This window comes from Pandoraea anhela, from assembly GCF_902459655.1.
In the GTDB taxonomy this organism is placed as follows: domain Bacteria; phylum Pseudomonadota; class Gammaproteobacteria; order Burkholderiales; family Burkholderiaceae; genus Pandoraea; species Pandoraea anhela.
This window is the reverse complement of record NZ_CABPSB010000002.1, coordinates 282,640-340,310: the sequence shown is the minus strand read 5'-3', so window position 1 is coordinate 340,310 and position 57,671 is coordinate 282,640. Positions and strand designations below refer to the sequence as shown.

The following is a 57,671-nucleotide window of genomic DNA, read 5'->3' as shown; positions in this document are numbered from 1 at the left end:
CAGATTGACGTGCCGGCATCACACGCTCGCGAAGAGATGATGGAAGCAGACAACCGACCCGCCGCGTTCGACAGCCCCCCGACCGGTGCGGTATTGCGTCTGTTGACCGGACCGATGCGCGGCTGCGAATTTTCCCTGGCATCCGGCATCACGCTGTTCGTCGTCGGCCCCAGCGATCCCGCATTCGACCGTGGTTGGCAAACGGAAATGCCGCCAAACGCCATCTACGTACCGATGGACGGCGACGGCGGCGACAATTTCGAAGTGCTGGTGGACGACGCCGGGCGCGAAGGCCTGTTCATCCGTGTGCTCAATGACGGCGCGGGGGCGGAAGTCGCCATCGACGCTACGCAGATCGCCAGAATGGGCGATGTGCGCGTCGCGGTAAAGCGCATCGACGAGCCCTGGTCCGACGACGTACAGCGCAGCCTGTGTGTCGATGCCCGTCTGGACGACGCAGTGCATCCAGGGCTCAGGCACCGCCGCCGCTGGACGCGCGCCCTCGTGTCGTGCGCCGTCTTCGTCCTGCTCATGGGCGGCCTCTACTACTACTGGCAAGCGGCGCCCCAACGACAGGCGCGCGGCGTCTCGGAGTATCTCGAATCGCTGGGTGGACGCGCGATCGTGCTGCCGGGCGGTGACGGCCGCATCTATGTGCTTACCGCAGATCGCGAGGAGCGCAACGCCCTCGCACGCGCCCTCGGCGGCGATGTCGTCAAGCGTGAGCGGTTGGTGCTGCTCGCGCTGGACGAAGAGAACGCCCGCATCACGCAATGGATCGACGCGTCGCGCACCGACGTGCTGTATTTCAAGCTTTCGCTCGAAGATCCCGCGACACCGGAGTTGTGGATCAACCGCAAGCAAAACGGCATTGCGGAAGCGGAGATGACGCGCTTCCGGGCGGCGCTGCTCGAGAAGATCCCTTACGCCAAACGCGTGAGCATCACGTTGCACGACGAAAACGAAGCGAGCAATGAGGCCGAAGACGCCCTCAAGCGACAGATGGTGCCGTTCTTGCGCACCGATACGCCGGAAGGCGTGACGTTTCACATCAGCACCGAACTCGACGATGTGCAGTTGCGCCGCCTTTACGGCTTCATGCAGACCTTCGAGAAGCGTTGGGGCAAGCGGCTCGTGCATTTCAACATCGACCTGAAGGACGACTGGACGGCTCAGCAGTCGTATGCCTACGGCACGGCTTCCTACGTGAAGGAAGGGCCACATCAGTGGCGATTCATCAACCGACAATAACTTCGGAGACAGAACAAAAATGGCAGACATACCGCGTACGCTCGCTGGCGATAAAACCATGCTGGAGCGAACTTCCAGCGAGTTCAACGGGCCGGTCAACGATTTGAAGAAGCGCATGGAAGACGCGCTGAAAAAGGTCAAAGAGGATCCGACGGATTCCGCGTCGATGGCGGATTTCCAGGCGGCGATGGCCGCCTACACATCGTTGCGCGCTGCACAGTCCGGCACCATCAAGTCGCTGAAAGACGCTGTGCAAGGCGTCATCTCCAAATTCTGACGACGGTGTCGCCACCTTCGTCACCTGCTACCGAGCGAGCTCATCATGTCATTCGATTCTTCGCTGTCTTCGATCTCCGCATTGTCTAAGACGACACCCACGGTGCTGGCCTCCGAGCCGGGCGCGGGCGAGTCGCTGGAGTCGCGCTTCATGAGCGCGGTGGCCAACATGTCTGCCGGTTTCGAAACGCAGCGCGGCGACATTGCGAACGCCGCGATGCACTACGATCCCACGGACGCCGCAAGCGCTGTCGAGTTGCAGACGCGACTGGCCGATTACAGCGTCGGCGTGTCGATGGTGGCGACGATGGCGCGTAAGGCTGTCGGTGCGGTGGAGGCGCTGCTGCGGTGAAACGCCGTTACGTCTTTCCCCTCGTCGTGGTGTTGCTGCTGACAGGCTGTCGCAAGGCCGAGACGCTCTTGAGCGCGCTCGACCAGCAGCAGGCCAACGAAGTGGCCGCCGTGCTGCTGCGCCACAACATTACGGCGCAGAAGATCGACGCAGGGAAGGCGGGCTACTCGATCACCGTCGACGCGGCGGACTTTCCGCAGGCGGTCGACTGGCTCAAGACATACGATCTGCCGCCACGTCCGCGCATGGAAATCGCACAGATGTTTCCGCCCGATTCGCTTGTGGCTTCCCCCCGGGCCGAGCGCGCGCGTCTGTACTCCGCGATCGAGCAGCGTCTGGAGCAATCGGTACGCATGATGCAGGGCGTGCTGGCGGCGCGCGTGCACGTGAGCTATGACGTCGACGGTCAGAACGGCGAGCCGTCGAAAGGCAGTCCGCACATCTCGGCCGTGGTGGTCTATCAGGACGGCGTGAACGGCTCCGAGCTGATCAACGACATCCGCCGGTTCCTGAAGAACAGCGTGGACGACCTGCGGTACGAGAACATTTCTGTCGTGCTCTCGCAGCAGCCTGCCACGCTGGGTACGCAGACGCCGATGCCACCGGTGAAACCGGGCGACGACGAACGCCCGGTGTGGCCTTATCTCGCGGGCGGCGGGTTGATGGCGTTCGTTCTGGTCTTCGGTGCGCTGAGTGCGCGCTCAAGGGCATCTCGCACGGGATGGCCGCGCCGCGCCGTCGAGTCCGAGACGAAGGAGGGCTGACCGTGTCGTTCAAGCCCACGCCCGGTTTGCATGAATCGCAAAGCCCCATCGCCGTGTGCTGGCGCGCGATGATGTTCGACCCGGTGTCGTACATCCATGCCGCACGCTTCGTGTATCCGACACAGTTCTCGTCGCCGCGCCAGCGTGCGGTCATCAACGAGATGCTCATTGCCGAGTTTCGGCTCGACAGTCATTGGCCGTTCGATCAGATCGGGATCGTCGAGCGACCGTGGGTACTGAATTGGCGTCTGTTGCCTCAGGTGGCGTACCTGATGGGATGTCAGGCGCGCAAAGCGAGTCTGTGCCGGCGTGCGGCACTGCTGCGGCTGCCCGAGTGGGCGTATGCCTACGCCAAGTTGCCGGTGCTCGACGCCTTGCCGCCGGCGAGCGTTGCGCCACCGTCGCACGAAGATCTGATGGCCGAGGGCTTCGTGCGCCTCATCGCGCTCGGCGCGACGCTGCGCGAACCGCTTCGCCAATGTTTGCCGTTGCTGTTTCCTCCCATCGATTCGTACGCCGCAGACGTGCCCGACGCGCTCGACGTCCGACTGTTCGTGACTGCGCTGCAATATGCCAAGAAGCATCCCCATCCCCCCCCAGACACCCGTCATTGACGGTGTCGTCGTCGCGCGGGATCAACTGGCTCGCGGTGTGGTGCGCATGCGCGTGGACAACGACATTCGTCACTGGGCCCGACAGTACGTCGTTCGCTCGCAGCGCGAGATCGACGCGCTGCGGCGACAAGCGATGCGCGATGGCTATCGCGACGGTGTGGCGGCGGCCCTTGGCGACGTGGTGGCGCACCTGATGCGCACCGAACAGATGTGCGACCGGTGGCGCACGGAAATGATCGCGCAGATGCGCGAGTTGCTGAGCACGGCGACGCAGCACCCTCAGGCGCTGCTCGCCGCGCTCGACGACGCGATGAACACGTTTGCGGGGATGTCGTGCGTGCCGCCCGGTGTCCCGCTCATCGTCGTGCTGCCGGCGCGGCTCAAACCGCAAAGCGACGACATTCGGGCTCGTATCGGCGCTGTGTGCGCCGCGCCGCTCACGCTCGAATTTCGGGCGGCTCACGATCGTATCAGCGTGCAGCGTGGCGGCGCGGTGATCGAGTACGACCCGCAAGACTATGTGGCGCGAGCCGAAGCGGCGCTGGACATCGATCCCCACGTGCCCCGTGCGGATCTGAGCGCCATGCTCGCGTCGGCGCTTGCGTCGCTGCGTCGACGCGTGGACGAGTTGAACGCGATGAACGAATCGAGTGAGTCGAGGGAATCGAACGAATCGAATGAATGGGCCGAACTGAACCGTGCCCGGGCATGGGCGCAGCCTGGCGACGGGCCGTTCGCCAAGGAGAGTGAAGATGACGACCGCGATTGATGGACCCACGACGTTATCGCCGGCACCCGCCGACGATGCGATGGCGCCGATCTCGCTCGCGCTGCGTGTGCAGTCGATGCGACCCCCTGGCGTCGATGCGTCGGCGCGAGATCCCGCACCGGGATCGTCTCCGCAGCCGGAGACGGGCAGTGACGAGGGGCAGGACAAGGTCGACCCTTCCGAGGCGTGGCAAAAGCTTTTCAACACACTGATGGTGATGGAGTGGTTCGACGGATGGCTCGATCGCACCGAAGCAACGGTTGACAACGGAGACGGTGACAGTTGAAGCAGGGCGCACCGCATGCGAGCGCCGAATAGCGGCGAAACAGAAAAACCGTCGGTTGCCGACGGGAAGCGAGGTGGGCGATGAGAAGTATGGAAATCATGGAAGACGCGCAGGCACTGGCGGCGAATCAGCCGATCGCATTGGCATGCGACGGCGTGTGGTTCGTCTGCTCGCCGCCGTCCACGCGAAGTCTGTTGCTCGAACTGCAACCCGCCGGTCATGGCGGCGCCGGTGGCGCGACACGGCTGGAATTGCCACCGGGCTACTGCGGCCTGCTGCTGTTCGGCAAGGGCAACCTGCTGGTCAGAGGCGGCACGCTGCACTACCACCGCATGCATTGCGACGTGCTGGTCAAGCTGCTGGCCTTCATGGACGAGGCGCACGCCACGGGCACGGACACCCACGACAACTACCGGCGCGGCGCAGTGCCGGGATTGCACCGGGTGCCGGTGCAGGCGTCGTGGGCGGATCGCCGTCAGTGCGAATTGTGGTTCCTCAGTCAGATCGCCGCGCCCGGCGAAGGTTTTCGCACGATGCTCGATATGCTGCGCCGATGCGAATCCTACGATCTGATTCGTTTTCTGCTCACGCGGGCGCCCACGGGCGGCACGTTGCGGCATATGTGTACGAAGTACGGCGTGTCGTATTCGCATTTCCGGCGCCTGTGTCGGGGCGCGCTCGGCGAGTCGGCCAAGATTGCGTTGCGCGACTGGCGCATGGCGCGCTCGATGCTCGAAGTCGCGCAGGGCAACGATAGCTTTACGGAAATCGCATTGCGTAACGGATATGCCTCGTCGTCGCATTTCTCAACGGAAATCAAGGAACTGATCGGTATGTCGCCGACCAGTGCCGCCGGTGCACTGCGAACGTTGGCTCGATGAAGAAAGCGTATTACTTCGCCTGCGCGATGGCGGCCGCAGGCGTGTCGAACGTGGCCGTCGCTTCATGGGCCATGGCATTGTCCTCAGCGGGCACGCTGGACGGCAAGTCGATGTCGGTCGAAGGCACCAGCCGCCACCCGGACACCGAAGCGGACGCCGGCACGAAAGCGCCGGCGCCGCAGGCGTCATCGAAGCCGTCGCCACAGGGGACGCCGGGGACGCCGGGGACGCAGGGGACGCCCACGCAAGGCGGTTATGTGGCCCGCAACGACAATCTGCGCGAGTTCTTCGCCGCGCTGTCGCCCTATCTTGGCCGTGCGGTCATCGTGAGCAATCTCGCAGCGAAGAAACAGGTCTCGGGAGACTTCGACATGTCGAATGCCCGCACGCTGCTTGAATCGATGGCCACCCGGCTCGGGCTGATCTGGTATCACGACGGGCAATCGATCTTCGTGTACGACGCGTCCGAGATCCGCAGCGCGACCGTCTCGATGAATTACGCGTCGTTGAGCGATCTGGAATCGTATCTGCGCGGCGCAGGGCTTTACGACCGCCGCTATGCGATTCGCGGCAAGCCGGGCAGCAAGGTGTTCTACGTCTCCGGGCCGCCGGTGTTCGTCGATCTGGTGCTCGCTGCGTCGCGCTCCATCGACCGCGCCATGGTCAGCGAGATCCCGGCGGCCGGTCCCGATCGGATCGGCGTGGTGCGCATGGACAACGCGTTCGTTTCCGACCGCACGTATCAGATGCGCGATGAGCGGATCGTCATTCCCGGCATGGCGTCGGTGATTACGCAATTGGTACAACCCGGCGGCGCCTCCGCAAGCGGCTCGCCGCCAGCCACGCAACTGCCGCTGTCGCCGCAGGAGCCCCGCAGCGGCGAGCGGCCCGCACCGTTGCCGCCGCCGTTGCCGGGACTCGGCACGCCCTCGTCGACGAATCCGGTCCTACCGCCGGCGGCGCTGTCGGGCGAGCGTGCGCCGTCGTACGGTCGCGTTGTCGTGGAGCCGTATCCGGCGGGCAACAGCTTGCTCGTGCGCGGCACGGCCGAACAGGTCGAACGCGTGGAGCGGCTCGTTTCGCGGCTCGACGCGCCGCGCCGTCACATCGAGTTGTCGCTCTGGATCATCGATGTGCGCAAGGAGGCGCTCGATTCGCTGGGCGTCGACTGGTCGGGGGGCATGAACCTCGGGTCGAGCGTCGGCCTTCTGCTCAATACGACCACGCCGGTCAGCACGCTCGACGGCGTGCGCTTTCTGGCGCGGATTCAGGCCATGGCGGCGAACGGAAAGGCGACGGTCGTGTCGCGTCCGGTGATTCTTACGCAGGAGAACATTCCCGCCCTGTTCGACGGGAGTCAGACGTTCTATGTGCCCCTCGAAGGCGAGCGCACGACAGACCTGCGCAGCGTCACCTACGGCACGATGATCAGCGTGTGGCCCCGCTTCGCCGGCCGCGACGAGATCGAGATGACGCTCAACATCGAAGACGGCACGACCGTACCAGGCAAAGAGGGGGAGGAGCAGAGCAAGTACACGGTATTGCCCACGGTGTCGCGTACCCGTATCAGCACCATCGCGCGCGTGCCGCAGGGCAAGAGTCTGCTCATCGGCGGGTTCACGCGCGACAGCGGCGACACCGTCGAGAGAAAAATTCCGCTGCTCGGCGACATTCCGTGGCTCGGCCGCGTGTTTCGCTACAACAGCACGACGCAGAACAACGACGTGCGCGTATTCCTGATTCAACCGCGCGAGATCGACGGCCCGCTGGCGCGTGACGCGAGCGATATCGCCGCCGATACCGCTGCGACCCTGCCTTATCCGATCGAGCGTGTGTCTAAGGACGTGCGACGCGCGACCGGCCTCGATGTACCGCCGATTGCACCGGGCGACGACGGGACCGGGACCCAGCCCCCCGCAACGCCTGCCGCGCCGTCGGCAAACGCGTCACCGGACGCGACACCGGACGCGACACTTTTACCCCCTTCGTCGGGCGCCGGCGCCGAGCCGGTGGCGCGCGACGATTCCACCCTTCACAACATGGAGGTCGACCGTGGCCAGTCTTGATGTCATCCGGTCGTCGCCGTCGTCCTCATTCTCGGAGAGCACTGCCAAGACGTCATCCGGCAGGCAGCGCGCCACGAGAATGGCGGACGATGACGACGGTCCCCAGCGTCTGCTCTCGGGCGGACCCGTCGCCGATATTCGCCGTGCGTCGGAGTCGAGCGATGAAATGTCGTCCGCGATGGCGCAGTTCCGCCTGCGCGCCAATCGCCAGGAAGAAAACCGTGGCATGGCCCAGAGCTATGACTACATTCTCGAAGAAGACGCGCCGAACAAAATCCGCGAAATTCTCGGCGCATCGTGGGTGACGCCCGAGGAGCTGACGCGTTTGCTGCGCAGGGCGTTCGACGATGTCAGCGACCGCTGGCTCGCCTTGCAGGCCATCGCCACGCAGCGCGCCAGCCTGCGCGTGGACCAGCAGCTCGTGCTGGAGGCGGTCATCGCCGAAGCGCAGGCGGCGCCCCCGGAAGAGATTCGCGAGCGCAAGGCCGGCGTGCATTGCGCGATCAAGGCACGGCTGGTCGGGCACCACATGGCGCTCGATTTCGCACCGAATATGTTGCGCGCCGCGTATCGCAGCTTTCTCACGACCGAGTCGTCGGATATCGAGATTTATCAGACGTGGATTTCCGGTTTCGGCGCCGAGCGGCGTGAGCAGGTGCTCGTCTTCATGGAAGGCGCGATCGTCGACGACATGCGGGCGGAGGACCCGAGCAGCACGCCACCGCAATTCGCCTCGTCGCTGGCGCGGCTCGGCACGCTGCGACGCCTGCGCGCCTGTGAACGCAGCTTCGTGCTTCGCGTGAGCGGGAGTGCACTGGCCGCACCGTTCAACGCGAACGAGAAGGACTGGCTGCATTTCCTGCTCGCCGTGCTGACCGATCCCATGGCGCTGGACGAATCGCTGCGTTACACCATGGGCGTCAATGCCCTCTTGCACGACAACCGCGACCACGCCCGTCTCATTAATCTGCTGCTGTTCGCGTGTCATCAGTTGCCCGGTGAGCCATTGCAGACGCAGGAAAATCGCGATCTGCTCCTTGAAGGACTTCAAGCCCTCGGTGGCGTGGCGTATGCCCGTGAGAGCAGCGCTCACGCGGCAGACCCGGTGTCGCGAAATCGCCGGAGTGCGTAATGTCCGCGGCGCTGCTTAGCGACCTGCGGGGTCGTCCCGAGATCGTCATTCTGGTACTGATGTCGTGCGTGATCGCCATGCTGGTGATTCCCCTGCCGACGTATCTGGTCGACTTTCTCATCGGCACCAACATCGCCATTTCCGTGCTGCTTTTTCTGGGGGCGTTTCACATCGAGAAGATCCTGAACTTCTCGTCGTTCCCATCGATGCTGCTCATCACCACGCTGTTCCGGCTCGCTTTGTCGATCAGCACCACGCGTCTGATCCTCATCGACGCCGACGCGGGCAAGATCATCGATTCGTTCGGGCAGTTCGTGATCGGCGACAGTCTGGCCGTCGGTTTCGTGGTGTTCGCCATCGTGACGGTCGTGCAGTTCATCGTGATCGCAAAGGGCTCGGAGCGCGTGGCGGAAGTGGCCGCGCGCTTCTCGCTCGACGGCATGCCCGGCAAGCAGATGAGTATCGACGCCGACGTGAAAGCCGGCTCGCTCGATAACGACGGCGCACGCGAGCGGCGCAGTGTGCTCGAGCGCGAGAGTCAGTTGTACGGTTCGTTCGACGGCGCGATGAAGTTCGTCAAGGGCGACGCCATTGCGGGCATCGTCATCATCTTCGTCAATCTGATCGGCGGCATCATCGTCGGCATGATGCAACGAGGCATGGAACTGGGCGGCGCGCTCACGACGTACACCACGCTCACTATCGGCGACGGGCTCGTTGCGCAGATTCCGGCGCTGCTCATCTCGGTGGCGGCGGGCTTTGTCGTGACGCGGGTGAACGGCGAGGCCGACAACATGGGACGCACGATCATCAGCCAACTGATGGGCAACCGTTTCGTGCTCGGGGCGACGGCATTGCTCACGCTGATCATCGGCACGCTACCGGGGTTTCCATTCCTGACGTTCACGCTGCTGGCCTGCCTGCTGGCGTGCGCCTGCTACTTCGCCAAGCCGGCGCACGCCCGCTCCAGCGCGGCGGTGGCAGGCAAGGCGGGCCCCGTCGCCGACGGGGCGGGCAAGGCGAAAAAACCGGGGATGGGGGCGGACAGTTCACTCACATCGATCGAGGACCTCGACAATGTGGCGCCATCGACGGCGCCGCTGGCCATCGTGATTCCGTCCGCGCAGGTGCCCGCGTTCGAAGCTGCCACCTTCACGCAGCGGGTGAGAAGCCAGTTCTTCACGGACTTCGGCGTGCATTTGCCGGAACTGCTGTTGCAGGGCTCGCCTGCGCTGGACGCCTCGCGTGCGGCCGTCTACATCAACGAGGTGCGGGCCGACGAGTTCGTCATCTTCTACGACCGCGTGCGCGTCGATGCTTACACCAGCGAGATCGCTTCGCTGGATTTCCAGCCGGTTTTCTCGGGACCGGAGCGCGGCCGATGCGCATGGGTCACGCCGGAGCAGGGCGAGACGCTCAAGGCGATGCGGCATGTCACGCATCTGCCGGCCGACGAGTTGTACCAGAGTCTGTCGGTGTTGCTCACGCGCCATGTCAACGAGTTCTTCGGCATTCAGGAGACGAAAAAACTGCTCGATCTGGTCGAGCAGCACTACCCGGATCTGGTCAAGGAAGTGCTGCGCCACGTGGCGTTGCAGCGTGTCTCGGAAATTCTTCAGCGTCTGGTGATGGAGCGCATCTCCGTGCGCAACATGAAGCTCGTGATGGAAGTGCTCGCCATGTGGGCGCCACGCGAGAAGGATGTGCTCAATCTCATCGAGCATGTTCGGGGTGCGCTCGGCCGCTACATCTGCAACAAGTTCCTGCGCAACGGCGAGTTGCGCGTCGTCATGCTTTCCGCCGAAGTCGAGGAGAGCGTACGTCGCTCGATTCGCCAGACGGCGGGTGGCGCGTTCGTGAACATGGACCCGAAGGACGCCGAGACGCTGCTCGATCGCGTGGCGCTGGCCCTCGATAGCTCCGGGCGCGCCCACAAGGACATCGTGCTGCTGGCGTCCGTCGACGTGCGGCGCTTCGTGAAGAAGCTGGCCGAGACGCGCTTTCGCGATCTTGAAGTGCTGTCGTTCGGCGAATTGGTCGACGGCGTGTCCGTCAACGTCATCAGCACGATCTGAGGGGAGTGAGGCTCGGTCATGGAACGTTCCGCCATGGAATCGCAGAAGGCGCATCCGGCATTCGTCAGGCAGTTGGCGCTCATTTCGCGCATCGCCGGGTATACGGCGGAGGCACACCTTCCCGGAGTGTCGATCGGCGAGATCTGTGAGATCCGCCGGACGTGGCGCGATGCCGAAGTGGTGGGGCAGGCGCAGGTCATCGCCGTGCACGACGACCGGGCGATTCTCAGCCTGTTCGCGGCGACGCAGGGCCTGTCGTGCGATTCGGCGTTGCTGCCCACGGGCCGGCAGGCGACCTGTCGGCCTCATGACGACTGGCGCGGTGCGGTGCTCGACGCCAGTGGCGGCGTCGTGGATCGCATCGACGCACGAGAGGTGACGACGATGCGCCCGACGGTGGGCGAACGCCCGCTGCTCGCGCCGGCATTGCCTTACGAAAACCGTGTCGGTGTCGACATCGGCCTGCATACCGGCTTGCGCGCCATCGACGCGCTCATGCCCTGCGGCATCGGCCAGCGCGTCGGCATTTTCGCGCCGGCGGGCTGTGGCAAGACGTCGTTCCTCAGCGCATTGATGGCGGGCGTCGAGGTCGACACGACCGTCATCGCGCTGATCGGCGAGCGGGGGCGGGAAGTGGTGGAGATCGTCAACGAGTTGCGTGCGTCGCCGGGCGCGCATCGCTGCGTGGTGATCTTCGCGACGTCGGACGCGCCGGCGGTCACGCGTCGCAACGCCGCGCTGCTGGCCACGACCGTCGCCGAGCATTTCCGGGATCAGGGGCATCGCGTGGCGCTGTTTGTCGATTCGCTCACGCGCTACGTGCGGGCGTGCCGCGATCTCGCGCTGGCGACCGGCGAGTTGCCGATGCGCGCCGGTGTGCCGGCGTCCGTCTACAGCAGCCTGCCGCAGTTGCTCGAACGTGCGGGGGCGGCAAAGCGCGGCAGCATCACCGCGTTCTACACGGTGCTGATGGAAGACGAGGAGATGCCCGACCCGATGGTCGAAGAAATCCGCTCGATTCTCGACGGGCACATTCATCTGAGCGCGCAGCTCGCGCATCGCAGTCACTACCCGGCCATCGACGTGCTGCGCAGCGTGAGCCGGGTGGCGACGCGTGTCGCGACGCCGGAGCACCTTCGGGCCGCCGGCGCGTTGCGCGCGTGGCTGGCGCGTCTCGAATCGTTGCAGACCCTCGTCGATCTCGGCGAATACCGGCCCGGCGCGAATGCGCAGGACGACCGGGCGATGGACGCCAAGCCGCATATCGACGCGTTCTTGCAGCAGGGCAAGGGCGAATGGTCGTCCGCCGACGAGACGTTGGAGAAGATGCATGAAATCGTGGGCTGACGCACGCCGTCTGTGTCGCGGCGCATTGCAGATGAAGCGATTGCAGGAGCGCGAATTGCAGGACATCTCGATGAAGGACGCGGAACTTGCCCAAAAGTACGGCGAACTCGCGGCCCAGCGCGACGCAATCCAGCGGTTGATCGCTTCTTCGAAGCCGTCTCAACTCGAGTCCGATATGACGGGCATACGTGGCGGCATGCGAACCACGGCCATGTTGCGCCAGCAAGTGCGCGACATCGAAGTGAAGCTGTCGACACTGGCGGAGTCGCGTGAGCAGCTCGAGACCGATCGCGAGCTGACGGAAATCGAGTGGCGTCGCTGGTGGCGAAAGGAAACCAAGTACACACGCCTGACAAGGACGTTGCGTAACGATGCCCGCAAACGTCAGGTGCACGTCGAGTGCGTAGAACTGGAGGAGCGTCAGTCATGGAATCCATGAGCGGAGCAGAGAGGGGCGTCGCGTCGACGAATCCGGTGGACCCCGGCGCACAGTCGCGAGACGACATGTCGATCAAGGAACGGCTCGACGAGGAACTCCGTCGACGCCGGCCCGACCGCCTGGAGCGGGACGTCGTCCCGGTCGGCCTGCCCGTCTGGCTGATGCCGGCGCCACCGCCGCAAGAAACGCCGATGTCTCTCTCTCTCGCACAGACGCCGGGGACGTCGGGCGACGGGGCGGCGTGGACGTCACTGGTGCCCGACGTGGACAACGCGAACGCGGCGGACAGTGCCGCAGGTCTGCGTCGCGCCGATGCCGAGATCGCCGCCAGACAGGCGGCGGCCGAAGCCACGGCACGGCGCGCGCCGAAAACCTCGATACACGACACCGCGCGCTCTCCGGCTGCGCAGGGCGCGGGCGACGGCGGTAACGGGCATCCGTTGACGCCGGGAGACGGGGTCGATGCTTCGCGCGCAGACGAGCCCTTGGCGTTGCAGCGGGACACCGGTTTGACGGATCGCCCCGGCGGGCAAGCTTCCTCGCCCGCAGACGCGCTCACGGTGCGCGAGGCAGCGCCGGCGATGGGCGGCGACGCGCGCCGGCATGCGCGCAACGGGCATGGCGACGGAGGGGCTTCCGGCATGCCGGCCATCGTCCAAGGGGCGCCGCCGAACCGGCCGGCGCAAAGAGCGCCTGCGCCGTCGTCGCATGGCGACGCCGCGAGGGCATCGGGACGAAACGCGTCATCCCATGCCGCGCAGGCCGACGTCCGCCCGCCGGGCAGCGGCGACAGCATGCGTTATGCGTTCGGCAGTTGGGGCAAGGGGCATTTCGTGAATGTGCAGGTGATGCAGGTGGAAGGACGAAGGCACTTCCTGCTGGGCGCCTCCGACGCCATCGTGCAGCGCCGACTGGCATCTGCTTTACCGGCGTCGGGCGACATCGCGACGCCGCGCGGTATGAGCGATGCGGGCGTGCGTGTCGTCGAGGCCGTGCCCGGGTCGGGCGAGAACCCGGACGAGGAGTGAGGATTGCGCATGCTGAAGCTACGCCGTATCGACGAAGACCTGTCCCGGCTCGACGCCGCCGCCCGGGCGTGGCGCGCGTGCGGCTGGCATGCGTCGCTCGAACACCTGCCGCGCATGGGGTCGTGGATGCTGGTGCAGGACACGGCGCGCACGTGGCAGGGGTGGGTCGAGCCGGGCATGTGGCTCGAAGGCGTCGCCCATGAACTCGCGTCGCTCGCCTGTTGCGCCGATTCGGAGCAGCTCGCCGCACGTCTGTTCGCCGTGACCGCCAATCCGTTGCATCTGCCGATGCCGGAACTGCGTTACGACATCCTCGATGTCGGCGCACCGGTCGACGGCGCCGCGTTGCCCGAGGCCACGCTGCTCAAGGTGCGTGCGACGGAATGCCCCGTATGGCTCACGCGTGTGCCCGAGGTGAAGGCGGCATTGCCGCTCGACCTGCGCGGCGTGCGTTTCCCGCTCGATGTGGAACTGGGCCGCAGCCGCGCCCGGATCGAAACGCTGCGACGCGTGCAGCGTGGCGACGTGCTGATCGTGCGCGACGTGCAGCGGCGGCTGAGTTGCGCCGGCAGGATCCTCGGCGGCTATGGGCAGGCGCCGGGCAGCGCGATGCTCGAAACCTGGCTGCACGACGCGATCGACAACTTGGGCGGCATGAACGAGATCAACGGTATGAACGACATGATGGATATGGACGACATTGACGATTTGGCGCCGGAAAGCGGACATCCCTACGGCGATGCCCGCTACGGCCAATCCGAACGGCGTGAGCAACCTGCGGTCGCGCTGCCCTTCGAGCAGCTCCCGGTCGAACTGGTGTTCGTGCTGCAACGTCAGCGCATGACGCTGGCCGAGCTTCAGCAGCTCGGTCAGGCGAGGGTGCTCGAACTGCAAGCCGGTGCGGAGCAGCGCGTGGAAGTGCGCGTCAACGACACGTTGCTCGCGCGTGGGGAACTGGTGCAGCTCGACGGGCGGCTCGGTGTCGAGATCACCGACTGGCTGATGGCGCCGAAGGGCGCGCCGCGAGACGGCGATGCGCAATCGGGGGGCAGCGCCTCGGGGACGTCACGCATGTCAGGAATGTCGGGGTCGCACCATGTGGAGTGATATGCCGGCGATCGGCATACTCAGCTTCTTCACGTTGCTGCCTTTTCTGGTGGCTTCGGGCACCTGCTTCGTCAAGTTCTCCATCGTGTTCGTGATGGTTCGCAACGCGCTCGGTCTGCAACAGGTGCCGAGCAACATGACCTTGAACGGCGCGGCGTTGCTGATCTCGATTTTCGTGATGCTGCCGGTGACTACGGCGGTGCTCGACGCCTATCAGGCCAACCCCGTGAACTTCGCCGATCCGAACTCGGTGCGGCGCTTTCTCGACGACGGACTCAGTCCCTATCGCGACTATCTGCTGAAGTACGCCGATCCGCAACTCACTCAGTTTTTCGCACGCCAGGAACTGAGCCGGGATGGCACGGACGCACCCCCCGATACGGCGGACCCGTCGATCTTCGCCTTGCTGCCCGCTTACGCGCTCACCGAGATCAAGAGTGCTTTCACCATCGGCTTTTATCTTTATTTGCCGTTCGTCGTGGTCGATCTGGTGGTCTCGAGCGTGCTGCTCTCGCTGGGCATGATGATGATGAGCCCGGTGACCATCTCCGTGCCGATCAAGCTGATTCTGTTCGTGGCGATGGACGGATGGTCGCTGTAGTCGCAGGGACTGGTTCGCCAGTACCTGCCATGAGGGCGCAACGCCATGGATAACCTGATCTTCGCGGGCAACCGCGCGCTGTACCTGGTGCTGGTGCTGTCGGCCGGGCCGGTCGCCGTGGCAACGCTCGTGGGCGTCGTCATCGGTCTGCTTCAGACCGTCACGCAAGTGCAGGAACAGACGCTGCCGTTCGGCCTGAAGCTGCTCGCCGTGTCGCTGAGCCTGTTCCTGCTGGCCGACTGGTATGGCGAGACGCTGGTGGCGTTCGGCGCGTCGATGATGCAACTCGCCATGGCGGGCAAAGCCTGAGATGGACCCGACGCTGATATTCGAGCACCACGACGGCATACTGGCCACGGCGATCGCCTACGCCCGCGTGGCGCCCACGGTGTTCCTGCTGCCGATTCTCAACGGGAACGTGCTCGCTGGCGTGGTGCGTACGGTGGTCTCGATGTGGATGGCCGTGGGCGTCTGGCCGTACCCCTACGGCGCGCCGCTGGCGCTCGACGCCCCCGTCTGGGCGGTCCTCCTTCGCGAGGCTGCCGTGGGCCTTCTGATCGCCGTGGCGGTCGCGTTTCCGTTCTGGGTGTTCCATGCGCTGGGCGCTTACATCGACAACCAGCGCGGCGCGACGCTCAGCAGCGTGATCGACCCGGCAAACGGTATCGACACCTCGGAACTGGCCGGGTTCTTTCAGTGGTTCGGGGCGGTGATCTATCTGCATCTCGGCGGCATGACGCTATTGCTCGAAGTGCTGGCGCGCAGCTATCGCGTGTGCGAGCCGTTCGGTAACTGCACACTGTCCGCCCCCCGCGTGCACGCGTTTCTGGACGTGCTGGTCGGCCACGCGATCGCGCTGTCGGCGCCGGTCGTCGGTGCGTTGTTCCTGTCCGAACTCATCCTGGGGCTGCTCTCCCGTTTCGCACCGCAGGTCAATGCGTTTGCGTTGTCGCTGACGATCAAGAGCCTGATCGCGTTCACGATATTGCTGATCTACTTTTCCGCGACGCTGCCCGACGCATTGGTCTCGCTATTCATGCGACCCGACGATGTCGTGCGCTGGCTCTCGCCGCCGAGGTCGTAGACAGCATGGGCGAGAAGACAGAGAAGCCGACACAGAAGCGGCTTCGGGACGCCGCGAAGAAAGGGCAATCGTTCAAGAGCAAAGAGCTGACGATGGTCACGCTCGTCTTCGTCGGCCTGATCTACGTGCTCTCGACCGACCCGCTGTTATGGCTGATGCAGGAATACCGTCAGGTGCTGGCGGACGGGAAATTCGTCAATCCGCAGGCGTACGCCATCCGGTTGTTCAGGCATGGGCTCGAAGCGTTCCTGCCGGTGCTGCTCGTGTGCATTGCGGCCGCCGTGTTGCCCACGTTGGTCCAGACGGGATTCCTCTGGGCGAGTCAGGCGCTCAAGCTCAACCTCGGTGCGGTCAACCCGCTGCAAGGCGCGAAGCGCATCTTCAGCATGCGAACGCTCAAGGACTCGGTCAAATCGGTGCTGTATCTGCTCAGTTTCGCGGCGATCACGGTGGCGTTATGGAGTCGCGCGAAAGGGCTGCTGTTCGCACAGATCCATATGAGTCCTGCCGGCGTGGCTGCCGCATGGGTCGAACTCGTCATGACGCTGGTGTGGATCTCGCTGATCTGCGTGGTGCCCATTGCCGTGCTCGACGCCATGGTCGAGTTCTGGTTGTTCATGCGTGAGCAGCGCATGGAGCGGCACGAGGTCAAGCGTGAGCAAAAGGACTCTGACGGCAATCCGGAGATCAAGCAGCGACGTCGCAGCATGCACTCCGAGCTGCTCTCGGAAGCGGTGAAGTCCGATATCCGGGATTCGCGGCTGATTATCGCCAACCCGACGCACATTGCCGTGGGCATCTATTTCCACGCCGACATCGTCGCGCCGCCGTTCATCTCGGTCATGGAAACCAATGCGCGCGCGCTTGCGGTGCGTCGCTACGCCGAGTCGCAGGGCGTTCCCGTGATCGGCGACGTCGCGCTCGCGCGTCGTCTGCATCGCACGCACCGGCGCTATACGTTCGTCTCCCTCGAAGAGATCGACGCCATCATGCGACTCCTCCTCTGGCTGGAGGACGTCGAGCGAGCCGGTATGCACGATGACGAGGAAGACACCGGAGACGGTGCAAACGAGGGGCCGGCGAAGGAAGACGGCGAGGCGGCCGGGGAAGGTGCCGATGAAGCGAGCAGAGCAGCGATGGAGGAAGCGACCGATGACGTGACGAATGGTGTGACGAAGGGTGTGACGAATGACGTGACCGATGACGTGATTGACGAAGGCGTTGACGACTCCGGCAATGGTCTGCGTGAGGAAAAGGCTGATTTGCGTGGCGCTGCGGCGTCCGATATCGAAAACGGTGGCTAAGCCCCGCTCGGCGGGCCGGTCGATGTGATGGCCCCCCGTTAGGAATCGGGGGGGAAGGCGTCACGAAATCCGACATTAGTGACCGTATTCGATAGAACGCTTTTTGGAAGTCTCCCAAGGGGTGCGTTGCTTAAATGTTAGTTATCGGGATGCCGGCAATGGCGACGAGCGGCATGGCACAGCACCCCGCTTTCACGACCCTCCGGGAGGAATGATGGTACGTCGGGACATGCGTCATCTCTGGTGGTTGCACGACGTCGGCACATCGACGGATCTGATCGAAGTCGGCGGTGCCGCACCGGAACCGGGATGCCTGCGCTCGATGGCGCGAGACGCCTTCTCGGGGCTGCGCGAGACGCTGCGTGCCGATGGAACCGCACTGCCGTCCGAATGCGATCTGTTTCCCGATGCGATGCCCTCGGACGCCTCGGCAGGGACCGGCCGCCGGGCCACCCGCATGCGACTGAGTCATGCTGCGCGCCGTGCGCTCGCCGCCCACGGTCGTGCACGGGAGGCGTTCGAGCGCAATCAGGAGCGGGCGATGCAGGCCGATCTCGTCGTCGCCGAAATTCAACTGGTACTCGACATTCTCTCGCCGCGCGATCCGCAATACGCGAGGGCCAGCAAGAAACGTCACTTGGCACTTGCCGAAGCGCGCGAAGCCGCCGCGCAAGCCGACGACGGCTATCGATCGATGCGCATGAACGGCGTCGATCCATGGATCCGCTATCTCGCGAAACTGCCTGATGGCTCACAGGCGCCGTCGGCCGAGCCAGCGCTGCACAGCGATCGCGCCGGGCACCCCGGCCGGGGCGCACACCGTTCCTTCTGGGGCCGCCCTGCGACCGGATGTCGTCGCGCTGCGGTATCACGGCTCGCATTTATTCCAGTCACCCGACTGGCAAACAGAAGATTGACCCGTTTTCGGGTATCGGAAGGAGGTAATTCGATGACACAAGCGGCAACGCAAACAGACACGGACGAGGGTCGCGTGACAAGCGCAATCTGGAATGCCGTAATCGCCGGCGCCAGTCTCAAGGATATTCATGGCATTCCTAATGAAACCATGGACGGCCTATATGCACACGCCTACGACTTCTACAGCAATGGTCAGTTGACACAGGCAGAAGCTTTCTTCCGCTTCCTCTGCATCTACGATTTCTACAACCCCGAATATATCGTCGGACTCGCGGCGGTGTGCCAGCTCAAGGAGGAGTATCAGAAAGCGATCGACCTCTACGCGATGGCGTTCGCCGTCGGCAAGAACGATTACCGTCCCGTCTTCTATGCGGGGCAGTGCCAGATGATGATGCGCAACCGGCCAATGGCGCGCGAGTGCTTCGAGCTGGTGTGCGAGAGCAGTTGCGACGCCGACCTTCGCACGAAAGCCAAGGCGTATCTCGACGCGATCGGCGCAGACGATGCCGAGGAAAAAGCGCCCGGCAACAAGGAGGCCGCATGAGCACGATGACGATTTCTCCGTCCGGCATTTTGCCGTCGCTGCTGGGCCCCGATGTCGAGCCCGGCGTCGGCGGTCCCGATGGCGCGGGCAAGCCGCCGCCGGCGGGACAACTCGATATGAATTCGGTGGTGAAGAAGATCATCGAGAACATGACGTCCGAGAAAGACGCGCCGTCGGAGAGACCGGCCGACAGCCGCGATCTGAAGTCGCCGCCGAACGATACGCGCATGAGCATTACGTACTTGCTCAGCCGGCTGAAGGACTTGTTCAGTGAATCGTCGCTCGCCGATCTTCAGAATCATCTGAAGCAAAAGGAAGTGGAGGCTGCGGAAAAACAGGCGTTGGCGGAGCAAAGTCAGGCGGAGTTCGACAAGGCGCTCGCCGATGCGGCGGATGCGATCGCGAACTACGAAGCGGCGCTCGACGCCCTCACGCAAGCGAAGGAGGCGCTCGATCAGGCCAGGCGCAAGCTCGACGCGGCCAAGGCCGCACTCGATGCGGCGATGCCGGGTACCCCCGAATACGATGCCGCCAAACAGGCCTATGACGCCGCGAAAGCCGAGTACGACGCCGCGAGCGGCAAGTACGACAGCGCCAAGAACGACGCGACCAAGGCAAACGACGCCGCCAAAGACGCCGTCAAGAAAGCCGACGACCTGCTGGTCAAGTTCCTCGGTGAGCAGCCGTTGGGCAACATCAACAACAATGGCGCGGGCGACAAGCACACGAAGAACATGTCCGAGCTGATCTTCGTGATGGCGCGTCTGGCGAAGTTGCTCGGTGACTCCGCGAACGATGCGATTCAGGAGGACATGAAGTTCTTCGAGAAGATTCGCCAGGCCCGCGAAGCCGATCTCATCAAGAAGAACCAGGAATACGAAGCGCAGGTCAGGAAGGCCGAGAAGATGAGCAAGATCTTCGGCATCTTCGGCAAGGTTCTCGGCGCGGTGCTGGCGGTCGTGGGTGTCGTCGGCGCGGTCTTCACCGGCGGTCTGAGCACCACCATGACGGTCATCGGCGTGGGATTGCTGGCTGATTCGATCATGGGCGCCACCACGGGGTTCTCGCTGATCGGCGAAGCGCTCAAGCCGTTGATGACCCACGTCGTGCAACCGCTCGCCGAGAAGATCGGCAAGTTCGTCGGGTCCATGCTCGAAGAGCTTGGCGTGCCCAAAGAGAAGGCCGAGCTGATCGGCAACATCGTCGGTGTCGCGGCCGCAGCCGTCGTCGTGATCGCGGCCGTGGCCGTGGCGGTGGTGGCAGGCGGCGCTGCGGCTGCCACGCAGTTGGGCAAGACACTCGCCGCGCTGGTGGGCGACGTCGTGAAGAAGATGGTGCCCGATCTGCTGCGCGAAGCGGCCAAGGCGGGCAGCAAGATGCTTTCTCAGAATCTGGCGTCGTTACTGTCTCGCGTGGGCATCAAGGAAGGTAACGCGCAGATGCTGGCCAATACGCTGCGTCAGTTCGTGTCGGCCGGCGAACTCGGACTGGCGGGCACGCAGGCCACGGGTAACGTCCTGACGGGTACTTACGAGAAACAGGCGAGCGACACGATGGCCGACATGATGGTTTCGCAGGATGCGTTGGAAAAGATCACGGATTCGGTGAAGCAATCGTCGGACAAGTTCGCGGCCATGCAGAACATCGTCACCCGACTGATTTCCCAGATGTCCGAGGCCGGCCGAATGAAGCAGGAAACGCAGCGCTTTGTGTTGAACAACGTACGCGCCTGAGGGCAAGGAGTCCATCATGAATATTCTCGATGTCCGCAATCAACCTGTCGTTCTGACGCCGGATTCGCTGGAAGTCCCCAAGAAGCCGTCTCCGCCTCCGGCGCTGCTTTACAACGTTTTCAGTCCGGAGCCGGAGGACGACGAGAATCAGCGTCCCTCGCTCATGAACCCGCCGCCCGACGCCAATCGAAAAGACGCCGCCGACTGGCTCAAGGAGCAGAACAACAACAATAAGCCGGGGACCAAAGACAACGACTCGTTCATCGGCAGCCTGATCTCCAACGACGCGATGATCATGTCGGAATTCTATGAGTTCTATCAGAAGGCCTACGAAAACTCGATCAAGCTTCGCAACACCCTGGCGAGCGTCAACACGCAAGCCGTGATTGCCGCGGCCAATGCCGTCAAGGAGCAGGGTTTGGCCCAGATGATGGGCGCGATCTCCGCCGGCGCCTTGCAGGCCGGCATGGCAGGGATGGGGGCGTTCCAGAGCATGAAGGGCATTTCGGGAGAACGCGATGCGCTCAAGATGCAGGCGCCGAAGCCCGATGCGCCGCCACCGCCACCGGCAACGCCCAAGGTGACGCCCGAGACCCCCGAGGTATCGCCCACACCGACGCTCGCGAACACGCCGGAGGCACCGGCGCCGCAGGCGCGACGCAATAGCGTCGACGCTCAGGGGCCGGAGGATGTGCCGCCGCCGCGTCCGAACGCGTCCCACGATACGCCGGGGGTCAACGATACGCCCGATGCCCCGCCGACCGCATCGGCCAACGATCCGGTGCCCGACACCACACCCGACACCACGCCCGACACGTTGCCGGACGGACCGAGCGCGGAAGAGTTGAATCTGATGGCGCGACAAAAGAGCACCCAAGGCTCGGCGCTGACGATGCTCGCCGCGCCGACCGGCGCACTGGTGAACGGCACGGGGCAATACGCGGCGTCGCTCGCGCAACAGGAGCAGAAGCTGACCGACAGCGGCGCGCAACTGACCAAGGACGGGGTAAACAACATGCAGGATCAGGCGAACAAGGACAACACCCTCATCGTCGAGATGATCCGCGCGCTCGACAGCATCTCTCAGGCGAAGGTCGCAGCAGCGTCGGCGATTGCCGGTAATTTGCGCGGCTGAAACACGGAACACACGACAGGATGAAACGATGACCAGAATCGGCGACGAAAATACTATTCCCTGGTTTCTGCTGAACGGCGCAGACGGCGTGACGCCGGAAACCGGCGACGTAGACGGGAGCGGCGGGCCTGAGAAGCTGCCGGGCAACGACCCTTCGATCGATGAACAACGGGTGCGCGGCGTCGTGCAGGGCGCCGCCAAACTACTGGAAGCGCGTGCGAAATTCGCGCAGGACCTGAGCGACGTGTCGCGTGACGATGCCCGGCTTGCCGAGCATGATCTGGTGGCTCGCGTGAACGGGCTGGTGCACAGCGATACGCCGATGCCGCAGGACATGCGAGACGAATTGCTGGGCGTGACGGCGAACAAACCCGATGAAAAACGGGGCAACGACCCCCAGAAGCCGGAAGTAAAGAACAAGCCTGCACCGGATAACGATCAGTCCCCGGGGGTGAAAGACAATGAGGAGGACGGCGCGGAGGACGATCCGGACAAGCCGCCGCTGACCGATGGCGAAATCTGGGCGATCATCGTCAAGCTGATTGTCGACGTGAAGGAGAACTTCCTCAACATCTTCGGCGAAGCCGCGGCGAAATATCTGGACTTCGGCAAGGCGCTCACCGATATCATATCGAAGCTGTCCTCGTGGATCACGTCGAAAGGCGACGGCAAAGAGGTCGAGCTCGACGTCGGTGCGCTCAGAGGAGAACTCGAAAAGCTCCTGGCGAAGTACAAGCTCCCGAGCAAGGACGCCGTGCTGTGGCCGAAGCAAAAAGAGGGCAAAGACGGCGAGATCGAGGGCGGCAGCAAAGAGGATGCGCAGAAGTGGGCCAAGGAACTCGGCCTGCCGGAGAGCAGCGTGGTCGAGCAGCCGCCGGGCAGCGGCAAGTATGTGGTCGTAGTCGATACGACGCCGATCCAGAAGATGATCGATACGTTGCCGAAGGACGACAAGAACGGCAAGGCGAAGATGACCACTCAGCAACTCGAAATCTGGCGCACCGGCTTTACCGGGCAGGAGAATCTGGTGAAGACGGCGCTGCAATCGATGTCGCAGCGCTTCACGACAGCCAACGCCACGAACGAGACCCTCGTCAAATTGCTGAGCGGATCGATCGTCTCGATGGCCGAAGCCTTCAAGGGATTCAATCGCTGATGCGCACAGAAGGTATTTTGCTGAGTGCCGCACGCTCGCGACCGGTGCCGAGCTTTGCCCCTGCGTTGTTGCCCGGTGCGCGTTTCCGGCCCGGCCCGCTGCGCAACCTGCCGTCGCCGGCGTATCTGTCCGAGTTGCTGTCCACCGGAGACGCGCGGTCGCTGGGGGTGGCATTGATGATGGTCATGCGCGATGCGTTCGACCCGTCGATGCTGGAGGATATTCCGCTGCGGCGTCAGTGCAATGCGATGCGCGACGCCGTGTTGCCGCGCGGCGCCATGCGGCAACGGGCCATTCTCGAGTGCTTCGCGCGGGGGGAGGCGAAGTCGCTGGGCGATACGCTGGGGTTGCTGATCACTTTGCTGGTCGATCACCCGCAGCGCGATGCGTTGCGAGGGTTTGCTGCGCAACTGTTCCTGCGCGACTCGGAGCCGGCGGAAGAGATACGGCGGAATCCGCTCGTGGCGGCCATGCTGGCAGGACTCGGCCTGTTTCCGAAAGCGCCGCCGCCCACACTGTCGACGCTGCAATAACATGCGCATCGGACCGTTATGCCCCGCCGGTGACGGCGGGGTTTTTTCCTCGACGCGTCACAGAGAGAACAGCACCTCCAGACGCGGGTCGAGACGGTATAACCGTTGCCATGGATACCAGTCGGTGCGCATGCGTCGCCAGGCGTCGCGCGCGGCCGGCACGCCGTGCGTGAGCAGGATCAGCGGCAACAGTCCTGCGCGGACCTGACGCGGATCGACGGCCGCCAGCACTTGTTCGGCCTCCCGGCGCGCGGGCAGGCCGCCGCGCGCCAGTTCCACATAGTGTCGGTTGATCCGCAACAAGCCCGTGTCTTCCCCTGTCTCGCACACCGAGCGGACAAGCGCCTCGGCCTGCGCGTGCCTGCCCTGATACGAGAGCATGACCGCCATCGCGCTGGTGAGCACAGGATGATGCTGCCCCAGACGTTGCAGATTCTCCTGCGCGACGGCAATCGCGTCGTCGGTACGCCGGTCGAAGAACATGGCCCATGTCTTGAGAATCACGGCGGCGACAAAGCTCGGGTCGTTCTCCAGCGCGATATCGAGCGCCATCTCCGCTGCCCTCAGTTCTCCCTTGAGAATGCAGTGCCATGCGTGGTGGTAGCGTACGTAAGGATTGGAGGGCGCGGACCATAAGGCCCGGTCGAAAAGGATATTCGCCACGCTGGATTCGAACTTCATGCTGTGCAGCAGCGCCAGCAGACTCACGGCGTGGGGGTCTCTCGGCGCCAGCGCCAACGCCGCCTCCACGGCGGCCCGCGCACCGTGCAGCGCGGCTTTCTGGTCGAACAGGCCGAGATGCGCGAGCGCGAGATAGCACTCGGCCTGCCCGCAATATGGCGCCGTTCGCGACGCGCCGTGCCCCACGCACTGGTGAAAGAGTTGCAACGACTGACGCAGGCTCGACGGCGTGTGCTGCTGAAGCCTGAAGCGCGCGTGCAGGAAAGTCGTGGCGCAGTCGAGGGAGTCGAAGGAGTGCGAGAGGTGAACGGATGCGCAAAGCCCCGGCACGTGCTTCGTCACGATCTCCGTGATGCGGGTTTCGAGGGGCAGTGTGTTGGCCGTGTCGGCCAGTTCGAAGTCTTCGCTGAACAGGAGCTGGTGACTATCCGAACTGACGAGTTCGATGCGTAACCTCTCACCGCAATCTCCGCGCTCACCGTGGCCGCGGCGTTCCCCGTCGATACCATGCCCGATGAGGTAGTAGTCGGGGGTGAACCGCTCGACGAATCTCGCGATGTCGTGGCATTCGAGCACGGTGCGGGTGATCGACGCCGGCAGCACCCGCAGCCCGTAAGCCGTGAATTCGAAGAACCGTGTGACCAGACGATCGTGCAGCATGAGCGCCTGCGCCGAGTTGCGCAACCGGAACGGCATGATCGCGAGCGTGCAAAGCGAGGCGGCGCGCGTGGCCGCCGATACGATGGCCACGGAGCGGCGAATGCGATAACCGGTGCCGTAGACCGTCTCCACGATCCGGTCGGACTTCTTCTCGCGCAACACACGCCGGATGGCATAGATGCAGCGCGTGAGCGACTCCTCGCTGACATCCTGATGCGGCCACACCAGCGAGAGCAGCTTGTCCTTGCTGACGTTCTCGCCCGCGGCCTCGAGCAGCGTGCGTAACACGGCGACTTCCTTGGGCGGCAGGCTGATCTGACGGTCTCCCTGTTTCAGCACTCCATTGGCGTCCAACGAAAAATCGTCGAACAGATAAATCTTTCCATTCTGCGGCGAGTTGATCTGATTCACGTGCCGACTCTCCTGCCAGCAAGCCCTGCTCGACGCGAGCGACGACGATTGCCGACTTGACACGCCATCAGTCGAAGACGTGTGGGACATACGTGCGCTGAAACATCGCCGCGGGGGGCACCGGCGAAATCATGTTCCTCAAAGCGAGGAGACTATGCGAGGAACGCCGGTTTCCGGGGGGATGATCATAAATAAATAGGCCGATTCCCGGTCACTTTGCGTAAGTGCCTCTCCGTGAAGTCCCCAATTGGGCGAAAGATGAAATGCACTGGCGGGAGAAGACCGGGATGATGGCCGAAAGCAAGACACGTTCCTGAATGTCCCCAACCTATAAGAAATCATGGACACAGCCTTTGGATTCGGCAGGTCGATTTCGTCAGCAGAACTTCGGAGACACGCGGCCCACCGCCCGGTAAGTCAGGCGGGGCAAGCCGCAGTTGCTGCGGCGGCACAGACATCGATCGCATCGATCTGCGACGCGATGCGCGATCGATGGCAGGTCGATGCGACATTGCGTCGCGGCACCATCTTCTTCGAAGCGCGCGACCTGGATACCTGCGTGATTCATCAGCCGGCGGGTACGCACATCGAACGGCGTATGGCCGACGCGGATGACGAGACGGCCGCGCGCGCGTTGGCGATGAACCCGACGCTGTGCCGGCAAGCCTTCGCTTTCGGAGTCAGGCAGGGTGTGCTGGTGCTGCATCGCTATATCACACCGTGGGAGACCTTTGAGACGTGCATGACCGGTGTTCGCGATTTTCTTGTGCTCTCCGAGCGCATCAAACACGCGGTGCGCAAGCGGTGAGGCCATGGCGATGCGCAACATTCTTCGCAGACTCGACGCGGCGCTGCCGGAAACGGTAGGCACGTTCGTACAGGCGAGATCGCCGGACGGGGTCGAGCCATTCTGGCTGCTCGAATACTCGCACGGCCATCTCACGTTCATGGTGGCCGCCGGCACCGTGGCGCTACCCGATGTGCGATTCGGTGAGCGAACGGCGGTGTGCGAGTCCTGGATGAGCGGGCCTGCCCTGTTCGAATCGCGCCGCGTGTTGCTGATGTACGGCAGTGCCGTGCGAGGCACGCGCGCCGACATTGTGGCCTGCGTCGACATGTTCTTGCTTCAGATGATTTCGAGATGATTTCGCACTGACGTCAATGTTAGTCCGCGTCTCCCGAAGCGAGGCGCGACGACGACACTTTAAGGGAACCCAGCCTATGGCAGAAATGATTCAATCGACTTCGGGTGGACACGCGGCACGCGCAACGCAAGCGGCGTCTCAGGTCACGGTCTCGCAGAACGAATTCGACTCCCGCATCGCCAACGACGACAGCTTGTTCAACGCGAGCAACGATAGCGACGATCTGAGCGTCACACGTCTGAAGCGCGATCCGGTGCCGACGCCGCTCTCGCACCAGGACACGCGCACGGCGGTGTCCTCGCTGTGGAATGTCTATCAGAAAACGCGCGCATCGCTTGGCTTGCCCGATAAAGGGCTGGCGCACGACAACCTCAAGGCGCGCGTGGACAAGTTTCTCCATCAGTCGGCTGACGCGAAGCTCAAACGCAACGACCTGTTGCAGATTCACGGCCTCTTCAGCTCGCTGGAAGAGGGGCTGAAGCGGCACAAGGGGGCAAAGCATGTCGAGAATTTCGACCGTGCTCTGAACGTCAGTCGCGGGTTGAAATGGCAGTTCAAGGCCAGCGCGGACGAATGCGTCAAACGCCGTTTGGACAAGGGCTTGCGCGAACGACTGGCGAACATGAAGCCCGGTTCGACCAAGACTTTCGCACTCAGAGCGGGCGGTGGCGTCGATGTGGTGCCGGGCGTCGGGGTCAATGTCAGCTTCGGGCAGGATTCGAGCGTGATGGTCACGCCGACCGAATGGCTGGTCGATTCGACAGGCAAGAGAGTCACCTTGTCTGCCGACGCGGAAGTGTTCGACTTCATCGAGACCGAACTGTCGTTGTCTCCGGCGTCCTCGCGCGCGGACATTTATGCATCGTTGTCCGACTACGTCACCAGTGAAAGTCACAAATTCCGGACATGGATCAAGCTGGGGCCGATCGCGTTGATCGCCAAGATTCGCGATCTCTTCCTGATCTCGTCGTCGTATGAATCGACTCGCGCGCGAGCCGACTTCAGCAGCGATTGTCTCGAGTATGACCTGATTGCGCTATGCGGCAAGGGCATGGACATTCATCGACACGGGCCGATGACGCGCGCCATCGAGCGGCACGATACGCTGAGCGGCGAGCTCAAGGTGAAGGCAGGCGTCGATTTCGGCGTCACGGCGAGCGTCGCCGCCACGGGGCGCAAGCTGGCGACGATGAAACGCGCGCGCCACGATATTCTGAGCATTGCCACCGACAAACCGGAATGGGCGAGAGAACTGCTCGCAGGCAAGCCGCTCGTCTGTTCCGCCGAGACATTGGTGGAGAGCATGCGCGAGCACGTCAAGCAGTCGAGCGCCGAGATTACAGCCGAGTTGCGGTCGAAACGGCCGGGATCCGCCGTCAAGGATATGGAGACGCGCGCGGGGTATTTGCTCGAACAATTCGCGCTGCTCAAGCTCAGTGGCGAACTGGATCCGGATGTCGAGGAGATCTTCATGGACCTTTTCAAAGCGCGCGAACGTATCCTGCGCCCCCCTGCGCTGGCGGTGCATGAGCTAAGTTGCCGCCAGAGCAAATGGCAAACCGAGATCAGCGCGGTAGCAGGCGTGCCGTTCGTGTTGCCAAACAGTGTGACCGCCACCGTGACATACGAGCATGTGACGCAGGACGAGGATCCGTACTACTGCGGTCATTTCATCAACGTGACCGTCTCGGGCGCCGCGCTGCTGGCCGGCGCCGTGGCCAGCGCGCTTGAATCCGCCGGTGTCAGTGCCAGTGGCGTATGGGGTGTCGCCGAGATGGAAGCCGCGCTGAAGTCGGCGGACTTCGATGTCGGCATTGGCGTGATGACATCGATGCGTTTCAAGCTCAAGGAAAACGGCGTGGCGCTGATGCATTCGGTTCGCGGCACCACGAGCACGCTCGGTGCGGAAAAGAAGTTGCCGACGCCGGTATCGGTGATCGCCGGCCTCACATGGAGCAGCAACACGGCAGATCATCTGACGATCGGAAGTTACTGCCTCGACCTGCTCGCACCGATGATGCGCATGCGCTATGCCAACCCGAAATTCGGCGGTGAGGCGTGGTGGAGCGAATTCTCGGCGCTGCACAAAGCGGAGCTCGACCGGATGTATTTCAAGATCGCCGACGCGTCGCCGGGATCGACGCTCGAAGCCGATCTTCAGCACATCGTGCGCGAGGTGCCGTCCACCGGTCGGTTGCTCGACGCGCTGAGAGACGCCACGATCCGGTTCTCGGATGAGACGACGCCGCAAAACAGGGCGCTCGCCAACGACGCGATGGCCGAGTTCATGCTCGCCTACGTGAAAGGCGGTTACGGCGAAAGCGTCTCCGGCAAATGGAAGCCTTCGGTGTCGGGACAGCGGGTAACGGGCGCTTATCGCGATCCGACACAACCGGCCGTGGCCCCGGCATCGAACACGCCACATGCCGGTCGGGGCGCGCAGGCGCCGTCGGATGCCATGGCTGCCTGAGTTGCCTAATCCACCTAATCCACCTGAGCCATCCGAGCGCGTTGCATGGCGATGAAAAACGCGGGGAATGTCCCCGCGTTTTTCGTTTCGGTCAGTGTTTGACCGTGCCATCCGTCGGCCCCGGTTTCGGGGGCGGTGGGAGCAAGTCGGGGATCGGTGGGATTCCGATGGATGCGGGCGAGGCCGAGGCGCTCGCCGTTTTGGGCGTGAGCAGTCGGGGCCGGAAAGGCAGCGTCGCCATCGGCGGCGTCATGTTCGTCTTGGTCGTCTTGGTCGTCTTGGTCGCTGGCGTCGCTGCGGTCGCCGTGCCGGATGCTACCGCCGTCGCCGTCGATGTTGCTGCCGCCGTGGTGGTGGTAGGGGCCGTAGGTGCTGCCGGTGCAGCCGGTGCGGCAGGCGCTGTATTGGCCGCGTCCTGCATCGAGCGTTGCGGACTTGACCCGCAGGACGTGCGTCGGACCGACGCCGGACTCACCGGCGTTGCAAGCGTGGCCGCAGCGGCCAGTCTGGCGGCTTTCTCGGCGTGTTTCGCCCGGATCGCGTAGACCACCTTGTCGAAATCGCGGTCGATGGATTCGGGGCGCTCGGGGGTGAACCACGGGAGGTCGTTATACACCGGCACCGATGCCGATGCCGACGCCGCCGAATGTCGTTGACGGGCATGACGCCCGGCCGTGTCGTTCGGTGTTTTCGATGAGGCGGGCGCTTTCGCGCCGACGAAAACGTCGCGTATCCGGGAAACGAACTTGCTCCAGCGTTTGCCGCTCGCATGGTGCCGTTCGTCCGGCTGGACGAAATCGTGTAATCGGGCATTCTGCTGCGGACGGAAAGCAAAGGTCGCACCGCCGTAACTGACGATGTCGCCCGTTCGCGTGTGGCCGATTTCCGTATTCGGCGGAAGCTGCGTCAACTGCTCAACACTTGCGGAACGAGCTCTCGAAATGAGCTTGGCCATCGATACCTCCCATGGGTGAAAGGGGATCAGTTCGTTGCCGGTAACGCCCGGGCGACGTCCAGCAACTCGCCGAAGGCATCGGCGAGCGTTGCTCTGTCCTGTCCGGCCAGCGGCATCTTCATCCAGCAATTGAGCGCGCCGTTGTCGTTCAGGGAAAAGACGGGCTGACGGGAATCGGCGCGCAGATGATTGGCCGACAGTGCGGCCATCAGCGAATCGGTCGACGGCATCTCGTTGAATTCGGCCAGCATGAACCACGAGGCGCTGTCGATCGCACCGAAGTGCACCGACATGCGGTCTTCGACGTCCAGACTCACGACTTCCTGATCCGGCGCCGGCTCGAAGGCGAAAAAGCCGATGTGGTGCAACAACTCACCGACAACGTTGTGAAAAGAGTGAAGGTCTTGCATCGTGGAAAGTCCTTGAAAGTGAAGAGGTAGCCATGTCGGTCTCGTGCGCGTCGGGCGTGTCAGTCGCCGACGGCTCGCCGTCGATGTCGGACTCGCCCGAGGGCTTGGCGGTGTTGCGCCGATTCCGCGATCGCGCGATGCGCGCGAGTTCCTGATGTTGACGAAACGTCGGATCGAACTTCGTCGAGCCGATCCGCATGTCGCGAAGCACGTTGTCGAGCGATGTGCCGGCGTGCTCCAGCAAGGCGGCGGCGGCGAGCCACATGCCCAGCCGGGCCGTGCGATGCGTGGCTTGCACGACGGCCGGATGCGGCGGCGGCGATAGCGTTTCCGTGTGATAGAAGTCCTGACGACGCACCCGTTGCGCAGGGGTCGTCGTTCTGAGCCGCTCGGCGGTCTGATGCAGATACGAAAGCGCGTCGGCACGAATGATCGCCTCGCCATCGTCTGCCCATGCCTGTAGGGCCGGGAACGTGACTACGTCGCACCCTTGCGTGATCGACACGATGCAGGTGCGCAGGTAGGTGCCGCGGCACCCGCATTCTCCTTGCGCGAGCAGATAGGCGGTGTAGCCGATATCCCCGAAGCGTCGGCTCGTGGGCGAGAGCGTCGGGTATGCCGCGTTGCGGGCGAGTAACTCGTCGTCGGACGCGAGGGTGATGAGCACGGAAGGCGGCGCTGTCAGCCAGCGTCGTAAGTAGCGTTCGATGTCCGGCGCCCGGGGCGGCTCGCGGCGTACGGCAAGAATGCTTTTCGCGAGCGACAGCATTTGCGAGTCGCGCGGCGATTTTTCGCCTGCCGTGCTCGTGGGTTGCGAGGTGTCGACATCGAGCGCCGATGCGGCGTGATCCGTCCTTGCCGAACGCCGGGATGCCATCGTCGCGGCGCGTCCGGGGGCGGGAGTAACGGTGACCGGGAACGACATGGCAAGTCTCCTATAGGTGATCGCGTCGTGTGATGGCGTCGCGTGAACAGGGATGTGCGAGATGACGAGATGGGGCAAATGCGACGACAGTTCGGCGCGGTGCATGCACGCGCGACCGGTGCGCGCTATCGGTGCATCAGCAGGGGCTTTCGCAGATCGTCCGCGAAGGCGCCGATGACGTCCAACTGATGATTCGTACCGACGAGGTGCGGCGATCCCGAGAGTCTGATATCGGTGATGATCTCCTCTACGCTGAGATGTTCGAGCGTGCTGCGGGACATGGCGAACGCCGTCACCAGAATGCCGGCGATGCCCTCCGGATCGTCGAAGACGATGACGGGACAACCGGACGGCGAACCGCTCGCATGTCGTGTGCAGGCGTCGTCCGGCGGCGACATGTGTCGCAACGCGTTTTCGACGAACTGCAACGTCTGCGTGACGTACAGGCGATCTGACGAGACGTCCGGCGTGTGCCGGTAGGGCGCATGCAGCACGGAGAATGTGACCTCGCCCTCCGACGAGCGAAGCGACGTGGCATACACGCTGAAGTCGGTGACGAAGGTCGCCGCGGTGCTGGTGGACACATGCCGCCGGCTCACGCGGATCGCGCCTTCGTGGCGCTCGGCGCCGTGCGGCTCGCACTGCGGCGTGAGGTACACGACGACGGAGGGACGTATTCGCATCAATAACGCGAGAAAGCCTTCGATGGCGCGCGGTTGCGGCGTCTGACACATGACGGCGAGCGGCTCCCGATCCACATGAATGACGCTGGCGGGCAGCAACGTGCCGTCGCGGCCATGCAACGCCGTTTGGCGCGCAACCCACAGCTTGCGGTGCCGGCTTGCCGACAACTCGCGGTGGTAATGGTCGCGAAACGGCGAGCCGTTCTGCGTAATCAGCTTGTAGTGGCCGACGACTTGCTCGGCCGATCCCATGCGGTGTTTCAGTTCGCACAGGGCGTCTTGCGGACGGCTGCGCTCGAAAATATCGATGGCGCAATGGTCGGGATTGCCGCGCCAGTCGAGTTGTCGTTTGATGCCTTGCAACAGCCGGTGCTTCACGCACGCCGTGGCGTTGCGCAGTAACCAGACGATGACGAAAGGTTGGTCGAGCCGCATGGAGCGCACTCCCGGGCGTGAGGCGTCCGGCCACTCGGCCGGGGTGTTCGGATGCGAGGTGAGCGCCATATCGCGGGCACGACGCCACAGATGGGGGTGCCGGTAAGCGCTCCATCCGATAAGCAGAACGAGATAGCCGTCACGGTTCACACCGACTGTCGTGCGCGCGGGGTCGACCGCGTGCCGACAGATCAGACGATGAAGCTGTTCGGCTTCCTGGTTGGTCATGGTGGCGGCGTTGATCTGGGTGTGGATCGATGCCATGCGTTGAAATGCCTCCCGAATCCAGAACGTTCGAAAGGCAATGGTCATGTCCGCTGCGGGAAGCCGCTTGCAGGTTTGGCTCATCGTATACGTATAGGCCCGGCGCGACCGTGAAGTCGGCGCCGGACATCGCCTGAAGTCCTCAGGCGGGGAGCTCGGGTTGCGGGCTTTACCGCAGGTTCTGCGTTCTCAGCATGGATTGGATCAACGCATCCGTGGCGCGGCCGGAATTGCGCAGATCGTCGATGATGCCCGACGCACCGGACGACCCCGAAGTGCCGGCCCCGCTTTCGTCGCTCTGCACGCTCGTTGTGCGAGACACCGGCGTCGACGACTGGGTAGAGGCCGGCTGCGCGGACGATTCCGACATTTCCGACATGCCCGATGAGCTTTCCGACCCCGAGCGGCTGAGCACCGGCGGTTGCGGCTCACGACGATCGAAGGTGAAGGTGCGAGGCGGTTTCTGCGGGGCGGTTTGCGGTGCGACCGTGCGCGGCATCGGCACCGGCCTGTTGTCGGCCGTGTCGCTCGACATCGAGTGTTTCGCGTCGGTTTGCGCCTGGTTCACGCTGGCGATCAACGACGCACGATTCTCCTTGCGCGGTAGTGCCGGCGGCACGTCGGAGAGCGCTGCATCGGGATCGCGCAGAATCCTGGAGGCGGCAAACTCCCACCGCAACATCGCGGATTGCCGTTTCAACTGAAGCGAGCGTTGCGAGGCGTCGGACGGGGAGCCGTCGTCCGACGAGCGCGCGGCTTTTTTCCGCAGCACGACCTGAGGGGCCGTATCGGTGGTGGTCTCGGTGGTGGTCTCGGTGGCGGTGTCGCTGACGACCATGTCCAGCGTCAGCATCGGGGGCGTCGACACTGCCGGTTCGCTGGCGCCCAGCACCGCCGGCGTCTGTGCGCCGCCCGGCGCCTTGAGCGACGTCAGTTGTGCCAGCAGATTGGCCACGGGTGTGCGGTCCATGCGCAGGTCCGTGAATTTGAGCGAGGCAATGAGCGACGACGGCGTTTCGGTGGACAGGTTGTGCTGCGTCATCAGCGCCTTGGCGCGCTGGCATTGATGGGGGTGCAGCAGATACTTGCTGCCCTTGAAGATGACGAGCTCTCCGCTCTTGTTGATACCGATACGCTTGCCTTGAACGGCGTACGCATCCTTCGATTCTTCCAGCGTTGACAGCGTGGCCGCCGACCGTGTCGCCACGGATTGCAGCGAAAGATTCATGCTCATCGCGAAGCTCTCCTTCGAGGGTGTGCATCACGCAGGCCGTACCACGTTCGCCGCAGATTGCGGCGAACTCGGCGAACGCACATGCGTTTCGTATAAGTCTCGTTTTTATCGAATCCGGACTAAGCTGAATCCCATGTTTCGCTCATCAAAATAGGAAATTCCTTCGAATGAAAAAAAACGGCAGAGCGGTTGCTCTGCCGTTTCGATGGCGATATGTCGGCGTCGGGCGGGCGCTAACTCTGCATGAGGCGTTTTTCGCGTGCCACGCTCATGAGAATGCCGACCCCGAGGCCGAGCGTCACCAGCGCGGTGCCGCCATAGCTCATGAAGGGCAGCGGCACGCCCACGACCGGCAGAATGCCGCTCACCATGCCCATGTTCACGAAGGCGTAGGTGAAGAAGATCATCGTGACGGCCCCGGCGAGCAGGCGTCCGAACAGCGTCGCACCGCTCGCGGCGATCATCAGCCCGCGGGCGACGAGCAGCAGGTACAACAGGATCAGCACGCCTTCGCCGATCAGACCGAACTCTTCCGCGAACACGGCAAAGATGAAGTCGGTGTGCTTTTCGGGGATGAATTCGAGGTGAGCCTGCGTGCCCTTGAGCCAGCCTTTGCCTGTCGTGCCGCCCGAACCGATGGCGATGACCGACTGAATCGTGTGGAAGCCCTTGCCCAGCGGATCGGACGTCGGATCGAGCAACGTGCACACGCGGTGCTTCTGGTAATCGTGCAGCACATGCCATTCGACGTCGGGCTGACAGATCCGGTCTTCGAGCGCGAGGATCGTGCCGATGCCGACCACCCCGGCAATGAGCACCGGCAGAATCAGCTTCCACGACAATCCCGCCAGATAGATGACGTAAAGCCCGGCCGCGGCCACGAGCAGGCCGGTGCCGAGGTCGGGCTGCTTGGCGATCAGGCCGACGGGAATACCGAGCAGCGCGAGGGCGGCCAGATAGTCGAACCAGCGAATGTTGCCTTCGCGCTTCTGGAAGTACCACGCCAGCATGAGCGGCATGGCGATCTTCATGATCTCGGACGGCTGGATCACCATACCGACGTTCAGCCAGCGCTTCGCCCCTTTCTTCGTCAGGCCGAACATCGCCACCGCAATGAGCAGCGCGACGCCCGCCGTATAGAGCGGCACCGCGAATTTCATCAGCGTCTGCGTCGGCAGCATCGCCAGCACCCACATCAGAATGAACGTCAGCACGATGTTGCGGATCTGGTCTTCCACGCGGCCCGGCACGTCGATGCTGGCGCTGTAGAGCGTCACCAGTCCCACGCACAGCAGCAGGAAGACGATCAGTGCGAGCGGTTTGTCGAAGGCGGCGAACAGGCGCTTGACCTGTTCTTTCCACGTATGTTTGTCGAGCGCCATCATGGTGTTCCTCCTTGCGCGCTTCGCGCACCCTGACCTTGTGCACGGATAGCGGCGCGATGGCGAGCCTCGTCGGCCACGGTCGGACTTACGGCCGGTTTGTTCGACGGCGATTGGGGCGCGGGTCCGGGCGGCTCGGCGGCGGTGGCGGAAGCTTTGCCGCTCGGTGCACGGGCGATGCCGGCAGCCGGTGTCGGACTGTTGGCGCCGGATGCACCGGATGTACCGGAAGCGTTCGGGGCCACGCGAGGCGCCGTCGTCGTGGCGACGGCGGTGTTCGCCGAGGTGTTGCGGTCGAGTTCGGCGGCGCTTGCAGGCGGGGCGTCCGGTGCGGCGGAGACGGCCGATGACGCGCCCGACGCGGCCGCCTGCAACGCGGCCGCTTCCGCAGCGCGCTCCTTCGGTTCGGTGATGAGGTAGTAATCGAGCAGGCTGCGGGCAACCGGCGCGGCCTGTGCGCCGCCCCAGCCCGCATTCTCGACGATCAGCGCAAGGGCGATCTTCGGGTCGTCGGCCGGTGCGAAAGCGATGAACAGCGCGTGATCGCGTTTGAACTCGGGAACGGCGTTGTGGTTGTACTTCTCGTTCTTGCCGAGGGAGTACACCTGCGCGGTGCCGGTCTTGCCGCCTGCCTCGTAAGGCGCGCCGGCGAAAGCCTGACGTCCAGTTCCTTCCTTGATGACGCCGACCATCGCGCGTTTGACGAAGTCGACGTCCGCCTGCTTGTACGGCAGACGCGCGCTCTCGTGCGGCACGGTGAGCTGACGCGAGTGCGAGACCGGATCCTCGACGGCCTTCACCAGGTGAGGCTTCATCACCACGCCGTTGTTGGCGAGCGTGGCGGTGGCGTGGGCGAGTTGCAGAATCGTGAACGAGTTGTAGCCCTGACCGATGCCAAGACTGATCGTCTCGCCGTCGTACCACTTCTGCTGCGCAGGCTTCTTGTACGCCTTGCGCTTCCACTCGGTCGACGGCAGTATGCCGCGCGCTTCGCCTTCGATGTCGATGCCCGTCAACTGCCCGAAGCCGAGCGGCACCATGAAGTCGTGGATGGCGTTCACGCCGAGATCGTGCGCGAGCATGTAGTAATACGTGTCGTTCGAGACCACGATCGAGCGGTACATGTCGATCCAGCCCTGACCGTTACGCACGTCGTTGCGGAACGTGTGATTGCCCAGCGTGAACGAGCCCGTGTCCTGAAAGCCCCAGTTCGTCGTACGCTTGCCGAGTTCGAGGCCGGCAAGCGCCATGAACGGCTTGTACGTCGAGCCGATCGGATAGGTGCCGCGCAGCGGCCGGTTGAGCAGCGGCCGGTCGGGGGAGTTGTTCAGGGCGTCCCAGTTCTGCTGGTCGATGCCTTCGACGAACAGGTTCGGGTCGAAGCTCGGCGCCGACACGAAGGCCAGCACGTCGCCCGTCTTCGGTTCGATGGCGACCACGGCGCCACGGCGTCCCGCGAAGGCCTGCTCGGCCACTTGCTGGAGCTTGATGTCGATGGACAGCACGAGGTTGTCGCCGGGCGTGGCCGGTGTGCGCGAAATCGTGCGCACCGGACGACCGCCGGCCGTCACTTCGATTTCTTCGAAACCGGTGATGCCGTGAAGCTGCGTTTCGTAGCTCTGCTCGACGCCGATCTTGCCGATGTAGTCGGTGCCCTTGTAGTTGTTGGCGTCGCGCCGGATGTCGTACTTCGCGCTGTCGCTGTCGTTCTCCTCGCTCATCGCGTCGATGCGCTGACGGTCGCGCTGCGAGATGCGGCCGATGTAGCCGATCACGTGCGCGGCGGTCTCGCCGAGCGGATATTGACGGAACAGACGGGCATGCACGTCGACGCCGGGAAACCGGAAACGCTGCGCGGTGAAGCGCGCGACTTCCTCGTCGGTCAGGCGCGTGCGGATCGGCAGGCTCTCGAAGCTCTTGCTGTCGTCCATCAACTTCTTGAAGCGGGCGCGGTCGCGTGGCGTGATCTCGATCACGTCCGACAGATCGGTCACGAGGTCTTCGAGCGGACGGCCGATTTTCGATGGTGTGATTTCGAGCGTATAGGCAGAATAGTTGCGCGCGAGCACCACGCCGTTGCGATCCATGATCACGCCGCGATTGGGCACGATTGGCGCCAGCGAGACGCGGTTTTCGTCCGCTTGCAGGGCGTACTGGTTATGACGGAAGACTTGCAGATAGACGAAGCGCACCGCGAGCAGGCTGAAGCAGATCAGCACGAAAAGCGCGGCCGCCGTTACCCGCAGGTGAAACGTCTGGAGCTGTTGCTGGGGATTCTTGAACTCGGTCATGCTGGCTTGGCGGGGCTCTTAGGTGCGATCCGACGGCGGGTTGGCCGTCAGATCGGACGCGTATCGTCGCGGTCGACGGCGCGTTTCTGAGGCGCCAGCAGCAGGATACTGATGACCGGCCAGAGCACGGCTTCCACGAAGCTCGCGGCGAGCGGCCACCAGCCCGGAAACGCCGCGCCCGTGGCCAGGCGAATGATGAACGGCACGACATGCGCGAGCAGCAGCAGCGGCAGTACGGTGAGCGCCTGACCGAGCAGCGTGAAAAACAGCACGCGGCGGTGAATCATGATCGCGCCGTAAGAGAGCAGCGTATACGCGAGGGCGTGTTCACCGAGCAGACCGGCGTTGTGCACGTCCATGAGCAGGCCGACGAGAAACGCCACGCCCATGCCGACCTTGCGCGGCTGGTGGATGTTCCAGAACATCAGCACCAGCGCGACGAAGTCGGGCATGGCGGGGGCATGCCCCCACGGCATGAGGTTCACCAGAAACGCCACCACGAGGCTGAGCGCGATGAAGTACGGATTGACCGGCAGCAGAATGTATTGCGGTCGTGACATGTGAATTCCTTAGTGACCCTTGCGGGCGCCCGGCGCGAGTTTCGGATCGGCGCGCGTGCCGCCCTTCGGCGCGGGTTTGCCGCCGCTGGCCGACGGATCGGAGGCGCGCGCGAGATCGGCGGCGGCGTCCGGATGCAGGGCGAGCGGCGTGGTGTATTGCAGGACCAGCACCTGACGCTGGCTACGCAGATTGGCCACCGGCTGACACCAGATACGTGCGAATGCCGTGTCCGAGACGCGATCGACCTTGGTGATGCGCGCGACCGGCAAACCGGCCGGGTAGACGCCGTCCAGACCGCTCGTGGCGATCTCGTCGCCGACTTTCACGTCGGCGGACAGCGGAATGAAGCGCAGGTCGAGCACGTCGCCGCGCAGCCCGCCGTAAATCACGCTGTGCACACCGCTGCGTGTGACCTGAACCGGCACGGCCTGTTCCTTGTCGGTCAGCAGCGTCACCTCGCTTTGCATCAGGAAGACGCGCGAGACCTGACCGAGCAGGCCTTGTTCGGTGACCACAGGCGCGCCGAGCTTGACGCCGTGCTTCGTGCCGCGATCGATGACCACACGCTGCGTGAACGGGTCGCGCGTGTCGTATTCGATTTCTGCCGGAATGCTCGGCACAGGCAGGCGTTCGCGCAGGGCGAGCATCTGGCGCAGATGTTCGTTTTCTGCCGCGAGTTGATTGTTGCGCTGGGCCTGAACGGAGAGTTCGAGATTGCGCTCGCGCAGCGTGCTGTTCTCGGAAGTGAGTCGCGATTCGGTCGAGAAGAAGCTGGCGACGCCGAGAATCGCGTCGCGAGGCAACAGCATCATGCGTTGCACGGGATAGAGCGCGGTGCCGGCAACGGATCGCAACCGTTCCAGCGTGTTGTAGTGCGAGTCGACCACGAGCAGGCCAATGGCGAGCGCGACGAAACAGATCAGCCGGGCCAACGCCGACGGTCCCTGTTTGAACAGTGGCGGCGGACTGTACTGCATGGTAGGCCCTTCAGGGAAGCACGCGCAGCGAGACGCCGCGGTGCGCGAATGGTGTCAGTCGGGCGCGACGCAGCGGCGAGACGCCCGGCTGCGTGCGCAAGGTCATGCTGCGTGGCCGGCCGTGCCGGGCGAGGTGTGGGAGGCCATACCCCACCGCGCCGGACGACGAACCACGCACGTTGGCTTACTCGTAGGAGAAGATGCTGCCGAGCTTGTCCATGCGCTCGAGCGCCATGCCCGAACCACGCACCACGCAGGTGAGCGGATCTTCGGCGACGAGCACGGGCAAGCCCGTTTCTTCGGCGAGCAGACGGTCGAGATCGCGCAGCAGCGCGCCACCGCCCGTGAGCATCATGCCGCGCTCGGCGATGTCGGCGCCGAGTTCCGGCGGCGTCTGTTCCAGGGCGATCTTCACCGACGACACGATCTGGTTGAGCGGATCGGTCAGGGCTTCGAGGATTTCGTTGCTGGAGATGGTGAAGGCGCGCGGAATCCCTTCCGAGAGGTTGCGGCCCTTGACTTCCATTTCCTTGACTTCCGAACCCGGGAAGGCCGAGCCGATTTCCTTCTTGATCGCTTCGGCGGTTTGTTCGCCGATCAGCATGCCGTAGTTGCGGCGGATGTAGTTGACGATCGCTTCGTCGAACTTGTCGCCGCCCACGCGCACCGAGCCCTTGTAGACGATGCCGCCCAGCGAGATCACGCCCACTTCGGTCGTGCCGCCGCCGATGTCGACGACCATCGAGCCCGTGGCTTCCGAGACCGGCAGACCGGCGCCGATGGCAGCGGCCATCGGCTCTTCGATCAGATACACCTGCGAGGCGCCCGCCCCGTGGGCGGCTTCCTTGATGGCGCGGCGCTCGACCTGGGTCGAACCGCACGGCACGCAGATGATGATGCGCGGCGACGGCGAGAACAGTCGCGATTCGTGAGCCATCTTGATGAACTGCTTGATCATCTGTTCGGTCACGGTGAAGTCGGCGATCACGCCGTCCTTCATCGGACGAATGGCTTCGATGTTGCCCGGGACCTTGCCGAGCATCTGCTTGGCTTCCTTACCGACGGCCTGAATCGTCTTCTTACCGCTCGGGCCACCTTCCTGACGGATGGCGACGACCGACGGTTCGTCGAGAACGACGCCCTTGCCGCGCATGTAGATCAGGGTGTTGGCCGTGCCCAGGTCGATGGCCAGGTCGTTGGAGAAATAGCTGCGAAGAAAACCGAACATGCAAAATCCTGTGTTTGCGTGAGGCCGCCCAATTCAATTTGACTGGGACGGCTGCCTGTCGTCTGGGTTCCGGCCTGTTCGCAAAAAAATCGCCAGGCGCCACGCGGCGGCTCGCGAAACGTGCGGACAAACCGAGGAATGCGGTACCGGGCAGGAGGCGGGGCTGCCGTTAAAAATTCGTCGCGTCAGGGTCTTCCAATGGACTGCGCGATCGTCTGTCGCGCCCCCCGGACTGGCCGTGGCCCACCTGCGCGACAGCGGCGGAGGGTGCAAAAACACGCTCCGACGCAAATTTAATGCGCAATGATACCTTATAATTTCGCAGGTTTTGCAGGAAAAACGAGCACGTTGACGCCACATTCGACCCCCACGGCATTTGCGTCGGGACCCTTGCGGCACGGCGTATCGACCCTCCTGCGCGGCGCGATGCACGGAGCAAAACGACGAACGACTTCGATGTCGTGCGCACATTCTCCGCATTCTGTCCCTAATTTCAGCGGCAGGCATGCATCCGGCTGCTCTCCAATGCGCAATTTTTCGGGATTTCTTCATGGCTTTGAATCTCTCCGACGTCAAACGCATCGCGCATCTCGCGCGTCTCGAGCTGGCCGATGACGAGGCGGCTCACATGGAAAAGGAGCTCAACGGCTTCTTCGCGCTCGTCGAACAGATGCAGTCGGTCGACACGAATGGCGTGGCTCCGCTCGCGCATCCGATCGAACAAATTCAGGAAGTCGCTCAGCGTTTGCGCACCGATGCGGTGACGGAGCTCGTCGACCGCGAGGCGAATCAGCGCCCGGCGCCGGCCGTGCAGGACGGTCTCTATCTGGTGCCGAAAGTCATCGAATGAGTCCGGCGCGGCGCACGCGCCCACGGCCCTCGCCCGCGGTTTTCGCGACGCGTTTTTTGTGACCGGGCTCGTTGCCGCTGCTTCATTGCCAATGCTGTACCGCCACTGAGTCACGGCTTGGTGAGTGCTGCTCTCGCTGGCGGTTTTTTCGGCCGCTTTTTCCGGTCGCTTTTTCCGGTTTTTCATGCGCTACCCCGCACCGCAGCCATCATGGAACACGATCTGATTCATTTGCAGGATTTGCGCGCCGCGCTCGACGCCAAGCGCGTCTCGAGCGTCGAGCTGACGCAGCACTATCTGGCGCGCATCGACGCCGCCGCCGATCTGAACGCCTTCGTGCACGTCGACGCCGAAGCGAGTCTCGCGCAGGCCCGCGCCGCCGACGCACGCATTGCCGCCGGCGACGGCGCCAACCAGCCGCTGCTGGGCATTCCCGTCGCGCACAAGGACGTATTCGTCACGCGCGGCTGGCACAGCACGGCCGGCTCGCGCATGCTCAAGGGCTATCAGAGCCCGTTCGATGCGGCCGTCGTCGAGCGTCTGTCGGACGCCGGCATGGTCACGCTGGGCAAGACCAACATGGACGAGTTCGCCATGGGCTCGTCGAACGAAAACTCCTACTACGGCCCCGTGAAGAACCCCTGGGACAAACTGGCCGTGCCGGGCGGCTCATCGGGCGGTTCGGCGGCGGCGGTGGCCGCACGGCTCGCGCCGGTCGCCACCGGCACCGACACCGGCGGCTCGATCCGTCAGCCGGCGGCGTTTTGCGGTGTGACCGGCATCAAGCCGACGTACGGTCGCGTATCGCGTTACGGCATGATCGCGTTCGCCTCGTCGCTCGATCAGGGCGGCCCGTTCGGGCATAGCGCGGCGGATTGCGCGTGGCTGCTGAGCGGCATGGCGGGCTTCGACGCCCGCGATTCGACCAGCCTCGAGCGTGCAGACGAAGACTTCGCGCGCGGGCTGGGCAAGCCGCTCGACGGGGCGACGGCCGCCAAGCCGCTGGCCGGTTTGCGCATCGGTCTGCCTGCGGAATACTTCGGCGAGGGGCTCGAGGCCGACGTGCGCGAATCCATCGACAACGCGCTGGCCGAATTCGAGAAGCTCGGCGCGGTGCGCGTGCCGGTATCGCTGCCGAAGACGGAACTGTCGATCCCGGTGTACTACGTGCTGGCCCCGGCGGAAGCTTCGTCGAACCTCTCGCGTTTCGACGGCGTGCGCTTCGGTCATCGCGCCGCCGAGTACCGCGATCTGCTCGACATGTACAAGAAGTCGCGTGCCGAAGGCTTCGGCACCGAGGTCAAGCGCCGTATTCTCGTGGGCACTTACGTGCTCTCGCACGGTTACTACGACGCCTACTATTTGCAGGCGCAGAAGATCCGCCGCCTGATTGCGCAGGACTTCCAGAACGCGTTCGCGCAGTGCGACGTCATCATGGGGCCAGTGGCGCCGTCGGTGGCGTGGAACCTCGGCGAGAAGAGCGCGGATCCGGTGCAGATGTATCTGGCCGACATCTATACGCTGTCGGTGAGTCTGGCCGGCCTGCCGGGCATGAGCCTGCCGGTCGGCCCGGGCCGCAACGCGCGCCCGGTCGGGCTGCAAATGATCGGCAACTACTTCGACGAAGCCCGCCTGCTGCAAGTGGCCGACGCGTTCCAGCGCGCGACCGACTGGCACAAGCGCGCTCCGGCGGGCGTCTGATCATGGGCCGCCTGCGCATGCAGCACGACACGATACCCGTCGCCTCGGGCGGCGCGCGCGCTGCCGCGCCCGCCTCCCGTCGATGGGTTTCCCGGGGCCTGATGCTGGCCGGCACGGTGCTCACGCTCGCGTCGTGCTCCCTGCCGTTCTCGCGTCCGACACCGATCGCATACCGTGAAATCAATTTGTCGGGCTATTGCTCGCAGACCGATGAAGACGGCTTTCGCGAACAGGCGACGCTCAAGGTGCAGGGCAATCAGGTGCAGTCGCTGGACTGGCGTCTGTGGGTCGGCAGTCGCGGCAGTTGCCACTTCAATCTGGCGGATTTTCACCAGACGAAGTGGCGTCCGAGCATCGAGCTGCAAGCGAATCGCGGCGCCTGCAAGCTGCTGATCTGGCAGGACCCGGGCAACGTGACCATCGGGCACGCGAATTGCGAGGCGTATTGCTCGGCGGGCATTTACGAGAACGCGTGGCCCGTGAGTTTCGATCCGCAGTCGGGCGTTTGCGCGCGGGATACGCGCCGCTAAGCACGGATGACGAGGGTTGGCCTGTATGCACAGGCATTGGCCAGCATGGCCAGCATCGACTAACAGGAACAGGCCGGCGCGTCGCCCGTGTGGCACGACCGGCAGCTAAGGCGGGCCAGCGGCCATGCCGACAAGTTGAGACAAGGGTGAACCTTATGCAATGGGAAGTCGTTATTGGTCTGGAGACGCACGCTCAGCTCTCCACCGCTTCCAAAATTTTCTCGGGCGCATCGACGCAGTTCGGCGCGGCCCCCAACACGCAGGCGTGCCCCGTGGATCTGGCGCTGCCGGGGGTGCTGCCGGTGCTCAATCGCGGCGCCGTCGAGCGCGCGATCGAGTTCGGTCTGGCCATCGGTGCGACGATCGCACCGCGCAGCATCTTCGCGCGCAAGAATTACTTCTACCCGGACCTGCCCAAGGGCTACCAGATCAGCCAGTACGAAATCCCGGTGGTGCAGGGCGGTTCGCTGAAAATTCAGGTCGAAGCCGACGCGCGGACCGGCCGTGAGGCCTACGAGAAGGTCGTCACGCTCACGCGCGCCCACCTCGAAGAGGACGCAGGCAAGTCGCTGCACGAAGACTTTGCCGGCATGACCGGCATCGATCTGAACCGTGCGGGGACGCCGCTGCTCGAAATCGTGACGGAGCCGGAAATGCGCAGCGCGGCCGAAGCCGTGGCGTATGCGAAGGCGCTGCACGGTCTGGTGGTGTGGCTGGGTATTTGCGACGGCAACATGCAGGAAGGCTCGTTCCGTTGCGACGCCAACGTGTCCGTGCGTCCGGTCGGACAGAAGGCATTCGGCACGCGCGCCGAAATCAAGAACCTGAACTCGTTCCGCTTCCTGGAAGAGGCGATTCAGTATGAAGTGCGCCGTCAGATCGAACTGATCGAAGACGGCGGCACCGTGGTGCAGGAAACGCGTCTGTACGATCCGGACAAGAAGGAAACGCGTTCGATGCGCAGCAAGGAAGACGCGCACGACTATCGCTACTTCCCCGACCCGGATCTGATGCCGCTCGTGATCGACAGCGAATGGATCGAGCGCGTGCGCGCGGCATTGCCCGAGCTGCCGGCCGGCATGCAGGCCCGTTTCGTGGCGTCGTACGGCCTGTCGGATTACGACGCCGCCGTGCTCACGCAGTCGAAGGCGCAAGCCGCTTACTTCGAAGCCGTGGTCGCCAGGGCAGGCAAGGCCAACGCCAAGCCCGCCGCCAACTGGATCATGGGCGAACTGTCGTCGCTGCTCAACCGCGAAGACCTCGCCATCGACGCCAGCCCGGTCTCCAGCGCTCAACTCGCCGGCCTGCTCGCGCGCATTGCGGACAACACGATCTCGAACAAGATCGCCAAGGAAGTCTTCCAACTGATGTGGGAAGCACGCGCCACCGACGACGGCGCCGCCGACCGCATCATCGAGGAGAAGGGCCTGAAGCAGATCACCGACACGGGCGCTATCGAGAAGATCATCGACGAAGTGCTGGCCGCCAACGCCAAGTCCGTCGAAGAATTCCGGGCCGGCAAGGAGAAGGCGTTCAACGCGCTGGTCGGTCAGGCGATGAAAGCCACGAAGGGCAAGGCCAACCCGGCGCAGGTCAACGAGTTGCTCAAGAAGAAGCTCGGTGCCTGAGCACGGGAAGCGATGAACGACGGCCCCGGTCGCGCTGGCGACCCGGGCCGTCGGAAGCCAAAGGCGCGGTTGCCGAAGGTCGGCGCCGCGCTTTTTGTTTTGGGGTCGAAATTTTCTGTTGAAGGCCCGTGGTTTGCGTCATTTCCCATAAAAATGCGAATTTAAGCGGCTTTGGGCGCCTTCCGAGCCGCACTTTCCACGCACATCGCTCGTTATCTCCCGCCACGATTCGCTTATGCCGGGCGCTTTTTTTGCGCCCTACGCAAATTGGGCGATACTCCCAACTGGCTTTTCACGCAGGAGTTGGCGATGTTCGAGAAATACCGCGTACCGCTCGGCAAGAAGCTGGACCTCTCGGCCTTCGATCCGGCCGACAAGCCGTTTTCCGGCGACAGCAAAGACGACGACAAGGCGCGTCTGACGGAACTCGGGCTCAAGCTCGACGAATTGCAGACCATTCTGCATGCCAACAGCCGCCACCGTGTGCTGCTCGTGCTTCAGGGCATGGACACCAGCGGCAAGGACGGCACGATTCGCGCGGTGTTTCAGAACGTCGATCCTCTGGGAATTCGCGTGGCCAACTTCAAGTCGCCCACGCCGATCGAACTGGCGCGCGATTTCCTCTGGCGAGTGCACATGGTCGTGCCCGCCGCAGGCGAGCTGGCGATCTTCAATCGCAGCCATTACGAAGACGTGCTCATTACGCGCGTGCACGACTGGATCGATGCCGACGAGTGCAAGCGCCGCTACACGCACATCAACAACTTCGAGCGGCTGCTTGCCGATAACAGCACGCATATCGTGAAGTGTTTCCTGCACATCTCGGCCGAGGAACAGCGCAAGCGGCTCCAGGAGCGCATCGACGATCCCGACAAACACTGGAAATTCGAGCTGGGCGACCTCAAGGAACGCAGCTTCTGGCCGCAATACACCAAGGCCTATGAGGCAGCTTTATCGGCGACCTCGACGGAATATGCCCCGTGGTATATCGTGCCTTCCGACTCGAAACGCCACCGTAATCTGATGGTGGCGGAGTTGCTGGTGAACGCGCTGACGGAACTGAACCTGGCGTATCCGCCCGGCCGTCCCGAATTGACGGGCATGAAGGTGGAATGACACGGGCTGACGTCGGCACGCCGCAGGCATGCTGCGACAGCGCATCGACATGCATCGCCGTGGCAAGGCGCCACGGTTGTTTTATCAGTAGAAACCGACGCGGCAGGACGAGCGGGGGCTTGGCCGGCAAGTTGGCGTCGCATGGGTAAACGGGGAAGAAGATGAGTGACGAGAACGCCCACCGGCCGTTGCCGGGGGACGCGGCCGCCCGTGGGCAGGCAGGTACGGCTAACCCGGGCAAGCCGGGGGCACGCCGCTGGATCGTGGGTGTGCTGGCCGTGGCGGTGGTCGCCGGCGCGGGCATCTGGTGGCGTTCGCGCGGTGTGCAGGCGCCGGTCAAGGCGCTCGCCGCGCCGTCCGTTACGGCCACCACGGTCGAGGTGCGCGACGTCCCGGTCCGGCTCATTGCCAACGGCACAGTGACCGCGCGCCAGACCATCGACGTTCGTCCGCAAATCTCCAGCACGATCCGTCAGGTGCATATCAAGGAAGGCGACTTCGTCAAAGCCGGGCAGTTGCTGTTCTCGCTCGACGCGCGCATGGACGAGGCCAACCTCAAGAAGGTGCAGGCGCAACTCGCCAAGGACGAAGCCGATCTCGCCAATGCCCGCCGCACGCTCGCGCGCACCAGACAACTGATCGCCGAGCACTTCGTCTCGCAAAGCGCGCTCGATACGGCGCAAAGCGGCGTGGACAGTCTCACGGCACAAGTCGCCGCCGACCGTGCGGCGATCGCCGCCAGTCAGGTGGCGGTCGACTACAACCAGATCCGCGCGGGTATCGACGGTCGCACCGGCGCGATCAACGTGCACCCGGGCAGCCTCGTGACGCCAGGCGGCGCGGCGCTCGTGAGCATCACCCAACTCGATCCGATCGATATCAGCTTCACGTTGCCCGAGGGCGCGCTGGCCGAATTGCAGGCCGCGCGCGCCGGCGGCCCCGTGTCGGTGACCGCCACGCTCGGCACCACGGGCGTGCACGTGACCGGGCAACTGAGCTTCATCGACAACGCCGTCGACTCGCAAACCGGCACCATCCGGTTGAAGGCCGCCTACGACAATCGCGACGCGAAGCTCTGGCCCGGCATGTACCTCAACGTCGCGGTGATCGGCCGCGTGCTCAAGCAGGCGAGCGTGGTGCCGCCGCAGGCGGTGCAGACCGGGCCGGACGGCAAATTCGTCTACGTGATCGGCGACGACGGCAAGGTCAGCGCGAAGCCGGTCAAGGTCGGCTATGTGGAAGCGAAACTTGCGGTCGTCGACGGCGTGCCCGCCGGCGTGAAGGTCGTGCAGGAAGGCGCGGAGAATCTGCGTCCGGGCAACACGGTGACGGTCGTGGCGTCGCGTGACGGTGCGAGCGGTGCCGCCGTTCCTGCTGTTCCCGCCGTGGCAGCCGCAGGCGATGGCGGGAAGGCCCCATGAACCTCTCAGAACTCTGTATCCGCCGGCCGGTCATGACGATCCTGCTGTGCGTGGCGGCCGTCGTGGCTGGCCTGATCGCGTACGGTCAGATCCCGATTTCCGCCCTGCCCAGCTATAACTCGCCCGTCATTCAGGTCACGGCGACCTTGCCCGGGGCGAGCCCGGAGACGATGGCCGCGTCGGTCGCCGCGCCGATGGAAAAGCAGTTCTCGACGATTGCCGGCGTGGCGGTCATCAGTTCGACCAATACGCAGGGCAACACCTCGATCATCATCGAGTTCGACAGCGACCGCGATATCGACGCGGCGGCCGTCGACGTGCAGGCGGCGCTGTTCCGCGCGCAGCGCAAGCTGCCGGTGGAGATGACCACGCCGCCGTCGTATCGCAAGGTCAATCCGGCCGATGCGCCGATTCTGTTCCTTGCGATGAACTCGCCGTCGATGTCGCTGGCGGAACTCGACGACTACGCGGAAAACCTCGTCTCCCCGACGCTCTCCACGCTGCCCGGCGTCGCGCAGGTGCTGATCTTCGGGCAGAAGCGTTTCGCGGTGCGCGTGAAGGCTCGGCCCGACGCGCTCGCCGCGCGCAAACTCACGCTCGACGACGTGGCACGCGCGCTGGCGTCGGCCAACGCGAACAGCCCCGTCGGCACGCTCGACGGCAGCCGCCAGACGCTGACCATCGAAGCCAACCGTCAGATGACGAAGGCCGAGCAGTTCGCCAATCTCATCATCGCCAGCGTGAACGGCAACCCGGTGTACCTGCGCGACGTGGCCGACGTGCAGGACAGCGTCGAGTCGGTCAAGACGGGCAGTTGGGTCAACGGCGAGCGCTCGATCGTGCTCGCGGTGCTGCGTCAGCCCAATGCGAACACGGTGGCCACGGTCGATCAGGTGAAGGCGGCGCTGCCGCGTCTGGGCGAACAGATGCCGCAGTCCATTCAGGTCAAGCTGCTCAACGACCGTTCGGTCTCGATCCGCGAGTCCATCGACGACGTGCAGTTCACACTCGCGCTCACGGTGATTCTCGTCACGCTGGTGATCTTTCTGTTCCTGAGACGCCTCGCCGCCACGCTCATTCCGGTGATGTCGCTGCCGGTGTCGCTGATCGGCACTGTCGCGCTCATGAAGGGCATGGGCTATTCCATCGACAATATCTCGCTGCTGGGCATCACGCTCGCCGTGGGGCTGGTCGTGGACGACGCCATCGTGATGCTCGAGAACATCGTGCGCCACATCGAGAACGGGGTGCCGCCGCTGCGCGCTGCACTCGTCGGCTCGCGTGAGATGGGTTTCACGATTCTCTCGATTTCGATCTCGCTGGTCGCCGTGTTCATCCCCATCTTCTTCATGCCGGGCGTGATCGGGCTGATGTTCCACGAGTTCGCCGTGGTGGTGTCGCTGGCGATTCTGGTATCGGCGGCGGTGTCGCTCACGCTGATACCGATGCTGTGCAGCCGCTATCTCAGGCACGAGCAGGACGAAGGGATGGGGCTGCGCGCCACGCAATGGTTCGAGAACGGTTTCGTGTGGGTGCAGAACGCCTACGTGCGCAGTGTCGACTGGTGCCTCGCGCATCGTCGTTGGGTGATGGTGGCCGCCGGCGCCACGTTCATCGCCACCGGCGTGCTTTTCGCCACGATTCCGAAGGGTTTCTTCCCGAGCGAGGACATCGGACAGGTGCAGGTGACGGCCGAGGGCGCGCAGGACATCTCGTTCACGGCGATGTCGGCGTTGCTGCGTCAGGCGGGCGATATCATTCGCGCGAATCCTGCGGTGCAGACCGTGATTGTGTCGGCCAACGACAGCAATCAGGGGCGCATGTTCATCAACCTGAAACCGCACGGCGAGCGGCCGCACATGAGCGAGGTGCTCGAAGCGCTGCGGCGCGACGTGAAACAGGTGCCGGGGCTGAGCGTCTACTTCAACCCGGTGCAGAACCTGCAACTGGGCGGCAAGCAGAGCAAGAGCCGCTACCAGTACGTGATGCAAAGCGTGAAGCCGGGCGAGATGCAGTTGTGGTCGGATCGTCTGATGAACCTGATGCGCGCCGACCCGATCTTCCGCGACGTGACGACCGACGCGCAGATGAAGGGTCTGCAAGCGCAACTCACCATCGATCGCGACAAGGCGAATACGCTGGGTGTGGCCATCGGCGACATTCGCAGTGCGCTGTACAGCGCATTCGGCGAGCGTCAGGTATCGACCATCTACACGCCGAGCGACAGCTATCAGGTGATCTTGCAGGCGGACGATAACGATCGCCGCGACGAAGGCGCGTTCGACAAGATCTACGTGCGCGGCAAGGGCGGTGCGCTGGTGCCGCTCTCGGCCGTGGCGACGGTCGAGCGCAAGATGGGGCCGGTGTCGGTGAACCATCAGGGCCAGTTGCAGGCCGTGACGCTTTCGTTCAACCTCGCCCCGGGGGCGGCGTTGGGCGACGCCTCGCAGAAAATCGTGAGCTTCCAGCACCAGTTGGGTTTCCCGCCGAGCATCATCACGAGCTGGGGCGGCGACGCCGCGGCGTTCCAGAAGTCGCAGTCGAGCCAGGTCGTGCTGCTCGTGGGCGCATTGCTGGTCATCTACGTGCTGCTCGGCGTGCTCTATGAGAGCTACATCCATCCGATTACGATTCTGGCGGGCTTGCCGTCGGCCGCCGTCGGGGCGCTGCTGACGCTGCGCCTGTTCGGCATGGATCTCTCGCTCATCGCGGTGATCGGCATTCTCATGCTGATCGGTATCGTGAAGAAGAACGCCATCATGATGATCGACTTCGCACTCGATGCGCAGCGCAACGGCGGCTTGACGCCGGCGGAGGCGATTCGTCAGGCGTGTGCGTTGCGCTTCCGACCGATCATGATGACCACGCTGGCCGCGCTCATGGGCGCATTGCCGATCGCGCTCGGGTTGGGGGCCGGGGCAGAGTTGCGTCAGCCGCTCGGCCTGGCAGTGGTCGGCGGCTTGCTGTTCTCGCAGGTGATCACGCTCTACATCACGCCGGTCATCTATCTCTATCTCGATCGTTTCGCCGGTAACGGCCCGCTCGTGCTGCCCGGTGACAAGGCGGCGAACGACGGCGAGGAGCATGCCGACGCGGGGCAAGGCGCGCATGAGGCGCACGGTGCCGGGCGCATTGCGGGCGCCGATACCCTCCGGACCGGTCACGCGCACTGAGCGCTGACGATACCGATGCGCGGCATGCTTTTCAGGCGTGCCGCGCGGTGTCGAGCGCTGCCGCCACGACACGAAGCACTCGCATTCGTCATCCGAAAGCCATGCAATATGGCTTGTGAATCGGCTGATTCCTGACGTTTGCCGCCCGCTCCGACAACCCTCGAATTGCGTTTAGTCGCATTCCGATTTTCACACTGATGTCCCGGTCGTCGTTCTGCCGACCGGTTTCCACGGCCCGTCTCGTTCCTGCCCATGTTTCGCGATGCATTTCGCGATTGTCGACATGCATCCCGAGGTATCGGAAATGGCGTGCCAATGGGCGATTTCTTGCTTGCGTCGAATGTCAATTTGCGAAAGACGCGTGCTGCACGCGACAACGCAACGGTCCGCATTCGGGCATAAATCGCCCCTGTCGTCACGAGGACGTCTCTCGGATCGTGGCGTCGTTTCTTTTCATTCTTTCAAAACAGTGGACTCAAAAATGAACGTACGTACAGACGCGAGCGCAATCGCGCAACTCAATAACCCGCTGGCGCTTCGGGTGAACAAGCGCCGTCAGCGAGGCGTGACGCTGGTCGAACTGTCCGTCGCGGTGGCGGTGATGGGGTTGATCATGGCCGGGGCGATGGTCGGTGTGCCACGCCTGATGAACAACGTGAAGTTGTCGCAGGAGATGAAGGACTGGCAGATGTCGGCGCTGGCCGTGCAGAACGCGGTGGCTGCGGGCACGCTCATCGCGGGTAAGAGCACGCAGGTCGACATTCGACCGACCGCGATCGCAGAGCCGTTCAACCGCCCTGCCGGCACCACGACGATTCTGAATCGCTTCGGGGGGGAAGTGACGATCGACGCCGTGCCGTCTGGCAGCGGCGGCTATCCGTCGAGCGGCGTCACCGTAAAGTCCGTCGGTTATCCGAGTTCGCAATGCGAAGACTTCGCCTCGAAGATGAACGGCCTGTTCGCCACGCTCACCATCAACGGTCAGGTTATCAAATCGAAGTCGGACAACAAGATCTCCGAGATCAGCAAGGCTTGCACGCAGGACGCGAGCAGCGCCGGTGTGACGCAGGCCGAACTGGAATTCACCATCGCCGGATGAGAAGCGTTCACGGGGTAATGGGCCCAACCGAGCCGATGGGCCAGATGGGCCAGAGGGTACAGGTGCGACAGGCGGGGCGATTGGGGCTCACGAGGATCTGATTGAAAGGCGGACAAGACATGACTCATTCAGGAATGCGTGTTGCGCTGGTCGCGGTGATGTGCGCAGGCGTGCTGCCGTTGGCACGCACCGCCGGCGCAGCACCTCAAACCGACGTGACGTGGATGTTCGCGAGCCACAAACCGCTGATGCAGTCGGCCGGTGCTCGCGAGCGTGCGGAACCCGCACCCGACGCGTCGCATGCGCAGACGGTGGACGATGCGCGGCGGTATGTACAGGCCGAGCCTGCACCGGTCCTGCCCGCCGGCCCGCCGGTTGCGCTCACCCCGCCGCCGGCCGCGTTCGAGCTGGCGCTCCGGCCGTCGGACGGCCGCGTCTCGCAGGCTGTCCGCCGCTTCGCCGAGCGCCATGGCTGGCAACTCGCGTGGGAGATCGATCGCGATTTCCCCATCGAATATCCCGCCACGTTTCAGGGCGATTTTCTCGGCGTCGTCGAGCAGGTCGTGCGTTCGCTGCAAAACACCGATGCGCCGATACGCGTGAAGGTCTACGAGGCCAATCGCGTGTTGCGCGTGGTGCACGCCACACAATAACCAGCGCCGTGCCTCGTGCACGGCGAACCAGATCGGAAGCGGTCATCCATGAGAATGCGACTCGGCGTGTTGTGCGCCATCACGTTACTGTCAGCGTGCGGCACGCCGGGCATGCTGTCGAAAACGGACGAAAACGTTACGCAGGCGCGCGAAACGGCGCGCGCCGCGTCCGAAACCCATGCGGCACCGCCCATCGGCGCCATCGAGCGTGTCGAAGGGGCATGGCTCTCCCGCAAGTCCGTCGCCGTCAACGCGACGGTCGCCTTGCCGGACTTCTTCAAGCGCGAGGTGCGTTTTTCCACGGGCTCGCCGTTGCCGATGTCGGTATTGCTCACGCAAGTCGCGAGAGGTAACGGTCTGACGATTCGTCTGGCGTCGGACGTGGGATGCGACACCGGGCCTGCCGGCGATCATGGCGGTCGCGGCGGCCCGGGTTCGGGCAATCAACTCTTTCGACTCAATTGCACGGACAGCGGCGAACCCGCCGTGCCGCTGCAATATCACGGCTCGCTCTCGGGGCTGCTCGATACCATCGCGCACCGGTCGGGCACACACTGGACATATCGCGACGGCGTGGTGCAATTCGCGCGCTACGTCACACGTACGTTCCAGATCAAGATGATGCCCGGCAGTTCGTCGTACACGGCGTCCGTCGGCAAGTCCTCGAAGATGAAGGCAGACCGTGGTGCATCCGGGGGCGGCGGGGCTGCGTCGGGCGGCGTCGACCTGAGCTTCAATGCGGACGCCAACGTCACTGTCGAGTCGGAACTCGATTACTGGACCGACCTCGTCAAGTCCGTCACCGACATGCTCTCGCCAGGCGGGCGGGTGACGCCATCGGTCGTCACCAGTTCGCTGGTCGTGACCGATACGGCCGATGTGATGGCGCGCGTGGCGCAATACATCGATTCGGAGAACGCGGTGCTCGGCCGCCAGGTCAAGCTGCGTGTGCAGGTCTACTCGGTCACGCTCGATGAAAATTCGGCAGCCGGGATCGACTGGGATCTCGTCTATCGCTCCGCGAGCGGCTTCATCGCAGGGCTGAGCGGGCCGGCCATGGGCGGCGCCCTCATGACGCGCAAAGGCGGCTTGAGCGTGAGCAAGATTCCCAAAGGCCGTCTCGCCGGCTCCTCGGCGTTCCTCAAGGCGCTCAGCAGGCAAGGGCGCGTCAGCACGGTGATCGACACGACGGTCGTGACGCTGAACAACCAGCCCGCGCCGGTGGCCGTCACGCAAAATCGCGGCTTCGTCGCGCAGACCAAGATGACGCCGGGCAACTACGGCGGGCAGGCGGTGGTGACGGCCGAGCAGTCGGTGCTGACCACCGGCTTCGTGATGAACCTCTTGCCCACGCTGATGGACAACCGCAGCGTGATGTTGCAAGTGCAGATCGATATGTCCGACCTGAAGAAGCTCGACAAGATCAATCTGCGCACCGGCAAGGAGGCCGCGAGCGGCACCGACGCGCAGGGCGGCAATCGCTCGGGCGTGAGGGCCGACATCGACGGCAAGGGCGTGAGTGTCGATATCGGCGACAAGGACGACGACCGCAGAGGCAACGACGACGGTCTCGGCGCAGGGACATTCCTGCAATTGCCGATTACGGCGTCCGTGCAGACGATGCAGCGTGCGTCGCTCAAGTCGGGCGATACGCTGGTGCTGAGCGGCTTTCGCCGCAAGGACGACAACACCGAGCGTGACGGCATCTTCAATTACGAAGGCGGCATGAAGGAGGCGAATCAGCACGTCAACGAAGTCGTGATCCTGATCTCGCCGGAACTGACCGAGGGCGTGTGACATGGCGCGCGCACTGTCCAATCACCTCGTTGTCGGCGCGCAGTGGGAGACCCTGATCGGCCTCGAGAAGGAGATGGTCGAGATTCGCAACCTCGCACGCAGTCGCGACGCGTCTCACTTCACCGTAACCGACGATGGCGCCGGTACGCGCACTGTCGGACTGGTGTCGCTGCCCGTGGACGGGGCTCCGGACGCCGACGTCCACGGCGTTGCGCTGGCGGCCGTGCTCGGCTCGCTGGTCGAGGGACCGAACGTCGCGTTCATTCATCCCGATCCGGACGATCCGGCGCGGGCGCTGTTCGTGACGCTGCGCGATCATCGTCCCGAACTCGATCTCGACCTTCCGGCCTCGCAGCTCAAGCATCGTCTGGAACAGTGGATGGCGGAGGTCGAAGGGCCCGTGAAGGTGGCGGGGGTGATGCGCATGGACTTGCCGCATGCGGACGTCGTGATCACGCTCGACGACATCGCCGCCGCGGCGCGGCGCGACACCGCGGTGGAGGCGCGTCTGAAGCCCGTGCGAAAGGCGCTGCCGGTGCGCCAGATGCGTGTCGCCGCCGTGTTGATGGCGACGCTGGTGGTGGTCGGCGGCGGCGCGTATGGGGGATGGACCTGGTACGACGCGGTACAGCAGGAGAAGCTCGCCGCCGCCAATCGCGTCGATCCGGTCGACGCCTACAAACAGGCGCTCAAGCGCGCGCTTGCGGCGGAGTCCTTCTCGACGGGCGCGTCGTACGCGCGGCATTTGCAGCGCACGATTCAGCATTTGCCGGCGAATGCCGGTGGCTGGCGTCCGGCGAACATCGAGTGCAAGGCGCGGCGTTGCGACATCGAGTGGCGGCGCCGGGAGGGCGGCACGTTCGATCTGCTGCTGTCCCAGCGGCCCGGTGCGCAGATTGTCGACCTCGATCACGCCAGGGAAGTCGTGACGCTGCCTGAGGACGACGCCACGTCGGCCCGCACGGTCGCCGCGTCGCATGACGAATCGGAAGCGGTTGAAGACGATGGCGATGCCCGCGTGGCGCCCGTGCCGCGCAATCAGTTCCTGCGCACGGCGGGGGCGCGTCTGCAAGCGCTCGGCGACTACGGCATGGATATCGCGCTGACGATGCCGGTGCCGCTGGTGCCCGTCCCCCCCGGGGTGGGGGCGCGTAAGGATGTGCCCCCGCCGATTTCGAAAGGCGAATGGAGGATGGCCGGGCATCTGGCGTTCTTCGACTCCGTCGCCGGCCTGATGATGCGCGCCGGCAACATGTCTCTGGGCGAGCTGAAGATCGTGATCGATGACGGCAAGCCCGTCTTCTCCGCACAAGGAACCTACTATGTTCACTAAGTTTTTCCGTCGTGCCTTGTTGACGATCGCGGCGACGCTCCCGGCGACGGCGCATGCCGAGGAGACCATAGACGCTTTCGCGCGCGCCCATCTGAAAGCATCGCAGCAAGCGCAGGACGCGAAGCAAGCCGAATCGAAAGCCGCCGGCGCCGGCCCCGCGCATGAGCGCCATGTCGCGAAGCCGGCGCATGTCGACACACCGCCCGAACTGCTGTTCATCTACGGCGTGGAGAACGCCACCGTGGCGTATTTGCGCGTCGATGGCCGCTTCGGGCGCAACGTGAGCAAAGGCGACAAGGTGGGCGAGTGGCAAGTCGTGAACATCGGGGACGATTTCGTCGACATTCGACATGGCACGCGACAACAGCGCTTGCTGTTGCCCAACGCTTTCGGTGCCGCGCCGTCGTCTGCCACGCAAACAAGCCAGCGTGCGCGGGGGGCTTCGGATGGCGACCATTTCTGAACGGCTTCGCGCCGCACTGGGGCGCTTCGGACCCCGCGGGAGAACGCGGGCCGTCGTGCACCCTATCGGCGACCTGCGCGAATCGGACATTCAAACCCTGGGCTGGCGCCAGGACCTCGGCATCACGCTCGCTGGGGCGGAACACGGTTCGCTGGTGCTCGTGGCGATGAAACCGCGGCTCTATCTCGTGCTGCTCGAACACAATACGTTCGTTCGCACGCAAGGCTCGGACCTGCTGGATCGCTTCGATCGCGCGGTGCGCGCGAAACACCGGCTCGACCTCGAAGGGATCTACGTCGGTACGACGGAGGAAATCCTGCTGATGCAATCGCGTCTGCAACAGCAGGGTAACGACAGCGGGCTGATCGGCGAACAGCGCACCGGCGCGTATCGAAACTTCGACCTGATCATCGAGCGCGCGGTCGAGGCGGGCGCCTCGGACATCCACTTCGAGTTTCGCGAGGGGCGTCATGTTCAGGTGCGCATGCGCATTCACGGCAAATTGCGTATGGCGGCGGAGGGCGATCGTCTCGCCCGCGACTATCACGCCATGCTCGACGCGGTATCGGCCGCTTATAACTCCCGCGCGGATCCGAGCAGTCGCAGTCATAACCATTTCGACGAAGCTCAGCATCAGAGTTGTTCGATTCCGCTGACCATTCGTCAGCGCAAGTACCAACTGCGGTTTCAGAGCGTGAAGGAGAATCGCGGCGTGGACGTGGTGCTGCGTCTGCTGATCAACGAAGCGACGGACGGCGACGTGCTCACGCTCTCCCAGCTCGGCTACGCCGACGACCAGATCGAGATTCTCGAAGATGCGGTGCATCGTAGCCCCGGACTCACGATCATCGCGGGCGAGACCGGATCGGGCAAGTCGACGACGTTGCGCACGCTGATGACCTACGAGCGCGATTCCGGCAAGAAATTCTTTTCCATCGAAGATCCGGTCGAGTACATTCAGCCGCACATGACGCAGATCCCGATTCAGCGCCGTGCGGAAGACAGCCCCGGAGAATCGCCCTTCGGCGCGGCGGCCAAGGTGCTGTTGCGCGGCGATCCCGACAAGCTCATGCCGGGCGAGATTCGCGACGCGGAGACCGGTTCGTTCGCCAAGTCGATGACCGAGACAGGCCATCAGGTGCTGTCGACGGTGCACGCGTCGAGTGCGTTCGGCATCATCACGCGTCTGGTCAGCGAGGAGATCGGCATGCCGCTTGCGGCTGTCACGGCGCCGAACTTTTTGACGGCCATCGTCTACCAGAAATTGTTGCCGGTGTTGTGCGAGCACTGCAAGCGGCCGGCGTCCGAGGCGCTCGACGCAGCCACGCTGTCGGTCATCGGCGCGCTCGGCATCGACACGTCGAGAGTGTGTGTCGAAGGGCCGGGTTGCGAGCGTTGTCGCGGGCGCGGCACCTGCGGGCAGACGGTCGTCGCGGAAGTCTGCGAACTGACCGACGATCTGCTCGACCTGCTGCGTGAAGGACATTACTGGGAGGCCGAGCGTCACTGGCGCGCATGTCACGACGGCGACCTCACCAGCCCGCGAATGACCGGCAAATCCGCGATGGAGCACGCCATGTACAAGATGTCGCAGGGACTGGTCGATCCGCATGACGTCGAAGCCGCCTTCTGCAAGCTCAAGAAATTCCACTTTCGTCCGACGGTGTCGCCCGGCACGCCTTCCCCGCGCCGTCTCGCCAGTGTGTGACGGCGCGCCGATGCCCGACTGACGTTCTGCACCCAATGCCATGATCGAAGCCGCCAACCGTCTGCTCGCCAAACTCACGCCTGCTCGCGACC

Annotated in this window: 52 protein-coding genes (1 of these 52 running past the window's edge); 41 read left to right on the top strand and 11 right to left on the bottom strand. The window is 64.1% G+C overall.

Annotated features, from left to right (window positions below):
* Nucleotides 1-36: 36 nt before the first annotated feature.
* From PAN31108_RS04645 to PAN31108_RS04530, 24 genes are all read left to right on the top strand, one after another.
* Complete coding sequence (locus PAN31108_RS04645) at nt 37-1,251, top strand: PrgH/EprH family type III secretion apparatus protein (RefSeq protein ID WP_150667697.1); 1,215 nt, start codon at nt 37-39, stop codon at nt 1,249-1,251.
* 19 nt (nt 1,252-1,270) lie between these two features.
* A complete protein-coding gene (sctF, locus tag PAN31108_RS04640; RefSeq protein ID WP_150667696.1) occupies nt 1,271-1,528 on the top strand; it encodes a type III secretion system needle filament subunit SctF in 258 nt (85 codons plus the stop codon).
* Nucleotides 1,529-1,573: 45 nt separating this feature from the next.
* Nucleotides 1,574-1,879 (top strand): type III secretion system inner rod subunit SctI, encoded by a 306-nt coding sequence (gene sctI, locus PAN31108_RS04635; RefSeq protein WP_150667695.1) that lies wholly within the window; start codon nt 1,574-1,576, stop codon nt 1,877-1,879.
* Nucleotides 1,876-2,643 (top strand): EscJ/YscJ/HrcJ family type III secretion inner membrane ring protein, encoded by a 768-nt coding sequence (locus tag PAN31108_RS04630; protein WP_150667694.1) that lies wholly within the window; start codon nt 1,876-1,878, stop codon nt 2,641-2,643. Before sctI ends, PAN31108_RS04630 begins: the two co-directional genes overlap by 4 nt.
* Nucleotides 2,644-2,645: 2 nt before the next feature.
* Nucleotides 2,646-3,257: a type III secretion apparatus protein OrgA/MxiK gene (locus PAN31108_RS04625; protein WP_174994852.1), complete on the top strand. Its 612-nt coding sequence runs from the start codon at nt 2,646-2,648 to the stop codon at nt 3,255-3,257.
* Nucleotides 3,214-4,026 carry a hypothetical protein gene (locus tag PAN31108_RS04620; RefSeq protein ID WP_174994851.1) on the top strand — a complete coding sequence of 271 codons (813 nt, stop codon included), beginning with the start codon at nt 3,214-3,216 and terminating at the stop codon, nt 4,024-4,026. Before PAN31108_RS04625 ends, PAN31108_RS04620 begins: the two co-directional genes overlap by 44 nt.
* Nucleotides 4,010-4,312, top strand: a complete 303-nt coding sequence (locus tag PAN31108_RS04615) for a hypothetical protein (RefSeq protein WP_150667691.1) — start codon at nt 4,010-4,012, stop codon at nt 4,310-4,312. Before PAN31108_RS04620 ends, PAN31108_RS04615 begins: the two co-directional genes overlap by 17 nt.
* Before the next feature lie 80 nt (nt 4,313-4,392).
* On the top strand, nt 4,393-5,193 hold the full coding sequence (locus tag PAN31108_RS04610) for a helix-turn-helix domain-containing protein (protein ID WP_217426278.1): 801 nt from the start codon (nt 4,393-4,395) through the stop codon (nt 5,191-5,193).
* Complete coding sequence (sctC, locus tag PAN31108_RS04605; protein ID WP_150667690.1) at nt 5,190-7,259, top strand: type III secretion system outer membrane ring subunit SctC; 2,070 nt, start codon at nt 5,190-5,192, stop codon at nt 7,257-7,259. Before PAN31108_RS04610 ends, sctC begins: the two co-directional genes overlap by 4 nt.
* Nucleotides 7,246-8,391 (top strand): type III secretion system gatekeeper subunit SctW, encoded by a 1,146-nt coding sequence (sctW, locus tag PAN31108_RS04600; protein WP_174994850.1) that lies wholly within the window; start codon nt 7,246-7,248, stop codon nt 8,389-8,391. The genes sctC and sctW overlap by 14 nt, the downstream gene beginning before the upstream one ends.
* Complete coding sequence (locus PAN31108_RS04595) at nt 8,391-10,466, top strand: EscV/YscV/HrcV family type III secretion system export apparatus protein (RefSeq protein ID WP_150667688.1); 2,076 nt, start codon at nt 8,391-8,393, stop codon at nt 10,464-10,466. Before sctW ends, PAN31108_RS04595 begins: the two co-directional genes overlap by 1 nt.
* An 18-nt stretch (nt 10,467-10,484) precedes the next feature.
* Nucleotides 10,485-11,813, top strand: a complete 1,329-nt coding sequence (locus tag PAN31108_RS04590; protein WP_217426277.1) for a FliI/YscN family ATPase — start codon at nt 10,485-10,487, stop codon at nt 11,811-11,813.
* The gene (locus tag PAN31108_RS04585) at nt 11,797-12,252 is read left to right on the top strand and encodes a SpaM family type III secretion system protein (protein WP_174994849.1); all 456 of its coding nucleotides are present in this window, start codon (nt 11,797-11,799) and stop codon (nt 12,250-12,252) included. Before PAN31108_RS04590 ends, PAN31108_RS04585 begins: the two co-directional genes overlap by 17 nt.
* Nucleotides 12,240-13,280 (top strand): SpaN/EivJ family type III secretion system needle length determinant, encoded by a 1,041-nt coding sequence (locus PAN31108_RS04580; RefSeq protein ID WP_150667686.1) that lies wholly within the window; start codon nt 12,240-12,242, stop codon nt 13,278-13,280. The genes PAN31108_RS04585 and PAN31108_RS04580 overlap by 13 nt, the downstream gene beginning before the upstream one ends.
* A gap of 9 nt (nt 13,281-13,289) precedes the next feature.
* Nucleotides 13,290-14,387 (top strand): type III secretion system cytoplasmic ring protein SctQ, encoded by a 1,098-nt coding sequence (sctQ, locus tag PAN31108_RS04575; protein ID WP_150667685.1) that lies wholly within the window; start codon nt 13,290-13,292, stop codon nt 14,385-14,387.
* Entirely contained in the window at nt 14,377-14,988 is a 612-nt protein-coding gene (locus tag PAN31108_RS04570; protein WP_150667684.1) for an EscR/YscR/HrcR family type III secretion system export apparatus protein, read from the top strand. Before sctQ ends, PAN31108_RS04570 begins: the two co-directional genes overlap by 11 nt.
* Before the next feature lie 45 nt (nt 14,989-15,033).
* Nucleotides 15,034-15,297: an EscS/YscS/HrcS family type III secretion system export apparatus protein gene (locus PAN31108_RS04565; protein ID WP_150667683.1), complete on the top strand. Its 264-nt coding sequence runs from the start codon at nt 15,034-15,036 to the stop codon at nt 15,295-15,297.
* Nucleotide 15,298: 1 nt separating this feature from the next.
* Nucleotides 15,299-16,072, top strand: coding sequence for a type III secretion system export apparatus subunit SctT (sctT, locus tag PAN31108_RS04560; protein WP_150667682.1), 774 nt, complete (start codon nt 15,299-15,301; stop codon nt 16,070-16,072).
* 5 nt (nt 16,073-16,077) lie between these two features.
* Nucleotides 16,078-17,376: an EscU/YscU/HrcU family type III secretion system export apparatus switch protein gene (locus PAN31108_RS04555; RefSeq protein WP_150667681.1), complete on the top strand. Its 1,299-nt coding sequence runs from the start codon at nt 16,078-16,080 to the stop codon at nt 17,374-17,376.
* Nucleotides 17,377-17,917: 541 nt separating this feature from the next.
* Complete coding sequence (gene sicA / locus PAN31108_RS26970) at nt 17,918-18,838, top strand: type III secretion system translocator chaperone SicA (protein ID WP_281350033.1); 921 nt, start codon at nt 17,918-17,920, stop codon at nt 18,836-18,838.
* Entirely contained in the window at nt 18,835-20,571 is a 1,737-nt protein-coding gene (gene sctE, locus PAN31108_RS04545) for a type III secretion system translocon subunit SseC family protein (protein ID WP_150667680.1), read from the top strand. Before sicA ends, sctE begins: the two co-directional genes overlap by 4 nt.
* 16 nt (nt 20,572-20,587) lie before the next feature.
* Nucleotides 20,588-21,706 (top strand): IpaC/SipC family type III secretion system effector, encoded by a 1,119-nt coding sequence (locus tag PAN31108_RS04540; protein WP_150667679.1) that lies wholly within the window; start codon nt 20,588-20,590, stop codon nt 21,704-21,706.
* Between the two features lie 28 nt (nt 21,707-21,734).
* Nucleotides 21,735-22,862 (top strand): IpaD/SipD/SspD family type III secretion system needle tip protein, encoded by a 1,128-nt coding sequence (locus tag PAN31108_RS04535; protein WP_150667678.1) that lies wholly within the window; start codon nt 21,735-21,737, stop codon nt 22,860-22,862.
* Nucleotides 22,862-23,395 carry a hypothetical protein gene (locus tag PAN31108_RS04530; protein ID WP_150667677.1) on the top strand — a complete coding sequence of 178 codons (534 nt, stop codon included), beginning with the start codon at nt 22,862-22,864 and terminating at the stop codon, nt 23,393-23,395. The genes PAN31108_RS04535 and PAN31108_RS04530 overlap by 1 nt, the downstream gene beginning before the upstream one ends.
* Before the next feature lie 57 nt (nt 23,396-23,452).
* Here PAN31108_RS04530 and PAN31108_RS04525 read toward each other — a convergent pair whose 3' ends face one another.
* Nucleotides 23,453-25,147 (bottom strand): winged helix-turn-helix domain-containing protein, encoded by a 1,695-nt coding sequence (locus tag PAN31108_RS04525; protein ID WP_174994848.1) that lies wholly within the window; start codon nt 25,145-25,147, stop codon nt 23,453-23,455.
* Nucleotides 25,148-25,628: 481 nt separating this feature from the next.
* Here PAN31108_RS04525 and PAN31108_RS04520 point away from each other — a divergent pair, with 481 nt between their 5' ends.
* The 3 genes from PAN31108_RS04520 (at nt 25,629) to PAN31108_RS04510 (ending at nt 28,762) form a co-directional block, all read left to right on the top strand.
* Nucleotides 25,629-25,955 (top strand): hypothetical protein, encoded by a 327-nt coding sequence (locus PAN31108_RS04520; RefSeq protein WP_150667675.1) that lies wholly within the window; start codon nt 25,629-25,631, stop codon nt 25,953-25,955.
* A gap of 10 nt (nt 25,956-25,965) precedes the next feature.
* A complete protein-coding gene (locus PAN31108_RS04515) occupies nt 25,966-26,292 on the top strand; it encodes a hypothetical protein (protein WP_174994847.1) in 327 nt (108 codons plus the stop codon).
* Nucleotides 26,293-26,368: 76 nt separating this feature from the next.
* Nucleotides 26,369-28,762, top strand: coding sequence for a hypothetical protein (locus PAN31108_RS04510; RefSeq protein ID WP_150667673.1), 2,394 nt, complete (start codon nt 26,369-26,371; stop codon nt 28,760-28,762).
* Between the two features lie 91 nt (nt 28,763-28,853).
* On the opposite strand, the gene PAN31108_RS04505 is transcribed toward PAN31108_RS04510, so the two are convergent.
* From PAN31108_RS04505 to PAN31108_RS04465, 10 genes are all read right to left on the bottom strand, one after another.
* Entirely contained in the window at nt 28,854-29,717 is an 864-nt protein-coding gene (locus PAN31108_RS04505) for a hypothetical protein (RefSeq protein ID WP_150667672.1), read from the bottom strand.
* A gap of 26 nt (nt 29,718-29,743) precedes the next feature.
* Entirely contained in the window at nt 29,744-30,127 is a 384-nt protein-coding gene (locus tag PAN31108_RS26295) for a CesT family type III secretion system chaperone (protein ID WP_174994846.1), read from the bottom strand.
* Nucleotides 30,090-31,052, bottom strand: a complete 963-nt coding sequence (locus tag PAN31108_RS26290; RefSeq protein ID WP_174994845.1) for a hypothetical protein — start codon at nt 31,050-31,052, stop codon at nt 30,090-30,092. The genes PAN31108_RS26295 and PAN31108_RS26290 overlap by 38 nt, the downstream gene beginning before the upstream one ends.
* Nucleotides 31,053-31,177: 125 nt before the next feature.
* The gene (locus PAN31108_RS04495; RefSeq protein WP_150667670.1) at nt 31,178-32,434 is read right to left on the bottom strand and encodes a protein-tyrosine phosphatase family protein; all 1,257 of its coding nucleotides are present in this window, start codon (nt 32,432-32,434) and stop codon (nt 31,178-31,180) included.
* 169 nt (nt 32,435-32,603) lie between these two features.
* Nucleotides 32,604-33,668, bottom strand: coding sequence for a hypothetical protein (locus PAN31108_RS04490; RefSeq protein WP_150667669.1), 1,065 nt, complete (start codon nt 33,666-33,668; stop codon nt 32,604-32,606).
* Nucleotides 33,669-33,901: 233 nt separating this feature from the next.
* Nucleotides 33,902-35,050: a rod shape-determining protein RodA gene (rodA, locus tag PAN31108_RS04485; protein ID WP_150667866.1), complete on the bottom strand. Its 1,149-nt coding sequence runs from the start codon at nt 35,048-35,050 to the stop codon at nt 33,902-33,904.
* The gene (gene mrdA, locus PAN31108_RS04480) at nt 35,050-37,341 is read right to left on the bottom strand and encodes a penicillin-binding protein 2 (RefSeq protein ID WP_150667668.1); all 2,292 of its coding nucleotides are present in this window, start codon (nt 37,339-37,341) and stop codon (nt 35,050-35,052) included. The genes rodA and mrdA overlap by 1 nt, the downstream gene beginning before the upstream one ends.
* A gap of 47 nt (nt 37,342-37,388) precedes the next feature.
* Nucleotides 37,389-37,901: a rod shape-determining protein MreD gene (mreD, locus tag PAN31108_RS04475; protein ID WP_044453324.1), complete on the bottom strand. Its 513-nt coding sequence runs from the start codon at nt 37,899-37,901 to the stop codon at nt 37,389-37,391.
* 9 nt (nt 37,902-37,910) lie between these two features.
* The gene (mreC, locus tag PAN31108_RS04470; protein ID WP_150667667.1) at nt 37,911-38,879 is read right to left on the bottom strand and encodes a rod shape-determining protein MreC; all 969 of its coding nucleotides are present in this window, start codon (nt 38,877-38,879) and stop codon (nt 37,911-37,913) included.
* Between the two features lie 184 nt (nt 38,880-39,063).
* Nucleotides 39,064-40,107 (bottom strand): rod shape-determining protein, encoded by a 1,044-nt coding sequence (locus PAN31108_RS04465; protein WP_010805637.1) that lies wholly within the window; start codon nt 40,105-40,107, stop codon nt 39,064-39,066.
* 550 nt (nt 40,108-40,657) lie between these two features.
* On the opposite strand from PAN31108_RS04465, the gene gatC reads away from it, so the two are divergent.
* The 14 genes from gatC to PAN31108_RS04395 all read left to right on the top strand — a co-directional run.
* Entirely contained in the window at nt 40,658-40,957 is a 300-nt protein-coding gene (gatC, locus tag PAN31108_RS04460) for an Asp-tRNA(Asn)/Glu-tRNA(Gln) amidotransferase subunit GatC (RefSeq protein WP_150667666.1), read from the top strand.
* Nucleotides 40,958-41,167: 210 nt separating this feature from the next.
* Nucleotides 41,168-42,658, top strand: a complete 1,491-nt coding sequence (gatA, locus tag PAN31108_RS04455; protein WP_150667665.1) for an Asp-tRNA(Asn)/Glu-tRNA(Gln) amidotransferase subunit GatA — start codon at nt 41,168-41,170, stop codon at nt 42,656-42,658.
* Nucleotides 42,659-42,759: 101 nt separating this feature from the next.
* Nucleotides 42,760-43,188: a hypothetical protein gene (locus PAN31108_RS04450; protein WP_246183794.1), complete on the top strand. Its 429-nt coding sequence runs from the start codon at nt 42,760-42,762 to the stop codon at nt 43,186-43,188.
* Between the two features lie 155 nt (nt 43,189-43,343).
* Complete coding sequence (gene gatB / locus PAN31108_RS04445; RefSeq protein WP_150667864.1) at nt 43,344-44,816, top strand: Asp-tRNA(Asn)/Glu-tRNA(Gln) amidotransferase subunit GatB; 1,473 nt, start codon at nt 43,344-43,346, stop codon at nt 44,814-44,816.
* A 309-nt stretch (nt 44,817-45,125) separates the two neighbouring features.
* Nucleotides 45,126-45,932 (top strand): polyphosphate kinase 2 family protein, encoded by an 807-nt coding sequence (locus PAN31108_RS04440; RefSeq protein WP_150667664.1) that lies wholly within the window; start codon nt 45,126-45,128, stop codon nt 45,930-45,932.
* 161 nt (nt 45,933-46,093) lie between these two features.
* A complete protein-coding gene (locus PAN31108_RS04435) occupies nt 46,094-47,353 on the top strand; it encodes an efflux RND transporter periplasmic adaptor subunit (protein WP_150667663.1) in 1,260 nt (419 codons plus the stop codon).
* Nucleotides 47,350-50,526, top strand: coding sequence for an efflux RND transporter permease subunit (locus tag PAN31108_RS04430; protein WP_150667662.1), 3,177 nt, complete (start codon nt 47,350-47,352; stop codon nt 50,524-50,526). The genes PAN31108_RS04435 and PAN31108_RS04430 overlap by 4 nt, the downstream gene beginning before the upstream one ends.
* A 481-nt stretch (nt 50,527-51,007) precedes the next feature.
* On the top strand, nt 51,008-51,625 hold the full coding sequence (locus PAN31108_RS04425) for a pilus assembly FimT family protein (protein ID WP_174994844.1): 618 nt from the start codon (nt 51,008-51,010) through the stop codon (nt 51,623-51,625).
* A 119-nt stretch (nt 51,626-51,744) separates the two neighbouring features.
* A complete protein-coding gene (locus PAN31108_RS04420; protein WP_150667660.1) occupies nt 51,745-52,278 on the top strand; it encodes a toxin co-regulated pilus biosynthesis Q family protein in 534 nt (177 codons plus the stop codon).
* A 48-nt stretch (nt 52,279-52,326) separates the two neighbouring features.
* Nucleotides 52,327-54,075: a secretin GspD/PilQ domain-containing protein gene (locus PAN31108_RS04415; RefSeq protein ID WP_150667659.1), complete on the top strand. Its 1,749-nt coding sequence runs from the start codon at nt 52,327-52,329 to the stop codon at nt 54,073-54,075.
* 1 nt (nt 54,076) lies between these two features.
* Nucleotides 54,077-55,408 (top strand): type IV pilus inner membrane component PilO, encoded by a 1,332-nt coding sequence (locus PAN31108_RS04410; RefSeq protein ID WP_150667658.1) that lies wholly within the window; start codon nt 54,077-54,079, stop codon nt 55,406-55,408.
* Nucleotides 55,398-55,871 carry a hypothetical protein gene (locus PAN31108_RS04405; protein WP_150667657.1) on the top strand — a complete coding sequence of 158 codons (474 nt, stop codon included), beginning with the start codon at nt 55,398-55,400 and terminating at the stop codon, nt 55,869-55,871. Before PAN31108_RS04410 ends, PAN31108_RS04405 begins: the two co-directional genes overlap by 11 nt.
* 55 nt (nt 55,872-55,926) lie before the next feature.
* A complete protein-coding gene (locus PAN31108_RS04400; protein WP_174994843.1) occupies nt 55,927-57,579 on the top strand; it encodes a GspE/PulE family protein in 1,653 nt (550 codons plus the stop codon).
* Nucleotides 57,580-57,619: 40 nt separating this feature from the next.
* Nucleotides 57,620-57,671, top strand: the 5' end (the start) of a protein-coding gene (locus tag PAN31108_RS04395) for a type II secretion system F family protein (protein ID WP_150667655.1). It continues 1,043 nt past the right edge of the window; only the first 52 of its 1,095 coding nucleotides appear in the window; the start codon lies at nt 57,620-57,622; its stop codon lies beyond the right edge, outside the window.

Bases quoted from the DNA above. Each gene is read 5' to 3' on its own strand.
- PAN31108_RS04645 (WP_150667697.1), top strand. From the start codon at position 37: ATGATGGAAGCAGACAACCGACCCGCCGCGTTCGACAGCCCCCCGACC.
- sctF (WP_150667696.1), top strand. From the start codon at position 1,271: ATGGCAGACATACCGCGTACGCTCGCTGGCGATAAAACCATGCTGGAG.
- sctI (WP_150667695.1), top strand. From the start codon at position 1,574: ATGTCATTCGATTCTTCGCTGTCTTCGATCTCCGCATTGTCTAAGACG.
- PAN31108_RS04620 (WP_174994851.1), top strand. From the start codon at position 3,214: ATGCCAAGAAGCATCCCCATCCCCCCCCAGACACCCGTCATTGACGGT.
- PAN31108_RS04615 (WP_150667691.1), top strand. From the start codon at position 4,010: ATGACGACCGCGATTGATGGACCCACGACGTTATCGCCGGCACCCGCC.
- PAN31108_RS04610 (WP_217426278.1), top strand. From the start codon at position 4,393: ATGAGAAGTATGGAAATCATGGAAGACGCGCAGGCACTGGCGGCGAAT.
- sctC (WP_150667690.1), top strand. From the start codon at position 5,190: ATGAAGAAAGCGTATTACTTCGCCTGCGCGATGGCGGCCGCAGGCGTG.
- PAN31108_RS04595 (WP_150667688.1), top strand. From the start codon at position 8,391: ATGTCCGCGGCGCTGCTTAGCGACCTGCGGGGTCGTCCCGAGATCGTC.
- PAN31108_RS04590 (WP_217426277.1), top strand. From the start codon at position 10,485: ATGGAACGTTCCGCCATGGAATCGCAGAAGGCGCATCCGGCATTCGTC.
- PAN31108_RS04585 (WP_174994849.1), top strand. From the start codon at position 11,797: ATGAAATCGTGGGCTGACGCACGCCGTCTGTGTCGCGGCGCATTGCAG.
- PAN31108_RS04580 (WP_150667686.1), top strand. From the start codon at position 12,240: ATGGAATCCATGAGCGGAGCAGAGAGGGGCGTCGCGTCGACGAATCCG.
- sctQ (WP_150667685.1), top strand. From the start codon at position 13,290: ATGCTGAAGCTACGCCGTATCGACGAAGACCTGTCCCGGCTCGACGCC.
- PAN31108_RS04570 (WP_150667684.1), top strand. From the start codon at position 14,377: ATGTGGAGTGATATGCCGGCGATCGGCATACTCAGCTTCTTCACGTTG.
- PAN31108_RS04565 (WP_150667683.1), top strand. From the start codon at position 15,034: ATGGATAACCTGATCTTCGCGGGCAACCGCGCGCTGTACCTGGTGCTG.
- sctT (WP_150667682.1), top strand. From the start codon at position 15,299: ATGGACCCGACGCTGATATTCGAGCACCACGACGGCATACTGGCCACG.
- PAN31108_RS04555 (WP_150667681.1), top strand. From the start codon at position 16,078: ATGGGCGAGAAGACAGAGAAGCCGACACAGAAGCGGCTTCGGGACGCC.
- sicA (WP_281350033.1), top strand. From the start codon at position 17,918: ATGCAGGCCGATCTCGTCGTCGCCGAAATTCAACTGGTACTCGACATT.
- sctE (WP_150667680.1), top strand. From the start codon at position 18,835: ATGAGCACGATGACGATTTCTCCGTCCGGCATTTTGCCGTCGCTGCTG.
- PAN31108_RS04540 (WP_150667679.1), top strand. From the start codon at position 20,588: ATGAATATTCTCGATGTCCGCAATCAACCTGTCGTTCTGACGCCGGAT.
- PAN31108_RS04535 (WP_150667678.1), top strand. From the start codon at position 21,735: ATGACCAGAATCGGCGACGAAAATACTATTCCCTGGTTTCTGCTGAAC.
- PAN31108_RS04530 (WP_150667677.1), top strand. From the start codon at position 22,862: ATGCGCACAGAAGGTATTTTGCTGAGTGCCGCACGCTCGCGACCGGTG.
- PAN31108_RS04520 (WP_150667675.1), top strand. From the start codon at position 25,629: ATGCGCGATCGATGGCAGGTCGATGCGACATTGCGTCGCGGCACCATC.
- PAN31108_RS04515 (WP_174994847.1), top strand. From the start codon at position 25,966: ATGCGCAACATTCTTCGCAGACTCGACGCGGCGCTGCCGGAAACGGTA.
- PAN31108_RS04510 (WP_150667673.1), top strand. From the start codon at position 26,369: ATGGCAGAAATGATTCAATCGACTTCGGGTGGACACGCGGCACGCGCA.
- PAN31108_RS04505 (WP_150667672.1), bottom strand. From the start codon at position 29,717: ATGGCCAAGCTCATTTCGAGAGCTCGTTCCGCAAGTGTTGAGCAGTTG.
- PAN31108_RS26295 (WP_174994846.1), bottom strand. From the start codon at position 30,127: ATGCAAGACCTTCACTCTTTTCACAACGTTGTCGGTGAGTTGTTGCAC.
- PAN31108_RS26290 (WP_174994845.1), bottom strand. From the start codon at position 31,052: ATGTCGTTCCCGGTCACCGTTACTCCCGCCCCCGGACGCGCCGCGACG.
- PAN31108_RS04495 (WP_150667670.1), bottom strand. From the start codon at position 32,434: ATGGCATCGATCCACACCCAGATCAACGCCGCCACCATGACCAACCAG.
- PAN31108_RS04490 (WP_150667669.1), bottom strand. From the start codon at position 33,668: ATGAGCATGAATCTTTCGCTGCAATCCGTGGCGACACGGTCGGCGGCC.
- rodA (WP_150667866.1), bottom strand. From the start codon at position 35,050: ATGGCGCTCGACAAACATACGTGGAAAGAACAGGTCAAGCGCCTGTTC.
- mrdA (WP_150667668.1), bottom strand. From the start codon at position 37,341: ATGACCGAGTTCAAGAATCCCCAGCAACAGCTCCAGACGTTTCACCTG.
- mreD (WP_044453324.1), bottom strand. From the start codon at position 37,901: ATGTCACGACCGCAATACATTCTGCTGCCGGTCAATCCGTACTTCATC.
- mreC (WP_150667667.1), bottom strand. From the start codon at position 38,879: ATGCAGTACAGTCCGCCGCCACTGTTCAAACAGGGACCGTCGGCGTTG.
- PAN31108_RS04465 (WP_010805637.1), bottom strand. From the start codon at position 40,107: ATGTTCGGTTTTCTTCGCAGCTATTTCTCCAACGACCTGGCCATCGAC.
- gatC (WP_150667666.1), top strand. From the start codon at position 40,658: ATGGCTTTGAATCTCTCCGACGTCAAACGCATCGCGCATCTCGCGCGT.
- gatA (WP_150667665.1), top strand. From the start codon at position 41,168: ATGGAACACGATCTGATTCATTTGCAGGATTTGCGCGCCGCGCTCGAC.
- PAN31108_RS04450 (WP_246183794.1), top strand. From the start codon at position 42,760: ATGCTGGCCGGCACGGTGCTCACGCTCGCGTCGTGCTCCCTGCCGTTC.
- gatB (WP_150667864.1), top strand. From the start codon at position 43,344: ATGCAATGGGAAGTCGTTATTGGTCTGGAGACGCACGCTCAGCTCTCC.
- PAN31108_RS04440 (WP_150667664.1), top strand. From the start codon at position 45,126: ATGTTCGAGAAATACCGCGTACCGCTCGGCAAGAAGCTGGACCTCTCG.
- PAN31108_RS04435 (WP_150667663.1), top strand. From the start codon at position 46,094: ATGAGTGACGAGAACGCCCACCGGCCGTTGCCGGGGGACGCGGCCGCC.
- PAN31108_RS04430 (WP_150667662.1), top strand. From the start codon at position 47,350: ATGAACCTCTCAGAACTCTGTATCCGCCGGCCGGTCATGACGATCCTG.
- PAN31108_RS04425 (WP_174994844.1), top strand. From the start codon at position 51,008: ATGAACGTACGTACAGACGCGAGCGCAATCGCGCAACTCAATAACCCG.
- PAN31108_RS04420 (WP_150667660.1), top strand. From the start codon at position 51,745: ATGACTCATTCAGGAATGCGTGTTGCGCTGGTCGCGGTGATGTGCGCA.
- PAN31108_RS04415 (WP_150667659.1), top strand. From the start codon at position 52,327: ATGAGAATGCGACTCGGCGTGTTGTGCGCCATCACGTTACTGTCAGCG.
- PAN31108_RS04410 (WP_150667658.1), top strand. From the start codon at position 54,077: ATGGCGCGCGCACTGTCCAATCACCTCGTTGTCGGCGCGCAGTGGGAG.
- PAN31108_RS04405 (WP_150667657.1), top strand. From the start codon at position 55,398: ATGTTCACTAAGTTTTTCCGTCGTGCCTTGTTGACGATCGCGGCGACG.